Below are 54,819 nucleotides of genomic sequence, written 5' to 3' on the forward strand. Positions count from 1 at the left end.
GGCGGCCCCCGCCCCCCGCCCCGTCCCCCGCATTCCCTCACCCGGTCCCGCTCCCCGGGGTGGGCCTCGCGGGGCGGGGCCCGGCTCCGCCACTCACGTGGGGGGGTCAGACGGTGGCGCGTTCCTTCGCGGTCCACGGCACCTTGTCGCCGAGCAGCCCGTCGACACCGAACCGGCCCGATCCGACGACGGCGAGCAGCAGCGAGCCGACGCCCAGCGCCAGCACCAGCTCGTAGCCGCCCTCGCTGGCGAAGATTCCCTTGTCGACGTGCACCAGGAAGAAGGCGCCGACCATGTCGAGGAAGAGCAGGATGCCGAAGATCGGGACGGCCGCCCCGATGATGAGTCCGATTCCGCCGATCAGCTCGATCCACGTCGCGAGGAACGCCGAGATGCCGGGAAGCGGAACTCCCATGGCCTCGAAGCCGGCGGTCGTGGCGTCGAGTCCGTTGGTGAAGGCCTTCTGCCAGCCGTGGGCGAGGAAGATGACGCCGATGCCCACGCGGGCGACGAGGATTCCCAGGCTTCGAACTGCGGGGTTGTTCATGGATGTGCCTTTCATCGAGGTGTCCCCGCGCGACCGGGACGACCGTTAGTTGAACAAGCAACGATCCTAAGTCCTCTAACTTGAAACTTCAACATAGGGCCGGAGGCCGTACACGCGCTCGGCTGTCGCGGTGGACGCCTTCGCCAGGTCGTCCGGATCCTCGCCACGGATCTCGGCGAGCGCCCGGACCGTGTACGGGAGGCAGTACGGCTCGTTCGGAGCGCCCCGGAACGGGTGCGGAGTGAGGAACGGCGCATCCGTCTCGACGATCAGCTGATCCGACGGCACCAATGGGGCAGCCTCCCGCAAGGCCTTCGCGTTCTTGAAGCTGACGGTGCCGGAGAAGCTGAGGACGTAGCCGGCGCCGATGCACTCGCGCGCCATCTCGGCGTCCGAGGAGAAGCAGTGGAAGATCACCGTCTCCGGCGCACCTTCCTCGCGCAGCACCTGCAGCAGCGCCTGGTCGGCCTCCCGGTTGTGGATCATCAGCGTCTTGCCGAGCCGCTTCGCGAGGTCGATGTGCCAGCGGAAGCCCTCGGTCTGCTCGGGGACCGTGGCGCAGCCGTCGAGTTTCCCGGGCCAGTAGAAATCGAGTCCCGTCTCCCCCACCGCGACCACCCGGGGATCGCCGGCGAGCCGCTCGATCTCCGCTCTGGTCGCGTCGTCGAGCACGTTCGCCCGGGTCGGGTGGATGGCCACGGCCGCGTAGACGCGGGGATCCCAGTGGGCCGCGTCGACGGCGAACTGCGCGGCCGCCAGGTCGTCGGCCACCGTGACCACCCGCTCCACCCCGACCGCGGCGGCCCGGTCGACGATCGCCGTGACGCTCGCGGCGTCGGAGGCACCACACGCGTCGAGGTGGGTGTGCGAGTCGACGAGCGGGAACAGCGGCGCAGGGGCTTCCGGGGCGGGACGGTCTTTGCTCATGCGGACATTGTCGACGCCGCCGCCGCACGTGTCACATGCGGTACTTTCTCCCGGACGGGGAGGGAGCCGTGTCCATGACTTCGAGCTCGATGAACGGCCGCGTGATCGCAGTGACCGGTGGCGCGAGGGGAATCGGGAGGGAGATCGCCCGACAGCTGGCACTGGCCGGCGCACGGGTCGCGATCGGCGACGTCGACGGCGCCGCGGCCCGCCGCACCGCGGACGAACTCGGCCGGGCGGGCGGGACGGTGGAGGGCCTCGAACTGGACGTCACCGACACCGCGTCGTTCGCGGCATTCCTCACGGCCGTCGAGGATCACTGGGGCCCGATCGACGTGCTCATCAACAACGCAGGCGTCATGTGGGTCGGGAGGTTCGACGAGGAACCCGAATCCGCGACGGATCGGCAGCTCGCCGTGAACCTGCACGGGGTCATCCGCGGGGTGAGACTCGCGGCGCCGGCGATGCGTGAGCGCGGCCACGGTCAGATCGTCACCGTGGCGTCGGCAGCGTCGAAGGTCGCACCACCCGGTGAGTCGACGTATGCCGCGACGAAACACGGCGTGCTCGGCTACCTGACCGGCGTCCGTGAGGAGCTCCGCGGGTCGGGTGTGCAGATCTCGGTGATCATGCCGGGTGTCGTCGACACCGCACTCGCGGCCGGGACGGCGACCGGCGCGGCGAAACTGCTGACCCCGGCCGATGTCGCGAAGACCGTCGTCGCGGTGATCCACCGGCCCCGGTTCGAGGTCACCATCCCCCGGTACGTCGGTCCGCTGGCGCGCCTGGTCACCGTCTTTCCGCAGTTCGCCCGCGACTTCGCGATCCGCCGGATGGTCCCCGACCAGGTCAGGTCCACGAACAAGTCGGCCCGCGCGGCGTACGAGTCACGCATCGTTACCGACGAAGACGGCACCGGACCGGCCTAGAACTCGAATCTGCGCGTCACGAAACGGCGGCGCGCAGATAGAGTGGTCGCACCATGAATGCTGCTGATTCCACCGCCTCGCGGCCACCTTTCTATCTGACGACGGCGATCGCGTACCCGAACGGCGTCCCGCACATCGGCCACGCCTACGAGTACATCTCCTCCGACGCCCTCGCACGCTTCAAGCGTCTGGACGGGTTCGACGTCCACTTCTTGACGGGAACCGACGAGCACGGCCTGAAGATGCAGCAGACGGCGGCCAAAGAAGGCATCGACGTCCGCGAGCTCGCCGCGCGCAACTCGGACGTGTTCGAGGCCATGGACAAGACGCTGAACATCTCCTTCGACCGGTTCATCCGCACCACGGACGCCGATCACGAAGAAGCCAGCAAGGCGATCTGGCAGAAGATGCTCGACAACGGCGACATCTACCTCGACACGTACTCGGGCTGGTACTCGGTCCGCGACGAGGCGTTCTACACCGAGGCCGAGACCACGCTGCAGGACGACGGTTCACGCCTGTCCACCGAGACGGGCACCCCGGTCGAGTGGACCGAGGAGTCCACGTACTTCTTCAAGCTGTCCGAGTACCAGGACAAGCTGCTCCGGCTGTACGAGGAGAACCCCGACTTCATCGCACCCGCGACGCGGCGCAACGAGATCGTCAGCTTCGTCAAGGGCGGACTGAAGGACCTGTCGATCTCCCGCACGACGTTCGACTGGGGCGTTCCGGTCCCCGATCATCCCGAGCACGTCATGTACGTGTGGGTGGACGCGCTCACCAACTACCTGACGGGCGCCGGATACCCGGACACCGACTCCGAGCAGTTCGGCAAGTTCTGGCCGGCGAACCTGCACATCATCGGCAAGGACATCACCCGGTTCCACACCGTGTACTGGCCGGCGTTTCTGATGTCGGCCGGAATCGAACTGCCGAAGCGCGTCTTCGTGCACGGATTCCTCTACAACAAGGGCGAGAAGATGTCGAAGTCGGTCGGCAACGTCGTCGACCCCGTCTCCATGGTGGAGCAGTACGGCCTCGACGCCGTGCGCTTCTTCCTGCTCCGCGAGATCTCCTACGGTCAGGACGGCAGCTACAGCCACGAGGCCATCGTCACCCGGATCAACGCCGACCTGGCGAACGAGCTCGGCAACCTCGCGCAGCGGTCGCTGTCGATGGTCGCGAAGAACTGCGGCGCCCAGGTCCCGACCCCCGGCGAGCTGACCGAGGACGACACGGCGATGCTCGCGCAGGCGGACGCGCTGCTCGAGCGGGTTCGCGCCGAATACGACGTCCAGGCACTGCATCTCGCGCTGGAGGCCATCTGGTCGGTCCTCGGCGAGACCAACCGGTACTTCTCCAAGCAGGAGCCCTGGGTTCTGCGGAAGACGGATCCGGAGCGGATGGCGACGGTGCTGTACGTGACGCTCGAGGTGGTGCGGATCGTCGGCATCCTCGTGCAGCCGGTGATGCCGGGCGCCGCGGAGAAGATCCTCGACCTGCTGGGCCAGAAGGCCGATGCACGGCAGTTCAGCGACCTTCCCACGCGCATCGTGGCGGGCACCCCGTTGCCCGCGCCGTCTGGCGTATTTCCGCGTTACGTGGAGGACTGATCCATGCGGGGTCCGTTCTTGTCGGACCCCGCATGCACACTCTCCCCCATGACGCCGAATAGAACATACATTCGATCTCATCACGGTGGATTCGGAAACGGAGCGCACGTGTTCGACGACGAAGTGAGCCCCCAGGCCGCCACGGCAGTCCACACCCTGATGGGTGAGTTGTCGGCCGCGTACGAGCGTGGGTGGCAGCCTGCCGACGTCGTGCATCTGGCGCGGAGATCGAAGGAGCCATCCGACGCGGCACTCGCGGCGGCCCTGGTGCTGCACGAGTCGGAGCGCACGCGCGCCGCACACCGGGCGCCGCGGGATTGGGTGGAGCAACTTCGCACCATCGGCGAGCAGTACCCGGGCGCGTCGCACCTGGCGGGGCGGGTTCCGGTCGATGGTCCCGACGTTCGGGCGCTGGCCGCCGGGTTGTTGTTCGAAGACCCGTATCACTCCGTCTACCAGCTCACCGATCTGTCGCTGACGTGGACGAATCTGCCCGGCTGGACGGTGCTCACTCCCCCGCCGTCGACGTGGCCCGTCGTGAGGGTGGCAGACCCGGCCGCGGCGATGTCGGGTGAGACCGAGGCCGACGCAAAGGTGCTCAACAGGATCCGCGGGCTGCTCGCGAAGGCCGAGGCCACCGATTTCGCGGAGGAGGCGGAGATCTTCACGGCGAAGGCGCAGGAGTTGATGACGCGCTACGCGATCAACGCCGCTCTCCTTCACACCCAGAACGGGGTGGGCAACACTGCGGTGCACAGTCGCCGCATCCACCTGGAGAATCCGTACGTCAAGGAGAAGGTGCACCTTCTCACCGAGATCGGCGACTCCAACCGGGTGCGCACCGTGTGGTTCAGCTCCCTCGCCATCGCGACCGTGGTCGGAACGCCTCTCGACCTCCAGCAGGTCGACATGCTGTTCACCTCACTGCTCGTGCAGGCGACGCGCACAATGCAATTCGCGGACGCCGACAGTCGCAGTGGTTCACGCACCACGTCGTTCCGGAAGGGCTTCCTCGCGGGCTTCGCGAGCCGCATCGGGCAGCGGTTGCGCGACGCCGACAGCCGGGCCACGACCGAGGCCGCCGATGAGGCGTCGATTCCCGTCGCCGATCTGCTGCCGATTCTGGCCACCAAGTCCGAGGCCGTCGACGCCGAGTTCGATCGCCTGTTTCCGCGTACCAAGAAGGCTCGCGGCAGGGCCGTCGACGCCAACGGCTGGTACGCCGGGCAGGCGGCCGCGGACGACGCCTCGCTGGCTCCCGGGGAGCGTGCCCTCCGGCGGTAGCCGTCGCCGTCCACCTAGTCCTTCCGGGATGCCAGCACCGTTTCGTAGAGTTCCCGCTTCGACACACCGGTGGTGGCGACGAGCGCGCACGCGTCCTTGAGCCGGGTGCCGTCGGCGACGAGTCGCTCCACCTCGTCGACGAGGTCGGCGGGGTCGGCCGCGACGAGGGTGGCGCCCTCCACCACCACTGTGATCTCGCCGCGGACACCTTCGGCGGCCCACTCGGCGAGTTCGGCGAGGGTGCCGCGGCGGACCTCCTCGTACGTCTTGGTCAGTTCCCGGCAGACGGCGGCGCGTCGGGTTCCGCCGAGCACCTCGACCGCGTCGGCCAGGCAGTCGGCGAGCCGGTGCGGCGCCTCGAAGAACACGCAGGCGCGTTGCTCGGTGACCAGTGCCTGCAACCACGTCTTTCGCTGGCCCTGCTTCCGGGGCGGGAAGCCGTCGAAGCAGAACCGTTCGACGGGTAGCCCGGACAGCGCGAGCGCCGTCGTCACCGCCGACGGTCCGGGCAGGCACGTCACCGCCAGATCTTCGGCCACGCATGCCGACACCAGCCGGTACCCGGGGTCGCTGACGGAGGGCATGCCGGCGTCGGTGACGAGGAGAACGGTCTTGCCGGACGCGACGTCGGCAACGAGGGCGGGCAGCCGGGCCGTCTCGACCTGGTCGTAGAAGCTGACGACCTTGCCGGTGATGGTCACGTCGAGAGCGGAGGCGAGAGCTTTGGTGCGGCGGGTGTCCTCGGCGGCGACGACGTCGGCCGTCTCGAGCGCCGTACGCAGCCTCGGCGACGCGTCACCCACGTCCCCCATCGGTGTTGCGGCGAGCACTAGGCGACCAGTCATGACCCACAGCCTACGATTGCGGCGTGACGATGCTGACGGACGAGCGACCGACGCCCTCCGCACGACAGCCGTCCATGGTCGGACCGGCGCCGCTCGTGCCGCCCCCCGACTTCGGTCCCGTCGACCGCGCCCGCGGCTGGGTGGTCACCCTGTTCGTCACGGCGATCGCGGCGATCACCCGGTTCACGATGCTCGGCTACCCGACGGACGCGGGCACTCCCGTGTTCGACGAGAAGCACTACGCGCCGCAGGGCTGGCAGGTGCTCACCGGCGGCTGGCTCGAGGACAACCCCGGCTACGGGCTGGTGGTGCATCCGCCGATCGGCAAACAACTGATCGCGATGGGCGAGGCGATCTTCGGCTACAACGGGTGGGGCTGGCGTTTCGCCTCCGCCGTGGCAGGCACGATCATGGTCCTGCTGGTGATCCGCATCGTCCGCCGGCTCACCCGATCCACTCTCATCGGCGGCCTCGCCGGGGTCCTGCTGGTCGCGGACGGCGTCACGTTCGTGTCCTCCCGGCTCGGCATGCTCGACATCTTCCTGGCACTGTTCGCCGTCGCCGCTCTCGGCTGCCTGATCGTGGACCGCGACCAGGTCCGCGAGCGCATGGCCCGCGTCTACGACGAGGGCCGGATCGGCGACAGCGACTGGGGTCCGCGACTCGGTGTGCGCTGGTGGCGGTTCGGTGCCGGGATCATGCTGGGTCTGGCGTGCGGCACCAAATGGTCGGGCGTCTACTTCATCGTGTTCTTCGGGCTGCTCAGCGTCGCATTCGATGTGTCGGCCCGACGCGCCTACGGGGTGCGGCGCCCGTGGTTCGGTGCCGGCATCCGAGACGTGGGCCCGGCGCTGTACGCGCTCGTCGTGGTGCCACTCTTCGTGTATCTCGCCAGCTACTGGGCGTGGTTCGCGAGCGAGACCGGCGTGGACCGACATGCCGTGGGCAATGAGATCGGAACGGGTGGCCCCTGGTCGTTCGTGCCGGGCGCGCTCCGCTCGCTGTGGTACTACAGCGGCAACGTCCTCGAGTTCCACGAAGGCCTCACCAATTCGGCGGGCAATCATCACCCGTGGGAGTCGAAGCCGTGGACGTGGCCGATGGGTCTGCGCCCGATGCTGTACTACTTCGCCGAAGGTGATCACGTCACCGGCTGCGGGGCGTCGAGTTGTGTCAAGGCCGTCATGCTCATCGGGACGCCCGCCATGTGGTGGCTGGCACTGCCGATGCTCGCGTGGGCCCTGTGGCAGACGGTGGTGCGGAAGGACTGGCGTTACGCCACCGTCCTCACCGCCTACGGCGCTGCGTTCCTGCCGTGGCTGACCACCCTGGACCGCCAGATGTACTACTTCTACGCGGTGGCGCTGGCGCCGTTCATGGTGATGGGTCTCGCGCTGGTTCTGGGCGACATCCTGGGAAGCGCGAAGGCGTCGTTCGAGCGGCGCACCACCGGCCTGCTCGCCGTCTGCCTCTATGTGGGTCTCGTGGTGGCCAACTTCATCTGGTTGTGGCCGATCCTCACGGCCGTCCCGATCACCCCGGACATGTGGCAGCACCAACTGTGGCTCCCCAGTTGGCGCTGACACCGGCATGAGTCGAGCCGCCCGGGTCCCGTGGGACACCGAGCGGCTCGCAGACTGTTTCTCTAGCGGGACGAGATCCGGTCGCGGCGGCGTTTCGCCGCCACTCTCCGCATCTCTCTCCGCATTTCCCGGCCGTCGACGATCATCTGGTCGCGGGACAGATCCTTGTAGAGCGAGAAGCACAACCCGATCATCACGATGACGAACGGCGCCGCAGCGATGATCGTCATCGTCTGCAGTCCGTCGAGCGCGGTGTCGCCGCCGGTCCACAGGATGAGCGCGGCCACGCCACCGGTGAGCACACCCCAGAACACGACCACCCAGCGCTGCGGTTCCAGCGAACCGCGCTGCGACAGGGTGCCCATCACCATCGACGCGGCGTCGGCGCCGGAGACGAAGAAGATCGCCACGAGGATCATCACCAGGACGGTGGTGATGCCGGTGAGCGGCAGGTGGTTGAGCATGCCGAACAGCTGCCCCTCCTGGGTGTCCTGTCCGACGAGGTCGATTCCGTCACGCTGCTCGCTGATTCCGGCACCACCGAAGATCGCGAACCACACGAGGCTCACGGCGCTCGGCACCACGATCACGCCGACCACGAACTGGCGGATGGTCCGGCCGCGGCTGATGCGTGCCAGGAACATGCCGACGAAGGGGGTCCAGGAGATCCACCACGCCCAGTAGAAGATGGTCCACGAGGACAACCATTCGCCGGTCGCCGGATCGGACGACGCGCCGGTGCGGGCCGACATCTGCGCGAGTTGCGCGGCGTAGGCGCCGATCGTCGTGGGCAGCAGGTTGAGGATCAGGACCGTCGGTCCCACGACGAACACGAACAGGGCCAGGATGATAGCGAGCACCATGTTGGTGTTGGAGAGCCACTGGATTCCCTTGGCGACACCCGATACGGCGGACGCCACGAACGCGAGGGTCAGCAGGGCGACGATGGCGACCAGCAGGAACGTGCTGACCTGCGACATCCACCCGACGACCTGGAAGCCGGAACCGATCTGCAGTGCGCCGAGGCCCAGCGAAGCGGCGGTACCGAACAGCGTCGCAAAGATCGCGAGGACGTCGATGAACTTGCCGATCGGCCCCTCGGCGCGGCGGCCGAGCAGCGGGATGAATGCGGAGCTGAACAGCTGCTTGCGACCCTTGCGGTACGAGCCGTACGCGATCGACAGTCCGACAACCGCGTACATCGCCCAGGGGTGCAGGCTCCAGTGGAACATGGTGGTGGCCATCGCAGTTCCGATGCCACCGTTAGAACCCGGAGGGGGTGTCACGTAGTGCGCGAGCGGTTCGGCGACCCCGAAGAACATCAGTCCGATGCCCATGCCGGCGCTGAACATCATCGCGATCCAGCTGACGGTCCGGAACTCGGGCTTCTCGCCGTCCTTGCCGAGCGGAATGTGACCGAACTTGCTGAACGCGAGCCACAGTGAGAAGAGGACGAACCCGGACGCCGACAGGACGAACAACCAGCCCATGTCGGTGACGAGCCAGTCGAGTGCCTTACCGGTCGTGGAGTCGAGATTGTCGGGGGCCACGAGCCCCCAGACGACGATTGCCGAGACCGCGGCGGCAGCGGCGGAGAACACGACGTGATCGGTGCGAACACCGACCCGTTTGAGCCCTCCGCCGACGCTCGCGTCAGCGGTCTCGGAACCTTGATCAGGCAGATCAGTATTCATTGCCATGAACAACTACGTTGGTCATTTTCGATGGTAAAAGCAAGCTAGCCCACCGCGTCACACCGAATCGAGACCCAGCCCACGGTATCGTTATGCTGCGGTTTTTCCCCATCCCGAGCCTCTTCCGAGAAGCCCGTCGATGCTGAGGCGTCCGGCACCGATCACAGCCAGAAGTAGCGACCCGACGCCGAGTGCGACGACGAGTTCGTACCCGCCGTTCGCGACGAAGACGCCCTTGTCCGCGTGCACCAGAATCAACGCTCCGAGCATGTTCAGAAACAGCAGGATTCCGGCGATCGGTGTGGCCACACCCACGATGAGAGCAAATCCACCCGCGAGTTCGATAGTGGCGGCCGCAACAGCCGAAATGTCGGGAAGCGGGATGCCCATGTCGACGAACGACGCCTGTGTGGCCTTCACTCCGTAGTCGAAGAACTTCTGCCAGCCGTGCGCGACGAAGACGACGCCGAGTCCGATCCGGGCGATCAGTAGTGCGAGGTCACGGAAGAGTGCGGAAGCCATACCGAGCGTCTACCTTTCTGGGGTCACACCTTCTGGATACGGCGCCGTCCTCATTCGGCGCCGCGGAGAGCGGACTGCACGAAGCCGAGGATCTCCTCGTCGGACACCCCCAGCTTCCGCAGTTCCAGCACATACCCTGTTGCGGCCTTCTCGGCGCCGGCGCGGATGGGGTCACCGCCGCTCGCGATGAACGTGCCCTGCTTGCCCCGGGTTTCGATGACGCCCTGCTCGCCGAGTTCCCGGTACGCCTTGGCGACCGTGTTCGGTGCGAGACCCACCTCGACGGCGAGCGCGCGGACCGTGGGGATCTTCGTTCCCGCGATCAGCTGCCCACTGCGCACCTGCTCGATGATCTGCAATCGCAACTGGTCGAACGGGGCGGTCGACGAATCCGGATCGATGTCGATGTCCACGGTCGGCGCCACCTCCGTTGTTCCACGCGTTGTATCAGACCGTAGTTGCGCGGTTGCGGCGCCGCAATGCTTACACCGCGGCGACGGCCTCCTCGATCGACGTGGGGCCGGACGTCAGCATGAGCGTCTTCTTCGCAGTGTCCGGGTGATCCAGGAGCGCCGCGACCACTGCGGCGACGTCGGCGCGCGTGACGGTGCCGCGTTCGAGGGGAGGCGCGGTGAGCGTGACATGACCCGTCGGGTCGTCGTCCAGCAGACCGCCCGGACGGAGAATCGTCCAGTCGAGGTGGGTGCGGGCGCGCAGGTCTTCCTCGGCGGCCGTCTTCGCGACGAGGTAGGCGGCGAACACGTCGTCGGTGCCCTCGGGGATCGGCTCCCCCGCCCCGAACGAACCGACCTGAACGAATCGCCGCGTTCCCGCCTTCTCTGCGGCGTCGGCGAGGAGGACCGCGGCCCCACGGTCGACGGTGTCCTTGCGGGCGATGCCGCTGCCTGGGCCGGCGCCTGCGGCGAACACCGCGGCGTCCGCGCCGACGAGCGTCTTCGCCACGTCGTCCGCGCTCGCCGTCTCCAGATCGATCACCACCGGTTCGGCGCCGAGCGCCGCCACCTCGTGCTCGTGATCGGGGTTGCGGATCAGCGCGACCGCACGGTCACCGCGCGCGGTGAGAATCTTGATGAGGTGACGGGCGATCTTCCCGTGTCCACCCGCGATGACGATGCGCCGCGGAGTCGCGTCCCTGTGCTCGGCCATGATCGATCTCCCTCTTTCGTCGACTATTCACGAGTTGCTGCCCCAGGTTCAGCGCTCCCTGCGGGCGCGTTTGTTCCCCGGTGCAGAATGTCGGGTATGGCGAACACCGCGACCATCTACCACAACCAGCGATGCAACACGTCCCGCACCGTCCTCGGACTGATCCGGGACGCGGGCATCGAGCCGACCGTCGTGAAGTACCTCGAGACCCCGCCCTCACGGGACGGGTTGCGCAAACTTCTCGACGACGCCGGCCTGAAGCCGAGCGAGGCGATCCGTAAGAAGGAGGCCGTCTTCAAGGAACTCGGGCTCGCCGAGGCGTCCGAGGACGAACTGCTGGAAGCGATGGTGGACAACCCCATCCTCATCGAGCGACCGATCGTCATGACGAACAAGGGCACTGTCCTCGCCCGCCCGGCCGAGAAGGTCCGCGAGGTCCTTTAGGCCCTCCGGGCTCGTGCGCCTTTCTGGTTGCTCCGACTACCAGAAAGGCGCACGGGCGGCGGAGCCGCCTACAGCGGGTCGCGGGCCACCGGACAGGACATGCAGCGGGGCCCGCCGCGGCCGGAGCCGAGTTCGGAACCGGCGATCCGCAGTACCTCGATCCCCGACGCCTCGAGCCGGGCGTTGGTCTCGACGTTCCGTTCGTATGCGACGACGACGCCGGGTGCGAGTGCGAGCGTGTTGTTTCCGTCGTCCCACTGCTCGCGTTCGGCAGTGACGTTGTCGAGTCCGGTGTCGATGACGCGCAGCTTGCCGATGCCCATGGCCTCGGCGGCGGCGGTGAGGAACGGATCGGCTCCGCGGATCGACACGCCGTTGTCCTCGCGGTGAATGGTGAACGCCGACAGCGTGTCCTGAATGATCGGGTACATCACGACGGCGTCGTGGTCGACCATCGTGCAGACGGTGTCGAGGTGCATCGACGCCCTGGCCTGCGCGATGGGCACCACCAGCACGGTGTGCGCCAGTTCGTCCTCGAAGACGCTCCGCGCCAACGCCTCGGCGCCTGCCGGTGTGGTGCGTTCCCCCACCCCGACGGCGACGACTCCCGGGGCAAGGAGCAGGACGTCACCGCCTTCGACGGGGGCGGTGTGGGATTCGTAGGCGCGCCGGGCGCCGCGGAAACGCGGGTGGTGGGCGTAGATGATGTCGGTGAGGGATGTTTCGCGGACCCGGGCGGGCAGGGCGAGAGACGTGATTGCGACGCGGGGCCCGATCCAGAACGACGAGTCGCGGGTGAACAGCAGGTTGGGCAGCGGGTCGATGACGAAGTCGCCGCCGTGGTGCATGCGACGGACCAGCGACGCCGTGTTGGCGGCGACGGGGAGTTCGTCGAAGGTCATGCCCGCAGTGAGGATGGTGGAGAGGTCGGGGGCCGGGACACCGCGGAGGTGTGCGGCCAGTTCCTGCGCCAGGGTGTGCCCGAGTTTGCGTGGGTCGACGGCCGCGCCGATGCCCTGTATTCGGGCGGCGCCGCTGGCGCCGAGTGTCTCGGTGAGCAGGTCGGACAGCAGCAGGACCTCGACGCCGCGGCTGCGCAGGAGGTCCGCGAATGCGTCGTGCTCTTCCTGCGCGCGGTCGACCCAGGGCAGTCCGTCGAAGAGCAGTTGGTCGTTGTTGCGGGGCGTGAGCCGCTTCAGTTCGTCCCCGGGCCGGTGCAGGAGGACGGCACGCAGCTGCCCGACTTCGGAGTTGGCCCCCAGCGGTGCAGAACCGGACGCGTTCATGTCTAGACGGTAATGCCGGCGGCCCCGGCAGGCACGCTCAAACACTCCGCCGCCGACCGTGTCCCTCGGCGCCGCAGGCGAGTACCGTGAAACGGCGGAGGTATCTCATGGATGAGAACTCGACTCTCTCGCCGGCGCACTCGGATGCGGCGGCGAGTTCGTCTGCGAACCCGCCGCCACTTCCGTCCGTTCCCTCCGCCCTGGCGCCGTTCGCCGGTTTGTGGCGCGGCGAGGGCGAGGGCGCGTACCCGACGATCGACGACTTCGCGTACACCGAGGAGATCGAATTCGCCCCCACCGGTAAACCGTTCCTGGCGTACCGGTCTCGGACGCGGGAGGCGGGCAGCGGGCGGCCGTTGCACTCGGAGTCCGGGTTTCTGCGGCTCGTCGCCGAGGACGAGGCGGAACTGCTCGTGGCCCAGCCGACCGGATACACCGAGATCCACCGTGGTCAGATCCGGGAGGGGACCATCGAGTTGTCGATGGTGGCGCTGTGCGCGTCGCCGGACGCGAAACCGGTGCACAGCATCCGGCGACAGTTGTCGGTGCGCGGCGGCGACCTGACGTACGACCTGTGGATGGCGCACGACCTGACTCCGCTCACGCACCACCTGCACGGACATCTCCGCCGCGAGTGACCTCGAGTATTGTTCAGGTAGCCGCGTGAAAGGTTGCCTGTCGTGGAGATGCCCGAGTGGAGAGCCAAGGAACTGACGCCGGGGCAGCTGTCGGAGCGCAGTGGCGTGGCGGTGTCGGCGTTGCACTTCTACGAGCGCGAGGGACTGATCACCAGCAGGCGGACGTCCGGCAATCAGCGTCGCTATCGCAGGGACACGCTGCGCCGGGTCGCGTTCATCCGCATCGCCCAGCGGGTCGGGATTCCGCTGGCCGAGATCCGGGACGCCCTCGCGACCCTTCCCGAGGGCCGCACGCCGAACCGGAAGGACTGGGAGAAGCTCTCGACGCGGTGGCATGCGGATCTGGATCAGCGGATCGAGCAGCTGATCCGGCTCCGCGACAACCTGACCGGCTGCATCGGCTGCGGGTGCCTGTCGCTCGGGAGTTGCGCGATCGTCAACACCCACGACCGGCTGGGAACGGCGGGGCCGGGTGCCCGCACGCTGGACGTCGAACTCGACGGTCCGGCGTCCGGGGCGTGAGCGTCAGCTGTCGCCGAGCCACTTCTCGATCGCATCGCGGTCCTGCCCGACCATGTCGCCGACCAGCTTCCTGACGAGGGACTCGATCTGTCCGCCGACGAGCGGAATCTTGACCTGCACCGATCCGGCGACGTCCAGGACGGTGACGTCGCCCGACGCGCGGAGCACCGACGTGCACTCGATCTTCACCGGGATCCCGGTGGAGCTGCCACTGATCCGGCCGTCGGCGCGGTCGCCGTCGAGGGCGCCCCATTCGTCGGCACGCTCGACCTTCAGTTCACCCGAGACGACCTTACGGACCAGCCCGGGGAGGGAGGACGCGCCGATGGTGTCGCGCATCGTCGCCGTCAGGGTACCGGGGCCGCGACTGTCGTCGAGGGTGAGTTTCTCCGGCGCCTCTTCGAACCGGTGCTGCCAGAACGCCCGATCCGTCACCGTCGCGTGCACCCGGTCGATCGGGTACGCGATCTGTTCGGAGTATTCGAAGCTTTTCGCCATGACGGCAGCCTACGACAACTCCGTGGGCGGTGAAGGAGTCCGGAGACTCGTCAGCCACGCACGGGCGCGGAGCGCCTCATCGGCAGGTGGTCGATGCCGGCTTCGAGGTAGTTCTCGCCGGTTCTGCGAAAACCGTAACGGCCGTACCAGTTTTCGAGGTAGGCCTGGGCGGAGATCTCGATGGGTCCCGGGAACGCCTCGAACACGGCTTCGAGCAGCCGGCCCGCGAGTCCCCGTCCGCGGGCGTGGGCGGCGGTGGCGACGCGTCCGAGATGCAGTGTCGGTTCGTCGGCCAGCACACGCAGTGTCGCGAGAACCTCGCCGTCCTCCTCCGCCCAGAACTGGGTGGTGGTCGGTTCGAGGTCGCGCCCGTCGAGTTCGGGTTCCGACACGATGCCCTGCTCGAAGACGAACACGTCGGTCCGCAGGACCATGATCCGGTAGAGCGTGGCCGGGTCGATCCTGTCGAGCGTCGCGTGGTGGAGAGTCGGCACGTCCTCACCTTAGACAGAAAGTCCGGTGCGTAATCCGACGGAACCAGGGACGCGATCTGCGGGGCGGGTCCACACTGGAAAAGCAGCAGCTGAGGGCAACTCGAGCAACCGAATGAGGGTGGGCATGGCCGACGGCGAACCTCTGATACCGCCGAGTGCCGTCGACGTGGATTTCTCCGACGTCGCCTGGGGAGCGGACCGCACGATGTCCGACTTCGAGACCGGGATGTGGCGGATGGAGGAGGTGCAGCCGAAGCTGCGCTCACCGATCGTCGCGGTCGACGTGCTCGACAAACCGCCGGACTGGGACCGGCTGGTGCGCGCCCACGAATGGGCGTCGCACATGGTGCCGCGTATCCGGATGCGGGTGGTGGAGCCGACGTTGCGGCTGGGCAACCCGATGTGGTCGGTCGACCCCGAGTTCGATCTCGACTATCACCTGTCGCGGGTGCGACTGCCGGAGCCGGCGACGTTCGACCACGCGCTCCGGATGTGCAGGCATATGGCGACCGAGCCGTTCGACCGCGCCCGGCCGCCGTGGAGCGCGATGCTCATCGAAGGACTGGACGACGGCCGCGCCGTCTACGTGGTGAAGACGCATCACAGCATCACGGACGGTCTCGGCGGCATCCAGTTGATGACGCTGCTGCACAGCAGGCGCCCCGAACCGTCCCCGGACAAACCGGATCGGCCCGCGCCGTTACCGGAGCAGATGTCGGGCGGCGGCGCACTGTTCGAGCAGGCGCTCGACAACGTGCGCAGCGCCCCCGGCCGTCTCGGCGGCCTGATCCGCGGCGCGGTGCGGACGGCGATGACCGTCGTGGGCGACCCGGTGGGCAGTGTCGCAGAGGTCGCCGGCTACGCGAACTCGATCCGCCGGGTGGTGACCCCTCCCCCGACCACGGGTTCGGACCTGCTGCGCGACCGTGGACTCGGACGCTGGTTCGGGGTGCTCGAGGTAAGTGTCGACGAACTGCGTTCCGCCGCTCACGTCGCCGGCGGGTCGCTGAACGACGCTTACGTGGCGGCCCTCCTGGGCGGCTTCCGCCGCTACCACGAATCGTTCGGCCACGACCTCGAGACGATTCCGGTGGGCATGCCGGTGAGCATGCGTTCGGCGTCGGATCCGACGGGCGGCAACCGGTTCGCCGCGGCCCGATTCGCCGGACCTGTCGGTGAGCGCGACCCTGTCGCGCGGATCAAGAAGGTGCGCGCGATCATCCTGGGGCTGCGCCAGGAACCCGCACTCGGACTGCTGGATTCGGCCGCCCCACTCCTGGTCCGGCTTCCGACGGTGGTGCTGGCGAACTGGTACCTCTCGCAGTCGACGGGTCTCGATCTGCAGGCCAGCAACGTCGCCGGTGTCCCCGTGCCCGTGTACCTGGCTGGTGCCCGGATCGAGCGGATGTTCCCGTTCGGCCCGGCCCCCGGTTGCGCGGTCATGGCCACCCTCGTCTCCCACGTCGGCACGTGTTGCATCGGCGTCAATCTCGACACCGCCGCCGTCACCGAGCCGGCGCGGTTCATGGTGTGCCTGCAGGAGAGTCTCGACGAGATCGTCGAACTGGGCCGCGGGTGAAAGGAAAGGCTGACGCGATGGACGAGCAGACGACACGGCCACGGGTCTATCTCATCGAGACGATGAGCGACATGGAGGACGACGTTCTCCGCACGTGGCTGGAGCGGCAGGCGAACGACTCCGGTCAGCCGCCGCCGACGGTCCGCGTCACCGACCAGGCCCTCGCCGATCTCGTGCGCCGGAAGGATGATCCGCTGCTCACCCCGCTCCGGGTGGTCTGGCTGCCGAAGGAGACCCATCCGGACGGCGCGCAGCGATTCCGGGAGACGCTGTCGCTGCGCGATCCGCTGCACCCCGGCCAGAACATGCAGCGCCGGGTGATGCGCGACGACCCGGCCCGGTGCCAGGTCCTGGAAGGCGATCCGGCCCCGCTCAGCGACCTCGAACGCCGGCTCGCCGAGAACGGCGGCGGGTCGCTTCCGGATTTCATTCGCCGCCAGGCCGCGCTGACCCTCGAGCGGGCCGAGCGGACCCTGCTGGGCACGCAGTACAAGGTGTCGAAGTTCGTCGTCGACGAAATCACCGACGCCAGCCGGTACCACGACGGCACCCGGGAGCTGTCCGCGAAGTTGAACCTCCCCGTCGCCGAGGTGGATCGCCGGGCCCGTGGGGCACTGGACGAGATGGTCGCCGCACAGAGCAGGCGTGCCATCGCGCTGTGGGACCAGTTGGGCCGCTACTTCTCCCGCGCCTACCGCCTCGACGTCGACACCACCCGGCTCGACGACCTGCGGGAGCTGAACAAGGAACATTCCCTGGTGTTCCTGCCCAGCCACCGCTCGTACCTCGACCCGCTGGTACTGCGGCCGGCGCTGCTCGCGAACGATCTTCCGCTCAACCACGTGATGGGCGGTCTGAACATCAACTTCTGGCCCATCGGACCGATCGGCAAGCGCAGCGGCACCGTGTTCATTCGCCGGAAGTTCGACGGCGACGAGATCTACAAGTGGACGCTCCGCGAGTACATGCGCTATCTGCTCACGAAGCGGTTCAACCTCGAGTGGTACATCGAGGGTGGGCGCAGCCGCACCGGGAAGCTGCGGCCGCCGCGGTTCGGTCTGCTCAACTACCTCGCGAAAGCCTTCCGGAGCAGCGGGACGTCCGACGTGTATCTCGTCCCGGTGTCGCTGACCTACGACCAGCTGTACGAGGTCGGGGCGATGGCGGCGGAGGCGCACGGCCAGGCGAAGAGCAAGGAGAGTCTGCGCTGGCTCTTCGGATACGTTCGGGCACAGGGTCAACGGCACGGCGTCGCGCACGTCAACGTGGGCAGGCCGATGTCGCTGGCGGACTACCTCGGCCAGGAGGACGACCTGCGGCTGGCGGTGCAGAAGACGGCATTCGAGGTGTGCCACCGCATCAACGAGGTCACGCCCGTCACGGCGTCGTCGCTCGTCATGCTCGCGTTCCTCGGCATCGAAGACCGGGCGCTCACCGTCGCCGAGGTCGGTGCCATCCTCGGACCACTCGTGGACTACATCACGGCGCGCTCGTTGCCGACCGCGGGCGACGTGGACCTGACCGACCCACAGGTGATCCGCAAGGCCGTGCGCACCCACCTCGATTCCGGTGTCCTGCGGAGTTTCGATCAGGGCAGCGAACGGGTGTTCTACCTCGGCCGGGATCAGCATCTCGTGGCAGCGTTCTACCGCAACAACACGATTCACTTCCTGGTGATGCGGGCGATCGCGGAGATGGTGCTGCGGGCGGCCGTCGATCAGCAGTTCACCGATCCGCTGAACGACGGATGGGATGCGGCGCTGCGAATTCGCGATCTCCTCAAGTTCGAGTTCTTCTTCAGCGAGAAGGACAGCTTCCGGAAGGAACTGCGGGCCGAACTGGATCTGATCGACCCGGCGTGGGAGTCGAATCTGGGTGACCCGCAGCATGCGGCGAACCTGTTGTCCGGGATGCGTATTCATCTGGCGCACCGGGTTCTGCAGCCGTTCCTCGAGGCGTACGCCGTGGTCGCGGGTCAGCTGCTGCGCACTCCCGTCGACCGGAAGTTCGACGAGAAGGCCTTCATGACGTCGTGCCTCGCGCTCGCCGAGCAGCGGCGCCTCCGGCAGCAGATCGGGAGCAGCGAGTCGATTTCGGCCGAACTCTTCACGACCGCGCTCAAGCTGGCACGAAACCGGGGCCTGGTCGAACCGAATGCCGAGAACATGGCGGCCCGGCGGGTCGAGTTCGAGGCCGAACTCCAGGCCCTGATCGATCAGGTGCTGCGCATCCGGGCCATCGCGCACGAAAATCTCGACCAGATGGGTGGTAGGTGAGTAGATGAGCGATCTCCGCAGTCTCCACGACGACATCGCGGCCGCCGTTCCCGGCGCGGGCACCCTCGCCGCGTTCGATCTGGACGGCACCTTGATCAGCGGGTACTCCGCGAGCGTCGTCTACCGGGACCGCCTGCGTCGCTTCGACATCAGCGTGGCCGAGCTTCTGCGCACCACGGGCGCCGCGGTGGAGACCCGCTTCCGGGGTGCCGATGTCGGCAACCTGATGCGCATCGGAGTGCAGAGCCTGGCCGGGCGCATGGAGGACGAGATGCAGGAGTGGGGGCAGCGGCTGTTCCGCCAGGAGATCGCCAGGATGATCTTCTCGGAGGTCCGGGGACTGCTCGCCGCGCACCGGCACGCCGGTCACCGGGTGGTGATGGCCACCTCTGCCACCCCCTATCAGGCACTGTCGGTGGCCGCGGACCTCGACATCGACGCCGAGGACGTGCTGTGCACCCGGCCCGCGGTTCTGGACGGGATGCTCACCGGGAAACTTGAATCGCCGCCGCTGTGGGGTCCGGCCAAGGCCGAGGCACTGCGCGAGTACGCCGACAAGCACGGAGCGGACCTGGGTGACAGCTTCGCGTACTCCAACGGCGCAGAAGATGTTCCGATGCTGAAGTCGGTAGGACATCCCGTGGCACTGAACCCCGACAGCAAGCTCGCGGCGACCGCGCGGCAGAACGGCTGGCCGTCGGTGAATTTGCGACCACCGGAGAGCGGCGCCGACCCGATGTCCATCGCCCGCACCACCACCGCGATCGGCGCGCTGATGGGGGCGGCCGCGTTCGGCGTCTCCGCCGGCCTGCTCACCCAGAACCGGCAGACGGGCGCCAACCTGGTCGGCAGCTTCGGCCCGGATCTCGCGCTCGCGATCTGTGGGATCAACGTGCGCATCAAGGGCAAGGAGAACGCGTGGTCGGCCAGGCCGGCGGTCTTCATGTTCAATCACCAGAGTTCGCTCGACATGCTGGTGATCGGCAGCGTCATCCGTCGCGACGTCACCGGCGTCGCGAAAATGGAGGCTGCGCGCGATCCCCGGTTCATTCCCGTGGGGGCGCTGCTCGACGTCGCGTACATCGACAGGGCGGACAGCACGAAGGCGAGGGCTGCCCTCCGCCCGGCCGTGGACAAATTGCAGTCCGGCATCTCCATCGCGATCGCCCCCGAGGGCACCCGCTCGCCGACTCCGCGCCTCGGCAAGTTCAAGAAGGGCGGATTCCACCTGGCGATGCAGGCGGGAGTGCCGATCGTGCCGATCGTCATCCACAACGCGGGCGAACGGATGTGGCGGAACTCGCTCGTCGCGCACCCCGGCACCGTCGACGTCGACGTCCTCGCACCTGTGCCGACCGACGGCTGGGACCTCGCGGATCTCGACCGGCACGTCGCCGAAGTGCGCACCCTGTTCGAGGACTGTCTGCACGCCGGGCACCGCTGAAACGATTTCCTCGAAGAAAGTTCCCGAAGGATGTCGAGAACCCCGGATGTGCTCCGTCCTGTTCCTGAAAGCGCCAGAATGGGCGCCACACCGGGTGAGGAGACAGAGATGCCGAAGTTCATGTTGCTGCAGCACTACGAGGGCGGCGCGGGGTGCGACGTGCCGATGACCGAGTGGAAGCCGGAGGACGTGCAGGCGCACATCCGGTTCCAGCAGGACCTCAATACGGAACTCGTCGCGAAGGGTGAACTCGTCGACGCTCAGGGGCTCGCCGGACCGGACGTCGCGAAGCGTGTCACCTTCGACGGCAAGGGCGCTCCGGTGGTGACCGACGGACCGTTCCCCGAATCGAAGGAACTGCTCGCCGGATACCGCATGATCGACGTGGAATCCGAGGCACGGGCGCTGGAGATCGCCGCGCAGACGTCAGCGGCACCGGGGCCGGACGGCGCACCGATCCAGCAGCCGATCGAGGTCCGGCAGGTGATGGGCGCGCCCGACACCGATCTGTGAGCACCGACGCCGCAATCGAGGGCCTGCTGCGCGACCTCGCGCCGCAGGTCCTCGGTGTGCTCGTGCGGAGGTCCGGTGATTTCGAGGGGTCCGAGGACGCGGTGCAGGAGGCGCTGCTCGCGGCGGCCCGGCACTGGCCGCGGGAGGGGTTGCCGGACAATCCGCGGGGCTGGCTGATCCAGACCGCCACCCGCAAGATGACCGATCAGATCCGCAGCGAGATCGCCCGCCGCATGCGGGAGGAGGTGGTTGCCCGGCAGGTGCCGCCGTCGACGGACGTGCCGGATCGGGACGACACCCTGCTCCTGCTGTTCCTGTGCTGCCATCCTGCTCTCACCCCGGCCTCGGCCATCGCGTTGACGTTGCGTGCGGTCGGGGGGCTCACCACCGCCGAGATCGCCAACGCGTTCCTGGTTCCGGAAGCGACGATGGCACAACGGATCAGTCGCGGAAAGCAACGCATCACGGCCTCGGGGATACCGTTCCGGCGGCCGACGGGTGACGAGTGGACGGAACGCCTGCGGTCGGTGCTGCACGTGCTCTACCTGATCTTCAACGAGGGATACGCCAGCAGCATCGGCGATCACCTGCACCGCACCGAACTGTCGGCAGAGGCGATCCGGCTCGCGCGGGCGGTGCACGCGATGCTGCCCGACGACGGCGAGGTGGGTGGGCTGCTGGCGTTGATGCTGCTGACCGATGCCCGCCGCCCCGCCCGCACCGGCCCGCACGGCGAGCTGATCCCGCTGGCCGAGCAGGACCGTACGCTGTGGAACCGGGAACTGATCGTCGAGGGTCAGCGGGTGGTGATGGACGCCGTCGCCCACGGTTCGATCGGGGCCTACCAGCTGCAGGCCGGAATCGCGGCGGTGCACGACGACGCGGATCGGGTCGAAGACACCGACTGGGCACAGATCCTCGCGCTGTACGGTCTGCTCGAGCGCATGTCGGACAATCCGATGGTGACGCTGAACCGCGCGGTGGCCGCGGCGATGGTGCACGGACCGGCCGCGGGGCTGACGATGCTCGAACCCCTCGACGAGACCCTGGCCGGGCACTATCGACTCGACGCCGTCCGCGCTCACCTGTTCGACATGGCCGGCGACACCGAATCGGCCCTCACGCATTACCGCTCGGCGGCGAACCGCACCACCAGCGTGCCTGAGCAGCAGTACCTCGCGGCGCAGGTGGCCCGGCTCAGCGCTCCCGGCGGGGTGTCACGACCCGAGTAGTCGACTACGCGCGACGGGGCGCCGGCCAGGCGGGAGAGTCGGTGGAAACCGGTGGTGCGGCGAAGGGAGCAGGACGATGAGCGAGCGTGACGGCGTCAAACCTCACGAGCGAACGGACCTGCGGCGCCACGAATTTCGACTCAGCCTGCTCGTGGCCTCGATGGCCGTCGTCGGCACGCTGATCGGCTCGGTGTGCGGAGGGGTGTTCACCTTGCTGAACACGTCGAATCAGGTGGAGGCGACGGTGAATCAATCCTCGAACGAGTTCCTGCGAACGCAGCGGCAGCAGATCTACTCGGAACTCCTCACCGCGGCCAACGAGGTGCGCATCACGTCGGGTTCCGTCTCGGTGGCATTCGACCGCTTCGACGGACCCGACCTCCTGACCATGATCGCCGATGTCCTCCGCCCGCTACCTCAACAGAACATCGTCCTCGGCTCGAAGTTCACGGCGGTGGAGTTGATCGGATCCGAACCGGTCGTGGAATCGGCACGGCGAATGGTGGTCGAATATATGGCCGGATCCGAGACGATAGGCTGGCTGAGCACCGACTTCGCGACGGATGACGTCGTGTCGGCGGACGCCCTGTCCACCCGCCAGCAGCAGTTCGCCGACCACTTCCACGCCGGGATGAGCGCCCAGGAAGACTTCCTCTCGGCGGTGCGAGACGAACTCGGCATCCCCGAGCACGGGGACCTACCGTAAGAGCAACGGGACGGGGCCACGTCGAATCGGCTCGCCAGGACCGCGGCGGATGGGCACGATGGGGAGATGCCCGCGACCGGTCCCACCTCCACACAGCAGGCCTCGGAAGCACCCGCCGAGCCTTCGCTGCTCCCCCGCATCTGGGCGCTCCTGCGTCCCTACCGCGGGTGGCTTGCGCTCGTCGCGGCCGCCATCGTCGTGTCCTCACTGCTCGGCATCGTGAATCCGTTCCTCACGAAGGCGGTGTTCGACCGCGCACTGTTTCCCACCGACGGCAGTGGTGTCCATCTGACACTGCTGCTGTGGCTCGTCGTGGCCATGATCGTGGTGACGCTGGCGGGTTCGTTGATCGGCGTCGGCCAGAGCTACCTCACCACCAAGGTCGGCAACCTGTCGATGGCGGATCTCCGGGAGCGTCTGTTCGCTCACCTCGAGAAGATGGAACTGGCGTTCTTCACGTCCACCAAGACCGGCTCGATCCAATCGCGTCTCGCCAACGACGTCGGTGGGGTGCGGTCGGTCCTCACGTCCACGGCGTCGAGCATCCTGTCGAACGTCGTCACCGTCACGGCGTCCCTCATCGCGATGCTGCTGCTGTCGTGGCAGCTGACGCTTCTCGCGGTTGCGCTGCTCCCCGGCTTCGTCTACCTGCAGCGGCGGGTCGGCGCCCGGCGACGGGTTCTGGCGCGCAAGACGCAGGAGTCGTTGTCGGACATGACCGCAATCACCGAAGAAGCGCTGAGCGTCTCGGGTGTGCTGCTGACGAAGGTGTTCAACCAGGCCGACACCGAACTCGACCGGTATCGAACCGAGAACGCCCGGCAGACCGAACTCCAGGTGCGGCAGGCCATGACGGGGCAGGGCTTCTTCGCCGTCGTCAGCTCGTTCATGGCGATCACTCCCGCTCTCGTCTACCTGCTGGCGGGGTATCTCGTCAGCGGCGGTTCCGCGGCGCTGTCGGCGGGCACACTCGTCGCGTTCTCGACCCTGCAGGCCAGGTTGCTGCAACCGTTGGTCTCGCTGATGCGGGTCACCCTCGACGTCCAGACGTCGATGGCGTTGTTCCGCCGCATCTTCGAGTACCTCGACCTGCAACCCGCGATCGTGAACCGCCCGGACGCCGTCGAGTTGCCCGCGGACTCCCCCGGGCGGGTGGAGCTGGACGACGTGTACTTCGCGTATCCCGCGCCCGTCCGGCTGGCCACCGCCGATCCCGACCCGGTGGCACTGCGCAGCCTGGGTCGCGGCGGCGGGGGCGGCGGCATGCGCGGCGTCGCGACCGTCGCGCCTCGGCTCCCGGCCGCGGCGACGCCCGAAACCGAACCGGCGGAACGTCGCAGCCGGCGCTGGGCGGTCGCGGGCACGTCGCTGGGGATCGAGCCGGGTCAGCTCGCCGCCTTCGTCGGACCGTCCGGCGCAGGCAAGACCACGCTCTGTTATCTCGTGCCGCGCCTGTACGAGGTTGACAGTGGCGCCGTCCGGGTCGACGGCCACGATGTGCGCGACCTGACCATGAGCTCGCTCGCCGAGGCGGTCGGAATGGTCACCCAGGACCCGTATCTGTTCCACGCCTCGATCGCCGACAACCTTCGATATGCCAAACCGGACGCGACCGACCCCGAACTGCAGGCCGCCGCGGCGGCCGCCAACATTCACGACCGCATCCTCGGATTCGACGACGGATACGACACCCTCGTGGGCGAACGAGGATTCCGCCTGTCCGGTGGCGAGAAGCAGCGATTGGCGATCGCACGGGTGCTGCTGAAGAACCCTCGCGTACTGATCCTCGACGAGGCGACGTCCGCACTCGACACGGTCTCCGAGCGACTCGTCCAGCGAGCTCTCGGTGAGGTGATGCGCGGACGCACCACCCTCGCGATCGCCCACCGGCTGTCCACCATCCAGCACGCCGACGTGATCTTCGTGATCGACGAGGGAGCGCTGATCGAACGCGGCACGCACACCGAACTCCTTGCGCGACAAGGGCTGTACGCGCGACTTCACGCCGAGCAGTTCGGCGGCGGGCAGGTGGAGTGCCGGTGCACCGACGGCGTCCGATTCACCGATGGGACGGTGCTGGCCCCGAGCGCCCCCGCCCGGGGCGGAGACTTCTAGTGCCTACAGGAACTTGCTGAACTGGTCGTTGGCCCTCTGCATCACGAAGTCGTACGGCGGCGAGAACTTGCGCGCCCACCAGTAGCCGAACCGGATATCCGGCGACGTGTACACCAGGTACCGGTCCTTCTTGATACCGGCGATGATGCAGGACGCGACCTTCTCGGGCGTGACGGCCCGCTTCTCGAAGCGGTGGATGGCCTTCTGGATGCGCGGGTCCTCGCGATCGACCCCAGCGATCTCGACCGTCCCCACCAGCGGCGTCTTGACCGCACCCGGAACCACGAGGCTCACGCCGATGCCGTGCCGTTTGAGATCGAACCGCAAAACCTCGGACACTCCGCGGAGCCCGAATTTGCTTGCGCTGTAGGCTGCATGCCACGGGAGGGCCAGCAGTCCGGCAGCGGAAGAGACGTTGACCAGGTGACCGCCGCGCCCCGCCCGCACCATCGAGGGCAGGAAACTCTCGATGATGTGGATCGGACCCATCAGATTGACGTCCACCATGGACTTCCAGTGGCGGTGTTCGAGATTCTCGACAGTCCCCCACGCGGAGATACCGGCGACGTTCATGACGACGTCGAGGCTGCCGAACTGATCGTGGACATCGGCGGCGAAGGCGGCGACGGTGTCGTAGTCGGACACGTCGAGCGCGCGCGAGAAACTGACGGTGCCCCCGCGGCTGCCGACTTGTTCGACCGTCTGCGCCAGGCCGACCTCGTTGATGTCGGTGAGAAAGAGTTCGGCGCCCTCCGCCGCGGCCGCCAGGGCGGTCGCCTGCCCGATCCCGCTACCTGCACCCGTGATCAGGCATTTCTTGCCGTCCAGCGTCTTGATCGCCATAGCCGTGCGAGCCCCCGTCGTCACCGATCCGTGTCGGCTGGAAGTCTACGCACGCAATCTGATTGCGCGCACGCAACTGCAGCGGTGCCCCTTCCCGAGAAGAAACGCGAACCGGCCCTCACCTGGCCGGTTCGTAACAGTTCACAACCGCTGTGTCATTTCTTCCTGATAGGTACGAATCGTCCTCTCGATTCCGTTGGCGTCGTCGTCGTTTCCTCGATGCCGGGCGTCGTCGGCGCGCTCGCGCAGAACTCGAATCGCCTTCCGAAGCTCGGCGTCACTCATTCTGTGTTCCATATCACAATCATCCCCGACGGCTTCAGATTTGACCAGACTCGGGGGTGCGCCGGAGCGGCGGAACCCCGCCTGAGCTGGACAATCGTCCAACCGAACGGGGAGACCCGCAAAGATCGCATGTCGGCCGAGGGGCGGATCGGCGACCGGCGGCCCGGAGCCCGTGCGGATGCCACTGCTTCACAGTAGTGTTCACAAAGCCCCGCAGGCCGCGAGCGACCTCTCGACGTTGCGATGCGCAACGCAACACAATTGCCCTGAACTGGGGATATAGGCACCGCAGCCTCACGGCACACAGCCCTGCAACGTTGCCAGCTAACTCCCAGTGATTGAAAGGGCAACCACGCAGTCGCGGCGGCGGCCGCGACCGACGGGACGACCACGGCTCACCTCGCACCGGCACCTCTCTTGAACTTTCAACGGTAGAACGCGCGTGACGAGCACAGAGGGCATCCGAAATGTCTGCGATCAACGAGCGGAGAGCAGTCGATCGTTGAAACATATATGAGATAAGTCCGGCGCCGGCCGACGACGTTTTGCCCCTATGTCCGTGAGTTATCAATCGGTTATCATCGTGGTACGGTGTCGTTCACACGACTGACGCCCGCACGAGAGAGGACCCGGCGGCTCACAATGGCAGATTTTGCTGCGCGGTTGAACAAGCTCTTCGACACGGTCCACCCTCCGGGACGCAAACCGCATACCAACGCTGAGGTCGCGGCGGCACTCATCGCAGACGGACATCAGATCTCGAAGCCCTACATCTCCCAGCTCCGATCGGGACAACGCACCAACCCCTCCGACGAGACGGTCGCGGCATTCGCTCGCTTCTTCAAGGTGAAGCCCGACTACTTCTTCAACGACATCTACGCCGCAAAGATCGACCACGATCTCGAGCTTCTCTCTCAACTCCAGGGATACGGACTTCGCAAGCTCTCCAGCCGCGCGTTCGACCTATCCGAAGAGTCGCAGAACCTGCTCACCACGATGGCCGAGAAACTTCGCGCCAGCGAGGGGTTGCCGGAGGTCCCACCGGACGCGTCCCGCTGATCACCGGAGCCGTTGGGCGGCAACGAGTTTGCCGCGGGCCGCACCCGACGCCCGGGTAGGACTCACCGAGCGCACCCGACGACACCGCCGGAATGCCCTGCCCGGCGTGCTCACGTGGCGCATGATGGAGCAATGGTTGACAGACCGCAGCTCGGTCCCACGATCTTCGTCCTCTTCGGTGCCACCGGGGACCTGTCCAAACGTATGGTCCTCCCCGCGTTCTTCCAGCTCGCCCGGTCGGGGCTCCTGAACTCCGAGTGGATGCTGATCGGCACCGGTCGGGGCAACGTCTCCGACGATCAGTTCCGCGACCACGTGCGCGACGTCGTCAACCAGTTCGGAGTGGCGCACGACGACACCGACTGGGAGGCGTTCGCCCGGCGGCTGAGATTCGCCGGCGGCGGCTTCACCCCGGACAACCCGGGAACGCTCCCCGCGGCCGTGCGGCAGGCGCGGGAAGACCTCGGCGCGGCGGACGCGCAGTTGGTGCACTACCTGGCCCTGCCACCCAGCACGTTCGCCGAGACCACCCGCGCGCTCGGCGCTCACGACCTGGCCCGTGGCGCACGCGTCGTGTACGAGAAGCCGTTCGGGACGTCCCAGGAGGCGTTCACCGAACTCGACGAAGCCGTGCACCACGTCCTCGACGAGAAGCAGATTTACCGGATCGATCATTTCCTCGGCAAGGAGAGCACCCAGAATCTGCACATCCTGCGCTTCGCCAACGGGCTGATCGAGGGCGTCTGGAACCGGGAACACGTCGAGCAGGTACAGATCGACGTGCCCGAGACACTCGACATCGACGACCGCGCCCGGTTCTACGACGCCACCGGTGCCGTCCTGGACATGCTGGTGACCCACCTGTTCCAGGTCGCCGCCGAGATCGCGATGGAGCCGCCGGAGACGTTGGGTGCCGACGACCTCCAATCTGCCCGTGAATCCGTGATCGGGACGTTCCGTCCCCTCGACACCGCCGACGTGGTGCTCGGCCAGTACGAGGGATATCGCGACGTCGACGGTGTCGCGGACGATTCGACGACGGAGACATTCGTCGCCGCGCGGCTGTGGGTCGACACGGACCGCTGGCGTGGGGTGCCGTTCCTCCTCCGGACCGGAAAGATGCTGGGCGTCAGCCGGCAACGGGTCAGCCTGGTCTTCCGAAGTCCGCGCGGCCCGCTCACGGACATTCCGCCGGACGGCGCCGTCCTTACGTTCGATCTGTCCGGGGACGGCGAGATCGACATCTCCATGGTCGTCAAGGAACCCGGACCCGACGACAGCTTGTCGGTGGGGCACCTGGGCCTGCCCCTCGACACAGTGCCGCTCGCCCACGCCCTCGCACCGTATTCGCGTCTCATCCTCGACGTCCTGCACGGCGACCGGTCTCTGTTCACGCGCCCCGACGGCTTGGCGCACGTCTGGACCGTCGCCGACGCGCTGCTGCGTGACCCTCCCCCGGCCAAGCCGTACCCCGCAGGATCCATGGGACCGCCGGAGGCAGAAGACCTCGCCTCCCCCTGTGGGTGGCTGGTCACCGACTCTCCGAAATGATCACTGTCACGAGCTGAGGAACAGGCATGGACGACCACGAGATCGCCGATCGAATTCAAGCCCTCGTCGAGCAGGAGCACGAACTGCGGACACAGTTGCAGGAGGAGGGCCTGGCACCGCAGGAAGAACAGGCCCGGCTGCGGGCGCTGGAAACCTCGCTCGATCAGTGTTGGGACCTCCTGCGGCGCAGACGCGCCCGCCTCCACGCCGGCGAGGATCCCGACGACGCCACGGTGCGCCCCGAAGCCGAGGTCGAGGGGTACCTGCAGTAGTACCCGGCTACTCCGTCGCCGATTCGAGGGTGTCCGCCCTCGCCGGGGCGGGACTGGTCTTGCGGAAGTCCTCGTACGCGTCGGCGAGATCCAGCACCCATCGGCGCGGCGACATGCCCTGGGGCGGCGCGATCCACTCGGTGTCGAGGACGTCCGAGGCGACCGGGTCGTCGATCCAGCGGGCGAGAATCCCCGCGCGTTCGGCGGTCGATTCCGGAAGATCCTGTTCGTCCGTGTCGAGCATGCCCGCGCCCGCCTGCAGGTACAGCGCATCCATGATGTGCGCAACCGCGTCGGAGGCGCGGAGAACGGTTGTGCTCCCCTTGCCGTCGCCCTCGACCACCTCGGGGAACCGTGCTACGAGCACCGAATGCACAGTGTTCATGCGGCGCAGGTCCTGCCGTGCGCGCAGCCACGTCTCGACGAGCACCCAGACGGTGCCGACCGACACGACCACGGCCGCGACGGTGTATGCCGACGAGGAGCCGACGGCCCATGTCTCCCCCGGCACCTCACGCACCAGTCCTACGACAGCCGCCGCCAGGACGATCGCCGATCCGACGACGATCAGTGAGATTCCGCGGCCGAGCGGTGTCCACGCGACGTGCCGGACCCCGGTCACGACCACCGCGGCCAGCGCGATCACGATGAACACCAGCGCCGGAACGGGATACCCACCGGCAAGCCCGATTCCGAGCACGACGGCCACGGTGTAGACGACCACGGCGACAGCGCGCAGCGCAGGACGCGGGAGTATCGGCCACACGGAGATCGCGCCGACCGCGCTCGCGGCGGCGAACAGCGTCCACGCCAGTTCGAGGACGATCTCCGACAGCCCGACAGCCGGGGCCACCGTGTCGAGACGCCCGGCGACGTCCGGAACGGCCAACGTGGAGGCGAGGGCCGCGCTGGACACCGCCACCACCATCGCCACGCGCAGCGGCGTCGGCTGACGCGCGGCGACCCGGCCGATCCGGGCACCCGCGGCAGTCCAGACGACGAGAGAAACCAGCCAGCCCATCAGCCGATCGCCTCGTCGTAGCGGAGCACGGACACGGGAGTCCCGCGCCCTCGCATCGTGTTCAACCGGATGAGCAGCATCGACGCGAACGTCTCGGCCTCCCACTCGGCCACCTCGTCGGACGGCTGCTCGTCTTCCCGCCGTCGCGACCGCTGACTGAGCATGTAGGCGATCAGATCGTCGCCGGCTTCGAGCGTCGCGGCGACGATCTCGGCTCCTTCGTGCCGAAACACGATGTGACCCAGCTCATGCGCAAGCGTGCGGTCGAGGTCCGGCAGGCCCGGGGCCAGCACGATCACGTCCCGGTCCGGGTACGCGCGTCTCTGGCCGCACACACCGGGCGCCATCGATGTCGTGAAATCGAGTTCGATGGGACGCTGCCGTTCGCGGGCCACCGCGTCCACCACGTGCCGGAGTGACACTACTTCGGCACGGGCCGCCGCGTCACACACCGCGTCCACGGCTGCCGCGACCCGGCGATGAGATCTGTTCGCCCCCACGACTACATCCCTCCACTCGAAGCGGACGGGAAGAATTCCGCCCGCGCGGCCGCGATGCGCGCCTGTTGTGCGCGAGCACCCTTGAAGGTCAGCGCACCCACCCCGCCGGCGCAGCACAGCAGCACGCCGACGCCACCGAGAACGGTGATCGCAGGCAACGGCTCGCTGTGGACCACGGGAACCATTCCCGGCGGCGCAGCGGCCGGATCGCCCTGGGCCGGTGCCTCCGCGGCGGACGACGGTCCGTCGCTGCTCGGTGTCTCCCCGGCAGGCCGATCCTCGGGTGCGGAACCCGCCGGACCGCTGACCCCCGGAGCTGCCGCGGCGGCGCCGGAACCGGAACCTCCGGCCGCCGCTCCCCCGGACGCCGGGGGTGCGGCAGGGCCCTCGGAGCCCGGGGCGGCAACAGCGTCGGAACCCGAGTCGTCTCCGGAACCGTCGTCGCCGGGGAAGTCGGGGCGCACGACCTTCGGTTCCCCCGCCGGCGGCAGCTGGATCGGGGGCGGAGGCGCAACCACGACACGTGATGTCGAAGGAGTCGACGTCTTCGTGGGTTCGGCAGTCCCGGACGGTTCGGTGGTCCCGGACGGTTCGGTGGTCTCGGACGGTTCGGTGGTCTCGGACGGTTCGGTGGTCTCGGACGGTTCGGTGGTCTCGCTGGGTTCCCGTGTCTCGCTGGGTTCTCCGCCACCGCAGCCGCGGCGACTCTCGCACGGCGGATGAGGATCCTGTGGCTTGCCGCCGCCGGCAGACTCCGAGGAAGCGTCGTCGCATCGACTGCTGGCGCAGTCGTGATACTGGGGATCGGCGGAGGCGTCGGACGGGAACACCGAGACGGTGACCCAGCCGAGTCCGGACAAGAAGGCCAGCGCCAGTCCGACCATGGTCAGCCTTCGAACAACACGACGCGCGCTCACTGTGCACCCCCCTCGTATTCACGACACGACACCACGTCTACGGCGACGTCGCCGCTGTCATGGTATCGAGCGAACCGAGCGGAGGTGCTGGTGGTGCCGGTGTCGGGGAACCGGCACCACCAGCGGTGCCCGAGCCAGGTGGGACTCGAGCAGTTCTGAGAACCCCTGCGGGTTCGGTGTTGTCGCGTGGAGGTGCTGATCGGTCAGCGGAAGGCTGGGTTCTCCGACGCGACCCTCGCGACTTCGGTTGGTCGGCCGGAGTTCACAGGACGTTCACCAGCAACATCGTCGCGGTGATGGTCGCGACCACCGTTGCCGGCTCCAAGAACTTCGAGATCTTGTCCATTGCCTGCATGTATTTCCACCCCGTGCGATCGACCCCTTGATGACCTACGGACAGTACACAGCATTCAGTTACCTTTTGGCAAATCCAAGAGCCGAGCATTCGCGCGGTGCCACGTTCTCGCTCCCCCGACGACGGCGCTCACCTGGTCCGGAATGCAGAAAAGGCACTCTCTCCGAATGGAGTGAGTGCCTCTTCTGTGGTGGAGCTGAGGGGAATCGAACCCCTGACCTCTTCGATGCGAACGAAGCGCGCTACCAACTGCGCCACAGCCCCGTGCGGATCCTGCGATCCGCTCGGCAAACTCTAGCAGGCCACCCGCGGCGGGAGCGAATCGCCTACACCGACGTAGCTTTCGGCCCGATTCGCCCGGCTACTCACCGGCAGCTCGGCGCATCGTGGCCTGCTGCATCTGCGCGTCGTCGAAGTGTTCGAGATGGTCGAATTCGGGGTCCTCGTCGTCCACTTCGAGGACGACGGCACCCGGACGCCGCAACCGGGCCGGGATGAGGCGGAGTTCCTCGTCGCTGCGGGACTCGACACCCAACTGCGAACGGTTGAGACGCGCGGTCCGTCGACGGCGGATCTCCTGCTCGATCTGGACCTGCCGGCGCAGATACGCCAAGTAGCCGACCAGGCCGACCACACCGGCTGCGAACGCCCACCACATCAGCGGGGAGATGATCAGCCCGAGCGCCGCCGACATGATCGTCGCGAACACGAGCCCGAGAACTGACCGCTGGCGAAACCCGTACCGTGCCTCGCGCGCGATCGCGTCGGCCTCGGGATCGAAGCCGCCACGCCCTCGGCGCGCCGGTACGTACTCACCGACCGGTGCCCGCTCACCGTCGAATTCGTCTTCCTCTGCGTGAGTGTCCACAAGGTCCTCCGCGTCGTAGCCGTAGTGGTCCGGTACCGGTTGCCAGTACGGGTCGCTGCGGTGTCCAGCCGCGGGTCCACGCTGCACGGGACGTTCGTCACCGCGGTGCAGCACACGCGTCGCGAGTGCTGCGTCACTGGTTTGCCGAATCCGGGGGCGGTTGTTCACCAGCATCGGAACCAGGACGAAGAGCCACACGACGACGAGCCCGATCCAGAGAAACGAGTTCGGCATATTGCGACCTCCTCCCAATCGTCTACCAGCATGGATACCGCTGTTGACCCACCCAGGCTAACCGCATGAACACGCACATCTTGGCAGACGCGCCGATCTCACCATACTCAGGTGTCACATGCGTAACGCGAAAATGTGGTGCTCGACATGCCTCGCGAAGGCATAGGGAACGATCCGGCAAAGACTCGCCGAAAGCGGAGCCCCGGTCAGGAAGCTTTGATACCGTCAGATAACTGCCGCGTAGCTGGACGTTTGTCCATATCCACCACGGCGGTCACGCCCAGGTGGCTTTGCCACTCCGCACGAGCGAATCCGCCACCGTGCCGGGCACGTCCTCGACGGTCATGCCGACCAGAATGTGGTCGCGCCACTGCCCGTCGACGTCCAGGTAGCGCTTGAGGAGACCTTCCTCGCGGAAGCCGACGTTGCGGAGCACCGCCTGGCTCGCCAGGTTCTCCGGACGCACGGTTGCCTCCACGCGGTGCAACCCCACGGGTCCGAAGGCGTGATCGAGCCCCAGCGCGAGTGCGCCCGTGGCCACCCCGAGCCCGTTGACGTCGCTGGCCACCCAGTAACCGATCCAGGCGGAGCGCAGTGCACCCCGCACCACGTTGCCGATCGTGATCTGGCCGCAGAAATTGCCGTCGAGTTCGATGGCCATCGGCAGCATGCGACCCTTCCGGGCCTCCGACCGCAGACTGCTGCACAGTCCGGGCCATCCTGAAATATGGTGGCGCGCTTCCCAGGGCGCCTCCCCCGTCGGCTCCCACGGTTCGAGGTGCGCACGGTCGCGGATGCGCAGACGGCTCCACGCGGCCGCGTCACGCAACCTGATGGCGCGCACGGTGACGACGCCACCCTTTACCCGCAGGGGCCCGAGATGCGGCGGCCAACCCGGATGCTGTGTCATCCCGTCTCACACTGTCGCGGTGTCATCAGCCCCGCTGCGCCAGAAAGGCCACGTCCACCTGGTCACCGGTCCGGACCTCGGTGATCTCGGGGTCGATGAGGACCAGGCAGTTGGCCTCGGCCAACGTGGCGAGCAGGTGCGAGGACGCGCCCGGCGCCCCGCCGAGAGCTTGGACGAGGTACTCCCCCGTGGCCTCGTCGCGCATGAGCTGACCGCGGAGAAAACCCTTGCGGTGCTCGATGGACGTGATCGGTGCGACGGTGCGGGCGGTGACGACGCGTCGCATCGGCTGCCTGCGCCCCAGCGCGATGCGGATCAGCGGGCGCACCATCACCTCGAAGACCACCAGGGCGCTCACCGGATTGGACGGGAGCAGGAACGTCGGGACCTCGTCCCGGCCCAGCTGACCGAAACCCTGGACCGATCCCGGATGCATCGCGACCCGGTCGACCTCGAGGTTTCCGAGATCGGCGAGTGCGTCCCGCACATCCTCGGAGGCGCCGCCGCCGACTGCACCCGCGATGACGACGATCTCGGAACGGATCAGCTGACCTTCCACCACCTCGCGCAGGCGACGGGCGTCGGCGTTCGCGATACCGACCCGGTTGACGTCGGCGCCGGCGTCGCGGGCGGCGGCGGCCAGCGCGTACGAGTTGACGTCGTAGACCTGACCGGGACCGGGGGTCCGGTCGACGTCGACGAGTTCGCCACCGACCGAGATGACGGACAGCCGGGGCCGGGGATGCACGAGCACCTTGTCTCGGCCCACCGCCGCCAGCAACCCCACCTGCGCGGCTCCGATGATGGTGCCTGCCCGGACTGCGACGTCTCCGGGCTGTACGTCGTCGCCGGCCCGGCGCACGTAGTCGCCGGAGCGGACCGGCTTGTAGATCTTGACGCGGGCCCGGCCGCCGTCCGTGCGGTCGAGTGGAAGGACGGCGTCGGCGAGCGTCGGGAGCGGTGCACCCGTGTCGACCTTGACGGCCTGACGCGGCTGCAGCCGGATCGGCTGCCGCGAACCGGCCGTGACCTCACCGACCACGGGAAGCGACAGTTCGACGGGAGCACCGTCGTCGTCGCGGATGTCGGTTCCGGCGGCCTGGACGTCGACGCTACGGACGGCATAGCCGTCGATCGCGGCCTGGTCGAAACCGGGAAGCGGACGCTCGGTGACCACCTCTTCGGCACACAGCAGCCCTTGGGCTTCGGAGATCGCCACACGGACCGGCCGCGGTGCCACCGCGGCCGCGGTCACGATCGTCTGTTGCTCCTCGACCGACCGCAAGTTCTTGCCTCCCGAGCTTCTAGGAATCCGTCCGCTTCAATCGGTCGATCAGCCATTCGCGCAACGATGGGCCGTACTCGTCCATGTCCAACGCAAAGTCAACCGCAGCACGGAGGTAGCCGCCGGGATTTCCGAGATCGTGTCTCGTGCCTCGGTGCACGACGACGTGAACGGGATGGCCTTCCTTGATGAGAAGGGCAATGGCGTCGGTGAGCTGGAGCTCGCCACCGGCGCCGGGTTCGATCCGCCGCAGCGCATCGAAGATCGCGCGGTCGAGGAGGTAGCGACCTGCGGCGGCAAACGTGGACGGCGCATCCTCGATGGCCGGCTTCTCGACCATGCCGACGACCTTGAGGACGTCCGGGTTGGTGGCGTCGGGAACCGTCTCGACCTCGAAGACGCCGTAAGCGCTCACCTGATCCTTGGGGACGTCGATGGCGCACAGGACGGTGCCGCCACGCTTGCGGCGGACCCGCGACATCGTCTCGAGCACTCCGCGCGGCATCACCAGGTCGTCCGGAAGGAGCACGGCGATCGCGTCCTCGTCGTCGTCGAGGACCGACTCCGCGCAGCCGACCGCATGGCCCAGTCCGAGAGGCTCGTCCTGGACGACGGATTCCACCTCGAGCAGGCCGGGAGCCTTGCGCACCTTCTCGAGCAGGTGATACTTGCCGCTGGCCTCGAGCTTGCTCTCGAGAACGAGATCCTCGACGAAGTGGGCGACTACTCCGTCCTTACCCGGCGAGGTCACGATCACGAGCCGGCCGGCACCCGAATCCGCGGCCTCTCCGGCCACGAGTTCGATACCCGGGGTATCCACGACCGGGAGCAGCTCTTTCGGCACGGTCTTGGTCGCGGGGAGGAATCGCGTACCCATTCCCGCTGCGGGCACGACAGCCGTGCGAAAGGCGCTGGCGGTGTGCGGTGCGGCGTCTGTCATGCCCACACCTTAACCGTGCGGACCTACTCGATAGTCACCAAGATCCTGTCGGTTACCTCCCGCAACCCGTCGGGACGCTCGCCGGTCGGCTCTAAGGTTGGGGCATGCACGCACGAACGAAGGACGAGTGGCGGCAACTGGTGCTCTCCGGGCGGCGCGCGCTGACCCCCGAACGCCGCACCGCCGAGGACCGGGCGCTTGTCGCGCTCGTCACACAGGGAATCTCCTGCGGATCGACCGTCTGCGCCTACGTTCCCACCGCGCTCGAGCCGGGATCGCTGGACTTTCTCGACGCCCTCCGACAGGTCGCCGGACGCGTCCTCGTGCCCGTCACGCGCGAACCGGGTCCGCTCCACTGGTCCGAGTTCACGGGCGCGGACGGTCTCGCCGACGCGAGTTACGGCCTGCGCGAGCCGACCGGACCGGTGTGGGAACCCGACGAGATCCGTTCGGCCGGGACCATTTTCGTTCCCGCCCTGGCCGTCGACAGGAGGGGCGTGCGCCTCGGCCGCGGCGCCGGCTTCTACGACCGGACTCTCGGCCTCGCCGCCCCCTACACACGGCTGATCACGGTGGTCCGCGACGAGGAACTGGTATCCGAGCTGCCCGAGGACCCCCATGACGTACGTATGGGATGGGCACTCACCCCCGGAAAGGGCCTCGTCGCGCTCGGCGAACACTGAGGACGCTTCCGGCCCCGGAATAGTTCTCTGATTAGCCTTGTTGGCACTGTCGACTGTAGAGTGCTAAAAACCTGCGGTTTGACTACACAGTGCGGAGGAACCCCGGTGCCCACTTACTCATATGCGTGCACGGCATGCGACAACCGTTTCGACATCGTCCAGTCGTTCAGTGATGACTCCCTGACCGTCTGCCCCGCATGCTCGGGCAAGCTTCGCAAACTGTTCAACTCCGTCGGCATCGTCTTCAAGGGCAGCGGTTTCTACCGCACCGACAGCCGCGGCACGTCCGGCGCAGCAAGCGAGCCGGCCAAGACCGACTCCGCTCCCGCCGCGAAGTCGGAAAGTTCGTCGACGGCCTCGTCCAGCTCTTCGAGCACCGCAACCGCCGCACCGGCCAAGGCTGCTGCCAGCTAGTTCTCGCACCTCCGCGAGTTATCCACAACTTCTCGCCCATCCACAGGCGGGCCCATTCGGTGCACCCACGGGCCCGCCGGTCTCCTAGCGTCGAACCATGTCGTTCGACCCTGTCCAGACCGGTCGCCGCCGGTCGAACCGAGCACACCGCAGCCTGAGCCCGTCGTGGGCCGACCGGCTGTCGGACCTCGCCCATCCCGGTTGGGCCCGCACCCTCGTCGCCCGACGCGTCCTGGCCGCCGCGCTGGTCTGCCTCGCACTGGCCCTCCTCGCCCGTGGAGACCCCGACTCCGCCCGCTCCGCAGTCGTGGTGGCCGCCCGGGACCTCCAACCAGGCGTCGTTCTCACGGACGCCGACGTGGAAGTGGTGGAACTCGAAGCGGGAACCCTGCCCCACGGGGCCGTCACCGCAGTGGCGGACGTCGACGGGCGCACCCTCGCCGGACCGACCCGCGCCGGTGAAGCCCTCACCGACGTCCGGGTACTGGGCCCCCGCCTGGCCGCCGCCGCAGCCGGCATTGACGACGCCCGGATCGTCCCAGTCCGACTCGCCGACCCCGCTGTCACGGAACTTCTGCGTGAGGGCGATCGCGTCGACGTGCTCACGGTCGATCCCGCCACACCAGCGAATCCGGACCGGCGGTCCGGCGCCACCGTGCTGGCGTCCCGCGCCGTCGTGGTGTTGGTGACACCGTCCGAGAACGGGCGTGACCAGCGAGAACGCGTGGTGATGCTGGCCCTTCCGGCGTCCGAGGCCACGACGGTGGCCGCGGCATCCCTCACGAGCGCGATCACCGTGACCTTTCAGTGATCCGTCACGCGGAGCCGTACTGATCTAGTCTTTTTTGCCAGACAGTGCTGGATGACTTGCCACCCACTCGAGGAGACGTCGACATGTTCAAGGGATTCAAGGACTTCCTGCTCCGGGGGAACGTCCTCGACCTCGCCGTCGCGGTCGTAGTCGGAGCCGCGTTCACCGCCATCGTCACAGCGTTCACCAACAACGTCATCAATCCGCTGATCGCCGTTGCGGGCGGCGCCAACGATCTGGGCTGGGGTTACCAGATTATCGCCGACAACCCGGCCACCTTCATCAACATCGGCGCCGTCATCACGGCTGTGATCAACTTCGTGATCGTCGCAGCGGTCGTGTACTTCATTCTCATCGTCCCGGCCAACGCCGCGAAGAAGCGGTTCATCACCGAGCCGGCCGACAAGAAGGCCAGTGAGGCGGACCTGCTGATCCAGATCCGCGACATCCTCGAGGCCAGCCTCCAAACCGGCGGGGCGGCAGCCAGTTCCGACGGTGCGCACGCCATGCCCGCCGAGAAGGCGGCGAACCTCGACAAGACGCGCGAATAGCGTTCAGACAACTCCGGGCCCGTGCAGCAGCTGCGTGCACGGGCCCGGACTCTTTGGTGGAACGAATATCAGCCGATGCTGAAGGGCTGTCCCCACAGGGTGACGGTGCTGCTCACGTTGTCCGTCTCGACGGACACGTTCACGTACGACCGTGCCTGCGCGTAACCGGCGCAGCCGTTCACGCCGAGGGTCGAGTCGGCCCAGGTGACCGAACCGTCGGTACCCTCGAAGCTGTTGTATGCCGAGTGCGACTCTCCGCCGTAGGCGTCGGCCGACTCGAGGTCGAGGATGTCGACGCTGACGGCCTCACCGGGGCCGAGGGTGATACCCGCGCTCGTGCCGCCGTCGACAGGAACCGAAACGGTACCGTCAGCATTCACCACCGGAGTCGAGCCGGCTTCACCGCCTGCCTCCGCACCGAAGTCGACCTGGCAGGCCAGGACGTAACCCGGCTGGATGTCGGCACCGGTCGCTCCGGCGCCGTCCAGGTGGACGGAGGCCTTGCCGTTGACCCAGACGTTACGGTGCAACGGAGTCGAACCCATCGACGGCGAAACGTTCGCGCTCTCATCGGTCAGGTTCACCGTCACCACGGTGCCGTCAGCCAACGTCTGCGTGATCGAACCACCAGGCAGCGGAATGAACGTGTCGGCGCTCGCCGCACCGACGGAAAAGAAGCCCATGGTCGCGGCAGCAGCGGCACCGACCGCGGCCAGACGCACACCGTTCTTACGGTTGATGATCATTGTTCCCCTCTCAGGGATAGAAACCTCGCGCACGCGAGAAAGTGGGTGGGAAGAACTGCGAAAGAGACCGAAATCAGCCGATGCTGAACGGCGCACCGTACAGAACGGTCTTCGAGTAGTCGTTGCCCACGATCTCCACGACCGAGTACGAACGAGCCTGCGCGAATCCACCGCACTTCTGCACCTGCAGCTCCGCATCCTGGTACTGCAGCGCGTACACGCCGTCCTTCTTGATGTCCTTGCCACCCAACGGCACGTACTTGATCTCACCCGAAGCCAACGGAACCGTCAGACCCGCACTCGCCGACAACGAATCGAGACCCAGACTGAACGACGGGTTCGCCGACAGACCGGTGATATCCACCTGGCAACCCACGATGTACCCGGTCGACACCCGCGAAACACCATGCGTCGTCGACGCATTCGTACCGTTGTAGGTACCCGCATTGTTCGTCGTCGAGTTCGCGTCCGGAACGTCGGTGACGTCCTTGATGCCCTTGACATCGGCAACGACGGTGCCCGACACCCAGGCCACACGACCGACGCCATTGGCAGCCAGCGACGGCGACGACAGAGCGCTCTCCGCAGTACGCGTCAACGTCACATTCGGACCGGCCTTCGAACCATCAGGCAGCGGGATGAAAGTATCCGCGCTCGCCGCACCAGTGGACATCAAACCGAGTGCAACAGCCGCAGCAGCACCCAGGCCTGCAATACGGGCGCCACGGCGCAGGCCGGACTTGCGGTTCTCGCTCATTCGTTCCCCTCATCAGGCGTGGTTGCTCCGACCTTCGGAGAAGACCTACGACCTAGCGAGGTCCAAAGTTAGAGCATTCGAGTCTGAAACGTAATATCCGGAACGGTGCATTTACGTAAGTGTTACCAGACATAAAGGCGCGTTATTTGCGCGTAATAGCGCATTTTTGACGCGCCAAAAATCGGGGCGCGAGTATTACCGCGCCCCGATTCCGGGTAATTCCTACTTGTTTATGGAGAAAGCAATCAGCCGATGCTGAAGGGCTGTCCCCACAGGGTGACCGTGCTGCTGACGTTGTCGGTGCTGACGGCAACCTTGACGTAGCTGCGCGCCTGGGCGTAGCCGGCGCAACCGCTCACTCCGAGGGTCGAGTCGGCCCAGGTGACCGAACCGGTCTTGCCCGTGAACTTGTTGGCACCGGAGTGCGACTCGGCGCCGTAGGCGTCCTTCTTCTCGAGGTCGAGAATCGTGACGTTCTTCGCCTGGCCGGGGCCGAGGGTGATTCCGGCGCCGGTGGCACCCGTGACCGGAATAGAGACGGTGCCGTCGTCGGCGACGGACGGCGTCGAGCCCGTCTTGCCGTTGGCGCTGGCACCGAAGTCGACCTGGCAGGCCAGGACGTAACCCGGGGTGATCGAGGCTCCCTTGGCTCCGGCGCCGTCCAGCGTGACGGAGGCCTTGCCGTTGACCCAGACGTTACGGTGCAACGGAGTCGAACCCATCGACGGCGAAACGTTCGCGCTCTCATCGGTCAGGTTCACCGTCACCACGGTGCCGTCAGCCAACGTCTGCGTGATCGAACCACCAGGCAGCGGAATGAACGTGTCGGCGCTCGCCGCACCGACGGAAAAGAAGCCCATGGTCGCGGCAGCAGCGGCACCGACCGCGGCCAGACGCACACCGTTCTTACGGTTGATGATCATTGTTCCCCTCTCAGGGATAGAAACCTCGCGCACGCGAGAAAGTGGGTGGGAAGAACTGCGAAAGAGACCGAAATCAGCCGATGCTGAACGGCGCACCGTACAGAACGGTCTTCGAGTAGTCGTTGCCCACGATCTCCACGACCGAGTACGAACGAGCCTGCGCGAATCCACCGCACTTCTGCACCTGCAGCTCCGCATCCTGGTACTGCAGCGCGTACACGCCGTCCTTCTTGATGTCCTTGCCACCCAACGGCACGTACTTGATCTCACCCGAAGCCAACGGAACCGTCAGACCCGCACTCGCCGACAACGAATCGAGACCCAGACTGAACGACGGGTTCGCCGACAGACCGGTGATATCCACCTGGCAACCCACGATGTACCCGGTCGACACCCGCGAAACACCATGCGTCGTCGACGCATTCGTACCGTTGTAGGTACCCGCATTGTTCGTCGTCGAGTTCGCGTCCGGAACGTCGGTGACGTCCTTGATGCCCTTGACATCGGCAACGACGGTGCCCGACACCCAGGCCACACGACCGACGCCATTGGCAGCCAGCGACGGCGACGACAGAGCGCTCTCCGCAGTACGCGTCAACGTCACATTCGGACCGGCCTTCGAACCATCAGGCAGCGGGATGAAAGTATCCGCGCTCGCCGCACCAGTGGACATCAAACCGAGTGCAACAGCCGCAGCAGCACCCAGGCCTGCAATACGGGCGCCACGGCGCAGGCCGGACTTGCGGTTCTCGCTCATTCGTTCCCCTCATCAGGATTCATGCAAGTTCCCAGCCCCGACGATCGAAGCTGAGGAGTGGTCCATTTCGGGCCCAGCGCAGTATTCGCAGCAAAGGTGTCCGCAGAGTTAACTGCGGACGACCAGTTGCCGGAATTTCGACACTAGAGACAAACCTCACAAGGAGGCTCGTCCGGGCAACGACGTGGCACCACGCCCCGCCCTCCATCTTCGTACTGACTCGTCAGGGACATTAACCCGAGCTAAGAACCTGGGCAACGTGATCAGCTCGTGACGCAATTGTGATGTGCCTCACAAAGTTGAAAACGAAACATTACCTACGGGTAGCCCCGCTTTGGATTCTCGTGAACGAAAGCGGCCGTACCAGTAGTTTTCCGAGCGCAATTTTTTCCGTTACTGCCGACAACACTTAGATTCATCCAGATTTCAATCAGGCGTCTACCCGTGATGAGGGGGAACCTGACGCCGAATCCACTCCTCGGACTCATTGCGTTTGTCCACATACTGAGATGCCTCGTCCTGTCCGCGTTCGTCCGCGGTGGTGTCGGGGAAGACGTCCCCGAAGATGCGTTCGAGCCGGGCCCTGTCGATCGGGGCCCGGCTCGGAACTGCCTGCTCGTCGGGCTCGCTGTGCGAGTCCGGCTCGTCGGAACGAGAAATCGTCTCAGCCTTCCAGACCGGACAATTCGGAAATCACGTGCGCCGCGAGCGGCGTCAGGGTGGCCATGCCGTCCCGGACCGCGGCGCGGGAGGAAGCGAGGTTTACCACGAGTGTGCTGCCGGACACTCCGGCGAGCCCGCGGGAGAGGCCCGCGTCGAGCGAACCGGCGGCGAGACCGGAAGACCGGAGGGCCTCCGAGATTCCAGGAATCTCGCGGTCGAGGACCTCGGCGGTGACATCGGGGGCGACGTCACGCGGCGACACGCCGGTACCGCCGACGGAGACGACGAGGTCGACGCCTCCGATGACGGCGGTGTTGAGCGCGTTGCGGATCTCCACCTCGTCGGCCGCCACCGCCACGATGGCGTCGACGATGAAGCCGGCCTCGTTCAGCAGTTCTGTCACCAGGGGCCCGATGGAGTCCTTGCCGTCACCGTGAGCGGTGCGGTCGTCGACGATTACCACCAGCGCGCGGCCGGCCAGCGAGGCTTCGATTTCCATGGTCCCTACCGTAGTGGCCCCGTTCAGAACAGACTCGACCTGCCCGAGAATCCCCGTGTTCATCAGCGGCCACCCTGTTCGGCCGTTCCGAGCGTGACGTCGACGGTCTTGGTATTGGATCCGTTCCCGTCGGTGTAGGTGATCGACACATTGTCTCCCGGTGCGTGTGAACGGATGGCGGCGATGAGCGCGTCGCCACTGGTGATGACGCGGTCGTCGACCTCGGTGATCACCGACCCCTTCGGAATACCCGCCTTCTCCGCCGGGCTGCCCGCCGTGACCTCGACGACGGTTGCACCGTTGGCGGCGTCCTGCGACGGGACCTGGATCCCGATGACGGCCTGGGTGGCCTTGCCTGTCTTGACCAGCTCGTCCGCGATGCGCCGGGCCTGGTCGACCGGGATCGCGAAGCCGAGTCCGATGGAGCCGCTCTGCTCGCCGGCACCGGAACCGCCGATGCTCGCGATGGCGGTGTTGATGCCGATCAGCTGGCCGTCCATGTTGACGAGGGCGCCGCCGGAGTTGCCCGGGTTGATCGCCGCATCGGTCTGGAGGGCGTCGATGACGGTGTTCTGGTTGCCGGACTCGCCGCTGGTGGACACCGGGCGATTGAGCGCCGAGATGATGCCCTCGGTGACGGTCCCGGCCAGGCCGAGGGGCGACCCGATCGCCACGACCTGCTGTCCGACCTGCACGTTGCCGGACGTTCCCAGCTCGATCGGAGTGAGGTCGGTCTTGCCGTCCACCTTGATGACCGCGAGATCGGACACCGGGTCGGCGCCGACCAGCTTGGCGTCCGCCGTGCTGCCGTCCGAGAAGGCGACCGTCAGCTTGCCGCCCTTTGCTGCCGCGCCTGCCACGTGATTGTTGGTGAGGATCATGCCGTCGGACGAGATGACGATGCCGGATCCTTCTCCACCGGAACCGCCTGCCGTCGCCACCTCGATCTGGACGACGCTCGGGACCACCTTGTTCGCGACCGCCTGCACCGAACCTGCCGGTGCATTCGCGGCCGGGGTCGCGGTGTTGTTCTTGGGGGCGTCGAGGGAGTTGGTCACCGCGGCGCCGCTGCCGTTCCGGTCGGTTGCCAGGGAGCCCACGACGCCACCGATGCCACCGCTCACGAGAGCGAGCGCCACAGCGCCCACCACGATGGCGGTTCGGGCGGGACGCTTGGTCGCGGTCGCCGTCGATCCCTCCCCGGCCTGTCCGGGGCCCTGAAGGCCGGGGAACGGGCCCTGAGGCGCCCCGTGCTGCCCGACCCCGTGCTGGGCACCCGGGTGTCCCGGAGCGCCGTGCTGGGCACCCGGGTGTCCCGGAGCGCCGTGCTGGGCACCCGGGTGTCCCGGAGCGCCGTGCTGAGGCTGCCCGAACTGCTGGGCGGGCTGCTGCGGCGCACCGTACGGATTGCCCTGGGGGTACCCGGGCGCGCCGTAGGCCTGCTGACCCATCGGACCGCCCGCGGGGTTCTGCGGAGTGGCCGGAAACTGCTCGGTCGGGTGGTAACCCGGCGTCGACTGCGGGTGGGCAGGCTGTTCGGGCCGCGCGCCCTGGTCGCCACCGGCATTGTCGCGGCTGTTGCCGTCGTGACTGTCTCGATCTTCGGTCATCGCATCACTTCCATCTCCCGCGACCGCCCGCAGGGGGCAGTCGCACCGTCTCTGTGTACGAGAGTGCCCGGTGGGACTGAGAAGGTCCTGAGACCGGCCTTTGAGTTAGCCGAGACCCTGAGACTATTCCGCTTCGGGTTCACCCGGAAGGACGATCCGGATGAGCGCACCGCCCCGTTCGGAGACGTCGACGGCGATCGTGCCGCCGTGCTTGACCACCACCTGCCTGACGATCGCCAGACCCAGCCCGGAGCCGGGCATCGAGCGCGACGCCGTCGACCGGTAGAAGCGGTCGAACACCAGCTCCCGATCCTCCTCCGGAATGCCCGGTCCCGCGTCGTCGACCGTCAGCTCGAGAAGTCCGTCGCCTGCCGGTTGCATCGCGACGCGCACCTGCTCACCGGTGGGACTCCACTTTGCCGCGTTGTCGAGCACGTTGAGCACCGCCCGCGACAATCCCGCGTGGTCGCCGTACACGAACCAGGGAACGGTGACGGCGGTGAAGTCGATCTCGTTGCGCCGGCGGCGCGCCCGCTCGAGGCTCCGTTCCACCACTTCGCTGAGATCGACTCTCTCGAAGATGGTTTCCGGTGCGTCCTCGCGGGCAAGGTCCACGAGATCGCCCACCAGCTGCGAGAGTTCCTCGATCTGCGCCACCACGTCGGTGCGCAGTTCGGCCATGTCCTCGTCCGGAATATGCGGTGCGCCAGGACGACTCGACGCGATCAGCAATTCCATGTTGGTGCGCAACGAGGTGAGCGGCGTCCGCAGTTCGTGTCCCGCGTCGGCGACGAGCCTGCTCTGCCGCTCCCGCGATTCCGCGAGCGCCCTCAGCATCGTGTTGAAACTCTCGGTGAGCCGGGCGAGTTCGTCGTTGCCCGTCACCGGCATGGGCGTCAGGTCGTCCGTCCGTGCCACCCGTTCCGTGGCGGCGGTGAGCCGGGCGATCGGACGCAGACCGGTGCGCCCCACCGTCGTTCCGGCGGCGGCCGCGAGGACCACTCCGCACCCGCCGACGATGAACAGCACCCAGGCCAGGCGGTCCAGCACGGCGCCCGTCGGCGCCAGTCGCTGCGCGATCACCAGTGTGCTGCCGTCCTGGGTGCGCTCGGCCAGCACCCGCTGATTCTCCGCCGTCCGCAACGACGTGTCGCGCTCGCCGCGGGCCACGGACAGTTCGGGTTCACCGATGGGGACACTCGACCCCGGCGGTGTGTACGTGTCGAGGTCCGGGAAGATCAGCGCCACACTGATGTCCGTCGTGTACAGGGTCGCGCCCGCGATGTAGCGCGGATCGAACGTCACGAGATTGCTGTCGATGAGCGCCGACGCGCGGGTGCGCAGCTGGTTGTCCACATCCGCGTACAGAGCCCGCGACACCACGGCGTACGCCGCGATCGCCATGACGGCCACCGCGATGGCCACCACGGACGCAGCGAGCAGCGTCACCCGCCACCGCAACGACACCGACCGCGTCAACGGCATCGGAGGTCGCATCTCGGGCGGTAACGGAATCGGGCCTGTGGGGTACCGGGAAATGTGGTGCGAGTCGTGCTTCGCCGACCCCGACCTGTCGGCGGTCTTGTGGAACGGAACAGCCATCACGGAGGAGTCTCCCGCAGCACGTAGCCGACTCCGCGGACGGTGTGCAACAGGCGGATCTCACCGTCCGCCTCCGTCTTGCGACGCAAATACCCGATGTAGACCTCCAGCGCGTTGCCGGACGTCGGGAAGTCGTAACCCCACACCTCCTCGAGGATGCGTCCGCGGGTCAGCACCCGGCGCGGGTTGGCCATCAGCATCTCGAGGAGCGAGAACTCGGTGCGCGTCAGGCTGATGGACCGCTCGCCACGCGTCACCTCGCGAGTGACCGGGTCGAGCGTGAGGTCCTCGAACGTCATCTTCTCCGAGTCGATGCCCGGCTCCGGCGCGGCGCGGCGCAGCAGTGCACGCAGCCGGGCCAGCAACTCCTCCAGGGCGAAGGGTTTGGGCAGGTAGTCATCGGCTCCGGCGTCCAGACCCGACACCCGCTCCGACACGGAGTCGCGCGCCGTGAGGACGAGAATCGGCAGGTCGTCGCCGGTACTCCGCAGCCGTCGGCACACCTCGAGACCGTCCAGGCGCGGCATCATCACGTCGAGCACGAGCGCGTCGGGACGTGCGTTCGCCACCTTCTCGAGTGCATCGATACCGTCGACGGCCAGTTCCACCGAGTACCCGTTGAAGCTGAGAGAACGCCGCAAGGACTCCCTCACGGCGCGATCGTCGTCGACCACCAAAATGCGCATACCCGACAGTTTGGCCCGATCAACTGAGATATGTCTGAGAAGGGACCATCGAAGTGCCCTGTTGGCCAGTCACTCGAGGACGCGTGGACCCGGCAGACCCCAGTTCCGCCACAGCGCCAGCACCCGCAGCGCCGACGCGAACACCGTGCCCACCACCAGCGCCACATCGGTGCCCGAACCCCACTCGCTCACCGCGACCACCAGCGCCGAACCGAGCAGCGCCGGCACCGCGTAGAAGTCCCGCTGCAGCAGCAACGGGACCTCGTTCACCAGCACGTCGCGCAAGATCCCGCCGCCGATCGCCGCCGTCCCACCGATGAGGCACGACGCGAGCGGACTCGCCCCGTGGTCGAGCGCGATCACCGCGCCCGTGCTCGCGAACAGGCCCATGCCCAGAGCGTCGAGCACCAGGATCTCCCGGCGGAGTCGCCCGACAGTCGAATGCAGGAAGAACACCAGCAACGACATGCCGAACGACGTGCCGAGGTTCGGCCAGCTACCCAGCGACGTCGGCGGATGGATGCCCAGCAGGACGTCGCGGACGATGCCGCCACCGAGAGCGGTGAACACACCGACCACGCACACACCGAAGATGTCGAGTCGCTTCGTCACCCCAACCAGGGCGCCCGAGGCCGCGAACACCGCGATGCCCACCAGTTCCAGGATGTACAGCAGCACCCGCCAAGGTTCGCACGATCACCGTCACTTCCCGGCCGGGTCCCCCAATCCCAGCTTCACGGCCTTCGACCCGTGAGTACTTGTTAACCGCCCGCGGTTAACAAGTACTCACGGGCGCGTGCGCACTCCATAGCGGCGTTCGAACTTCTCGACGCGGCCCGCGGTGTCCATCACGCGCTGCGCGCCGGTCCAGAACGGGTGCGACTCGCTGGTCACGTCCACGACCACCAGCGGATAGGTGTTGCCGTCCGCCCATTCGACGGTGCGGTCGCTGGTTACCGTGGACCGCGTGAGAAACGTGGTTCCGGTGCTCGCGTCCTGGAACACCACGGGGTGGTAGTCGGGGTGGATGTCGGACTTCATTCGTGTCCCTCTCTCGATTCGGGTTCTGCGTAGGGTGATTCGCTGCTCTCGCAGGGATCTTCGTGGAACTGCCCGAACGGGTCGGGCCACGACCGCCATCCCGCTTCGTCCGCGAGTTCGTCGTCGGTGACGAGCGCCCACTGCAACGTGCGGTCGATCTCGGTGGGGTCGGCCGCGTGCACCAGCACCACCATCGACGTGTGCCGGTCACCGAAGCGCTCGTTCCAGCACAGCGCGGCCATCGCGCGGCGCGCAGTCGGGACCTGTTCCTGTTCCTCCGGGGTCATCGCGGCCAGCCAGCGGTCGGCACTGGCCACCCGCAGTCCCCCACCGGCCGACTCGAGCCACAGTGCCTCGTCCGGCTGCGTCGCGACCCACACGCGTCCGCGCGACGTGACGACACCGTCGAGGAGCACGTCCACGGCCTCGTGCAGCCGTTCCGGATGGAACGGCCGGGTGGCGGTGAACTCGACGAGCACGACGCCGCAGTCGTGGGACAGCGGCGGCTGCCCGCGCAGCAGCGGTGAGTGCGCGTGGGACGGCTCACCGCGCCGCGCGCCGGCCGGGATGTCGAGGATCAGGCGCTCGACGTCGAGCGCGTTCCCGCCCCAGACGATCGGCGCTCGAGGTGCCAGCCGGGCCAGGACGGCGTGGAGCCGGGCCTGCTGCCAGCCGTCGCCGGCACTGCCCGACACCACCAGGGCGTCGGCGAAGTCCACCTGCCCGACCGCGACCTGCGCGACGGTGCGGTCGTCGTCCAGTGCGTCGTCGCCGGTGGCGTCGGCCAGCCACGATGCCGCGTCGAGGCAGGTGACGACGCCGTCGACGCGAACGTCCCTCGATGCCGGACCGTCGATCTGCCCCACCACACCGGACACCGCCACGTGCTCGACCGCCCAGCACACCGCCTCGGGCTCGAGCCGGCGGTCGAGGTGCAGCACGATGCGCTGCACCGAACTGCGGGTGTGCAGGCGGCGGAGCAGCGGGAGAAGGTCGACGCGCAGCGTGCAGGAGATGCAGCCGTGCGCCAGTTCGAGGATGCCGCGGCGCTCGCGCGGCGCCCCCGACTCCAGCGTGGTGACGGTGCGGCGCACGACGCCTTCGTGCACGAGGTCGAGATCGTGATGCACGACGACGGTGCCTTCCCGGAGCAGCGACCGCGCCGTGTCCTCGGTGGGGCGGTTCCACCCGGACACCAGGATCAGCGGAGTCCGGCCGTCGAGTATCTCACTCACGAGCACCCTTTCGATAACGATTGTCATTACGTGGACAGAACGCTACATTGGAATCACGTCGTTGTCGAAAATGATTGTCATAACCTCTTGGGGCGCCCCCGCGAGAGGACAGAGAGGAACGCCCATGTCGGCGCACTGCCAGGTGACCGGACGCCAGCCAGGATTCGGCAAGTCCGTGTCGCACTCCCACCAGCGCACCAACCGGCGCTGGGATCCGAACATCCAGAAGAAGACCTACCTCCTGCCCAGCGAGGGCCGTCGGGTCACCCTCACGCTCTCCGCAAAGGGCATCAAGACCATCGACCGGGACGGCATCGAGGCCGTCGTCGCCCGAATCCGCGCCCGCGGGGAGAGGATCTGATGGCCGCCCGCAACGAGATCCGCCCGATCGTGAAGCTGAAGTCGACCGCAGGCACGGGATACACGTACGTGACCCGCAAGAATCGCCGCAACGACCCGGACCGCCTCGTGATGAAGAAGTACGACCCGCTCGTGCGGAAGCACGTCGATTTCCGAGAAGAGAAGTAGAAGACACCGCGCATGGCAAAGAAGTCGAAGATCGCGAAGAACGAGCAACGCAAGATCGTCGTGGCGCGCTGGGCCGAGCGCCGCGCAGAGCTGAAGGAGACCATCCGCCGTCCGTCGAGCAGCGAAGACGAGCGCGCCGAGGCCCGCGCGGCACTGCAGCGTCTGCCCCGCGACGCGAGTCCGGTACGATTGCGCAATCGAGACGCTGCGGATGGACGTCCGCGCGGCCACCTGAGGAAGTTCGGGCTCTCTCGCGTGCGTGTTCGCGAGATGGCGCACCGCGGGGAGCTGCCAGGCGTCCACAAGTCGAGCTGGTAAAGGAAGAAGATGGCAGTCAAGAGAGCACCGTCGAAGAAGCCGCGTCCCGTCGAGGGCCGCAAGCCCAAGAAGAACCCGTTGTTCGCGGCCAAGATCGAGCACGTCGATTACAAGGACATCAACCTCCTCCGCACGTTCATCTCGGACCGCGGCAAGATCCGTAGCCGCCGCGTCACGGGCCTAACCCCGCAGCAGCAGCGTCAGGTTGCCGTCGCCGTCAAGAACGCTCGCGAGATGGCTCTGCTGCCCTTCACGAGCCGGTAACTCACGTAGGCACCGAAAAGGCCGCGTAATCCTCGGATTACGCGGCCTTTCGTCATTCCGGTCAGCCGAGCGCGGCCTGCATGTCGGCGATCTCCCTCTGCTGGGCGGTCACGATGTCGGTGGCCATCTGCCTGGCCTCCGGGTTCTCACCGTCGGCGAGTTCGGCGTTCGCCATGTCGATCGCGCCCTCGTGGTGCTCGATCATCATGGTCAGCCATTGCCGGTCGAACTGCGTGCCCGACAGTGCCGTCAGTGCGTCCATCTGATCGGCCGGCATCATTCCGTCACCGTGGTTCATGCCGCGCATGCCGGACGTGTCGGACGTGTCGGACGTCGGAGCCGGTTGCCCCCACTGCTGGAGCCAGGTGGTCATCCGGTCCATCTCAGGCTGCTGCGCCGCCTTGATCGCGGCGGCGAAAGCGACCACGTCGGCGTTGTCGGTGTGGCCGGCGACCATGTCGGCCATCTCCACGGCCTGCGCGTGATGCGGGTACATCCCTCCCACGAACGCGACATCGGCGTCGTTGAACTGCGCCCTCGCTTCGACGGCGGACGTCGATGCACCGGACGTCGCCGAGGTGCCTGCCGAGTCGGTGCCGCAGCCGGCCAGGACGAGAGCCGCGCCTGCCGCGGCGGCGATCAGGGCGGTGATGGTGGTAGTACGCATGAGGAACTCCTCGAGATCGATTCGGGAAATGACAGTCGGATCCGCCGGGGCACAATGCCCCGGGCTCCCTGTCACACCCGCAGAATCGAGAGTTCCGCCAAAGAGAACACCGTCCACGGTGGTGGTCCGCGCCCCGACTGCACACGGTCGGCGCTCACCCGCGACCGTCGCGCGGCGGGATCCACGGAATGCCACCACAGCAACATCACCGACGTCAGCGCGGCGATCACCACGATCACGCCGGCACACTGATGTCCGGTGAGATGGGGTTGCTCGCAGCCGTCCCCGCCGCAATCGTGGGGGTCTTCGGCGTGGGACGCGGTGACCGACGGCTGCTCGTGCGCCGCGCCGATCGCGGTCGGCGCGATCAGACTGTGCATGAGGAGCACCCCGGCCGCGACGGCGATCAGCAGCGCGGCACGCGCCCCGACTGTGCGCCTCCGCCCGGCTGCCGTCTCCACACCGCCACTGTAACCGGACATACCCAGCGGGGGTACCCGGACACGTGAGTGACAATGTGTGCCCCGGGACGCGAAAACACTCACATGGGGGTGTGGGCGAGGATCTCCAGACCCTGCTGGTCGAGTCCCCCGATGGTGTCGGTGAGGATGACGAGTCCGCGGTCGTTCTCGCGGTCGAGCACGACGGTGCACTGGAAACCACCGGTCGCGCCGCCGTGCAGTGTGTAGTCGCGACCTTCGAACGGGACGATCGACCACGTCAGCGCCCGGTAGTTGTCGCCGATCCACCGCTGGTCCATGGCCGTGCTCCCGGGGACCGTGCCGTCGATGAGTGCCCGGACGTACGTCGACATGTCGTTCGCCGTGGACCGCAAACCTCCGGCCGGGGCGTACGCGTCCAGCGGCCACGGGTCCTGCGACCTGTGCAGGACGTCGAATCCGCGGGTGACGTTCGCGGGCAGGTCGGCGGTGGTGAGCGGCATCCACGACTGCGACAGTCCGAGGGGAACCAGCATGCGCTCGCGGAGCAGCGACGGGTAGTCGGTGTGCGCGGCCGCGGCCAGCGCCTGGCCGAGCAGCGCGAAGCCGACGGTCGAGTACGAGTACGTGCCGCGGCTCGTGAGCGGCGCCGACTGCAGTTGCTGCAGCAGGGTGTCCCGGTCGTACGTGAACGGGTTGGACGCGACCACCCAGTGCCCGACGGCCACCACGGTGTCGGTGCTCATCGGGAACTGCGCCAGCCCGGACGTGTGCGACGCCAGTTCGAGCAGCGTCACGTCGCCGACCGGTGCGCCCTGCAGCGGCAGCACGTCCCCGACCTTCGTGTCCTCGCGCACCTCACCCCGGGCGACGGCGTCGGCGAACAGTTCCGCGGTGAACGTCTTGGTGACGGAACCGATCTCGAAGTCGGTGTCCTCCGTGGCCCCGAAATTCGCGAACCGGGTGCCGGCCGCGCCGATGTACGCGACGCTCGCGTTCTCGCGATAGCTGCGCCCGAGGACCTGCCCGGCGAGCGCGATCAGTTGCGGATCCCCACTCGACGGCGGGGCCAGCGCCGACGCCACGGGAGCGGCACCCCAGGCGAGGGTCCACGCGCAGAACAGCGCACAGAGGACGGTCGTTCGACGCAGCATTGCGGCTCCTCGAGCGCGACGGAACGCGCGCACAGACGATCTCCCCGACCGGAGGCTATTGTGACCCACCCGAACGCCGAGCACTAGACTTCGGAAGGTTTGCCGACAGGAGGCTGACCTGTCGAGGAGGTGCCCCGCAGCGTGTCGGGAGTGGTTGCGGGATTCACCGTCATATTCGTCATCATCGCCATCGGCTACCTGCTCGGCCGTCGCGGGACGCTGGGCGCGGAGGGCGAATCCGTCCTGGGCAGGCTGGTGTTCTTCGTCGCCACACCGGCGCTGCTGTTCGACTCGCTCGCATCGTCCGACCTCTCCGTCATCTTCTCGCCCACTCTGGCCGTCGCGGCTGCCACTGCATTGACGGTCGGCGCACTGTACATGGTCGTCGCGAGAGTCTGGCTACGCAGGTCCCTTCCGGAACTGACAATCGGCGCACTGTCGGCGTCGTACGTGAACTCCGCGAATCTCGGCATCCCCATCGCAGTGTTCGTGCTGGGCGACGCGTCGTTCGTGGCGCCGCTGCTGCTGTTCCAGATCATCGCGTACTCCCCCATCGCCCTCACCATCCTCGACGTCACCACGCTCCGGCGCGGCGCATCGCGACTCGACACGATCACCGCGCCGTTCAAGAACCCGATCGTCGTGGCGGGCGCCGCGGGACTGCTGATCGCACTCCTCGGCTGGGCACCCCCGGAAGCCCTGATGCAGCCGTTCCGGCTCATAGGTGGCGCGTCGGTGCCGGGTGCGTTGCTCGCATTCGGCATCTCGCTGTACGGGGTGCGGGTGCTGGAGAAGGGGACCAGCCCGCGACGCGACGTCGCGCTGGCGTCGGTGCTCAAGATAATCGTGCAACCGGTGCTGGCCTACCTGATGGCGCGCTATCTGCTCGGGCTCGACGGCCACGAACTGTTCGCCATCGTGGTGGTAGCGACGCTGCCGACGGCACAGAACGTCTTCGTCTACGCCAGCCGGTACGGGGTGGGAACGGTCATGGCGCGAGACACGGCCTTCGTCACCACTTTGGCTGCGATTCCGGGGATTGCGCTGGTCTCCGGCCTGCTCGCGGGATGAGGTTACCGTGGCATATGCGCGTAATCGCCCTCGCAGTGCTGGCCTGCCTCGCCCTCGCCGGATGCGGGTCCGGTTCGAGCACCGACGAACCGACGATTCCCCCGGAGATCGCGTCCGCAGTGGATCCCAGCCCGACCAATCCGTCGTCGGGGATGCCCATTCCCTCCGAAGTGCCCGGCGACGAGTTCGGCACCGTCTTCGAGTCGCGCCCCGACATCGTCCGGGCGAATCCGACCCCGTTCGAGTCGTGGTCCCGCGCGGACGGCAACAAGGTGGCGATCCACTTCGTCACCGGAACCCCGGAGTGTTACGGCGCCGACGCGACGGTCACCGAGAGCGACACCACCGTCACGATCTCGCTGCGCACCGGCACCCTCCCGGAGGCCGCCGACAAGATGTGCATTCTCGTCGCTGTGTTCGGCACCCTCGAAGTCCAGTTGCAAGGGCCGCTCGGCAATCGCCAGGTGATCAACGGATAACCCGGTGAAGCACTGGTTCCTCAATGTCTGCATCGCCACTGCTCTCCTCCAGGCCGTCTATCACGCTGTCCGCGTCCTCGTCTCCTACCGCGTCCTCGGGCTCGGCGGCGACGCCGTCACGATCGGCATCGTCACAGCCCTGTTCTCACTGGCACCGCTGCTCGTCGCGGTCCGGATCGGACGCGCCGTGGACCGGCGGCACGCCGCCGCGGTCCTACGGGCCGGTGTGCTGCTGACCGCACTGGGTGTCCTGGTGATCGCGGCGAGCGGCGACCTGATCGTCCTCGCGCTCGGCAATGTCGTCCTCGGGTTCGGCCAGATCCTCGTGACCGTCGCCGGGCAGGGGTTCATCACGCTCCTCTCCCCGCCCGGTGAGCTGGACCGGGGTTTCGCCGGATTGACACTCGGCGTCTCGATCGGGCAGGCCGTCGGTGTTCCGCTGGTCGGAGTGATCGCGGCGGCGGGAAGCGCGGACGGCGGCGTCGTCGAAACCACTCTGGCGTTGACGGTGATGGGTGTGGTGTCGCTGGCCGCGATCCCGTTCGCCTGGCCGATACGCGAACGCCCTCAGTCGGCGGAGTCGGCGCCTGAGGGCTCGCGACAGTCCGTGTTCAGCATGATCTCGACGACGGGGATGCGGCCGGCCGTGTTCAGCAGTCTGATCGTGCTGGCGTCGGTCGACGTCGTCGTCGCGTACCTCCCCGTCCTCGGGCACGAGTTCGGTTTCAGCGTTCTGCTGGTGTCGTTGCTGCTCACCGCGCGGACCGCGGCGTCGATCGTGTCGCGCGCGTTCCTGCCGTGGCTGCTCACCCGCGTGCCGCGGCAGAAACTGCTGATCTCCGCCACGCTGTGCTCGGCGCTGCCCACCGCCTTGCTGCCGTTCGTGCCCGACCCGGTCGGGATGGCGCTGCTCCTCGTCGTGGCCGGATTCTTCTGGGGCATCGGTCAACCACTGACGATGACGTGGGTGGCCGGGCTCGTCACCGCCGCCAACCGGGCCGCCGCGTTGTCGCTGCGGCTGA

The 54,819-nt window shown here is 67.3% G+C and carries 61 protein-coding genes and 1 tRNA gene (1 of these 62 only partly in view); 28 read left to right on the plus strand and 34 right to left on the minus strand.

Annotated elements, in window-relative coordinates; translation table 11 throughout:
* Positions 1-106: 106 nt before the first annotated feature.
* Entirely contained in the window at positions 107-547 is a 441-nt protein-coding gene (locus ACFVJ3_RS06815; RefSeq protein WP_378451525.1) for a DoxX family protein, read from the minus strand.
* Positions 548-622: 75 nt separating this feature from the next.
* Positions 623-1,474, minus strand: a complete 852-nt coding sequence (locus ACFVJ3_RS06820; protein ID WP_378451349.1) for a TatD family hydrolase — start codon at positions 1,472-1,474, stop codon at positions 623-625.
* A gap of 35 nt (positions 1,475-1,509) precedes the next feature.
* On the opposite strand from ACFVJ3_RS06820, the gene ACFVJ3_RS06825 reads away from it, so the two are divergent.
* The 3 genes from ACFVJ3_RS06825 to ACFVJ3_RS06835 all read left to right on the plus strand — a co-directional run bounded on the left by ACFVJ3_RS06825 (position 1,510) and on the right by ACFVJ3_RS06835 (position 5,300).
* Positions 1,510-2,403: an SDR family oxidoreductase gene (locus ACFVJ3_RS06825; RefSeq protein ID WP_378451350.1), complete on the plus strand. Its 894-nt coding sequence runs from the start codon at positions 1,510-1,512 to the stop codon at positions 2,401-2,403.
* A gap of 53 nt (positions 2,404-2,456) precedes the next feature.
* A complete protein-coding gene (metG, locus tag ACFVJ3_RS06830; RefSeq protein ID WP_378451351.1) occupies positions 2,457-4,016 on the plus strand; it encodes a methionine--tRNA ligase in 1,560 nt (519 codons plus the stop codon).
* A 108-nt stretch (positions 4,017-4,124) separates the two neighbouring features.
* A complete protein-coding gene (locus ACFVJ3_RS06835; protein ID WP_378451352.1) occupies positions 4,125-5,300 on the plus strand; it encodes a DUF2786 domain-containing protein in 1,176 nt (391 codons plus the stop codon).
* A gap of 14 nt (positions 5,301-5,314) precedes the next feature.
* Here ACFVJ3_RS06835 and rsmI read toward each other — a convergent pair whose 3' ends face one another.
* Positions 5,315-6,145 (minus strand): 16S rRNA (cytidine(1402)-2'-O)-methyltransferase, encoded by an 831-nt coding sequence (gene rsmI, locus ACFVJ3_RS06840; protein ID WP_378451353.1) that lies wholly within the window; start codon positions 6,143-6,145, stop codon positions 5,315-5,317.
* Positions 6,146-6,219: 74 nt separating this feature from the next.
* Here rsmI and ACFVJ3_RS06845 point away from each other — a divergent pair, with 74 nt between their 5' ends.
* Entirely contained in the window at positions 6,220-7,728 is a 1,509-nt protein-coding gene (locus ACFVJ3_RS06845) for a dolichyl-phosphate-mannose--protein mannosyltransferase (protein ID WP_378451526.1), read from the plus strand.
* A 62-nt stretch (positions 7,729-7,790) separates the two neighbouring features.
* On the opposite strand, the gene ACFVJ3_RS06850 is transcribed toward ACFVJ3_RS06845, so the two are convergent.
* From ACFVJ3_RS06850 to ACFVJ3_RS06865, 4 genes are all read right to left on the minus strand, one after another.
* The gene (locus tag ACFVJ3_RS06850) at positions 7,791-9,422 is read right to left on the minus strand and encodes a BCCT family transporter (protein ID WP_378451527.1); all 1,632 of its coding nucleotides are present in this window, start codon (positions 9,420-9,422) and stop codon (positions 7,791-7,793) included.
* A gap of 90 nt (positions 9,423-9,512) precedes the next feature.
* On the minus strand, positions 9,513-9,944 hold the full coding sequence (locus tag ACFVJ3_RS06855) for a DoxX family protein (protein ID WP_378451354.1): 432 nt from the start codon (positions 9,942-9,944) through the stop codon (positions 9,513-9,515).
* Between the two features lie 50 nt (positions 9,945-9,994).
* Positions 9,995-10,369 (minus strand): GntR family transcriptional regulator, encoded by a 375-nt coding sequence (locus ACFVJ3_RS06860; protein WP_378451355.1) that lies wholly within the window; start codon positions 10,367-10,369, stop codon positions 9,995-9,997.
* Positions 10,370-10,427: 58 nt separating this feature from the next.
* The gene (locus tag ACFVJ3_RS06865; protein WP_378451356.1) at positions 10,428-11,111 is read right to left on the minus strand and encodes an NAD(P)H-binding protein; all 684 of its coding nucleotides are present in this window, start codon (positions 11,109-11,111) and stop codon (positions 10,428-10,430) included.
* A gap of 87 nt (positions 11,112-11,198) precedes the next feature.
* Between ACFVJ3_RS06865 and arsC the strand changes: the two genes are divergently transcribed.
* The gene (arsC, locus tag ACFVJ3_RS06870) at positions 11,199-11,555 is read left to right on the plus strand and encodes an arsenate reductase (glutaredoxin) (protein WP_378451357.1); all 357 of its coding nucleotides are present in this window, start codon (positions 11,199-11,201) and stop codon (positions 11,553-11,555) included.
* A gap of 68 nt (positions 11,556-11,623) precedes the next feature.
* Here arsC and arcA read toward each other — a convergent pair whose 3' ends face one another.
* Entirely contained in the window at positions 11,624-12,841 is a 1,218-nt protein-coding gene (gene arcA / locus ACFVJ3_RS06875; RefSeq protein WP_378451358.1) for an arginine deiminase, read from the minus strand.
* A gap of 107 nt (positions 12,842-12,948) precedes the next feature.
* Here arcA and ACFVJ3_RS06880 point away from each other — a divergent pair, with 107 nt between their 5' ends.
* Entirely contained in the window at positions 12,949-13,479 is a 531-nt protein-coding gene (locus tag ACFVJ3_RS06880; protein ID WP_378451359.1) for an FABP family protein, read from the plus strand.
* A gap of 42 nt (positions 13,480-13,521) precedes the next feature.
* On the plus strand, positions 13,522-14,001 hold the full coding sequence (gene soxR / locus ACFVJ3_RS06885) for a redox-sensitive transcriptional activator SoxR (RefSeq protein WP_378451360.1): 480 nt from the start codon (positions 13,522-13,524) through the stop codon (positions 13,999-14,001).
* Positions 14,002-14,004: 3 nt separating this feature from the next.
* Here the strand turns inward: soxR and ACFVJ3_RS06890 are convergent, their stop codons facing one another.
* Both ACFVJ3_RS06890 and ACFVJ3_RS06895 read right to left on the minus strand, forming a co-directional pair.
* On the minus strand, positions 14,005-14,499 hold the full coding sequence (locus ACFVJ3_RS06890; RefSeq protein WP_378451361.1) for a DUF2505 domain-containing protein: 495 nt from the start codon (positions 14,497-14,499) through the stop codon (positions 14,005-14,007).
* 50 nt (positions 14,500-14,549) lie between these two features.
* Positions 14,550-14,993 (minus strand): GNAT family N-acetyltransferase, encoded by a 444-nt coding sequence (locus tag ACFVJ3_RS06895; protein WP_378451362.1) that lies wholly within the window; start codon positions 14,991-14,993, stop codon positions 14,550-14,552.
* 124 nt (positions 14,994-15,117) lie between these two features.
* Here ACFVJ3_RS06895 and ACFVJ3_RS06900 point away from each other — a divergent pair, with 124 nt between their 5' ends.
* The 7 genes from ACFVJ3_RS06900 (at position 15,118) to ACFVJ3_RS06930 (ending at position 24,858) form a co-directional block, all read left to right on the plus strand.
* Positions 15,118-16,572 carry a wax ester/triacylglycerol synthase domain-containing protein gene (locus tag ACFVJ3_RS06900; protein ID WP_378451363.1) on the plus strand — a complete coding sequence of 485 codons (1,455 nt, stop codon included), beginning with the start codon at positions 15,118-15,120 and terminating at the stop codon, positions 16,570-16,572.
* A gap of 17 nt (positions 16,573-16,589) precedes the next feature.
* On the plus strand, positions 16,590-18,848 hold the full coding sequence (locus ACFVJ3_RS06905; RefSeq protein WP_378451364.1) for a glycerol-3-phosphate 1-O-acyltransferase: 2,259 nt from the start codon (positions 16,590-16,592) through the stop codon (positions 18,846-18,848).
* Between the two features lie 4 nt (positions 18,849-18,852).
* Positions 18,853-20,292, plus strand: a complete 1,440-nt coding sequence (locus ACFVJ3_RS06910) for an HAD-IB family hydrolase (protein WP_378451365.1) — start codon at positions 18,853-18,855, stop codon at positions 20,290-20,292.
* Between the two features lie 108 nt (positions 20,293-20,400).
* Positions 20,401-20,805 carry a YciI family protein gene (locus tag ACFVJ3_RS06915; protein WP_378451366.1) on the plus strand — a complete coding sequence of 135 codons (405 nt, stop codon included), beginning with the start codon at positions 20,401-20,403 and terminating at the stop codon, positions 20,803-20,805.
* The gene (locus ACFVJ3_RS06920; protein WP_378451367.1) at positions 20,802-22,037 is read left to right on the plus strand and encodes an RNA polymerase sigma factor; all 1,236 of its coding nucleotides are present in this window, start codon (positions 20,802-20,804) and stop codon (positions 22,035-22,037) included. The genes ACFVJ3_RS06915 and ACFVJ3_RS06920 overlap by 4 nt, the downstream gene beginning before the upstream one ends.
* A 76-nt stretch (positions 22,038-22,113) precedes the next feature.
* Complete coding sequence (locus ACFVJ3_RS06925; RefSeq protein WP_378451368.1) at positions 22,114-22,743, plus strand: hypothetical protein; 630 nt, start codon at positions 22,114-22,116, stop codon at positions 22,741-22,743.
* Between the two features lie 66 nt (positions 22,744-22,809).
* The gene (locus ACFVJ3_RS06930; RefSeq protein WP_378451369.1) at positions 22,810-24,858 is read left to right on the plus strand and encodes an ABC transporter ATP-binding protein; all 2,049 of its coding nucleotides are present in this window, start codon (positions 22,810-22,812) and stop codon (positions 24,856-24,858) included.
* Positions 24,859-24,861: 3 nt separating this feature from the next.
* Here the strand turns inward: ACFVJ3_RS06930 and ACFVJ3_RS06935 are convergent, their stop codons facing one another.
* A complete protein-coding gene (locus tag ACFVJ3_RS06935; protein WP_378451370.1) occupies positions 24,862-25,701 on the minus strand; it encodes an SDR family oxidoreductase in 840 nt (279 codons plus the stop codon).
* Between the two features lie 141 nt (positions 25,702-25,842).
* Positions 25,843-25,986 carry a hypothetical protein gene (locus ACFVJ3_RS06940; RefSeq protein WP_005561362.1) on the minus strand — a complete coding sequence of 48 codons (144 nt, stop codon included), beginning with the start codon at positions 25,984-25,986 and terminating at the stop codon, positions 25,843-25,845.
* A 642-nt stretch (positions 25,987-26,628) separates the two neighbouring features.
* Between ACFVJ3_RS06940 and ACFVJ3_RS06945 the strand changes: the two genes are divergently transcribed.
* The 3 genes from ACFVJ3_RS06945 to ACFVJ3_RS06955 all read left to right on the plus strand — a co-directional run bounded on the left by ACFVJ3_RS06945 (position 26,629) and on the right by ACFVJ3_RS06955 (position 28,868).
* Entirely contained in the window at positions 26,629-27,045 is a 417-nt protein-coding gene (locus ACFVJ3_RS06945) for a helix-turn-helix domain-containing protein (protein WP_005238699.1), read from the plus strand.
* Between the two features lie 132 nt (positions 27,046-27,177).
* Positions 27,178-28,596, plus strand: coding sequence for a glucose-6-phosphate dehydrogenase (NADP(+)) (locus ACFVJ3_RS06950; RefSeq protein WP_378451371.1), 1,419 nt, complete (start codon positions 27,178-27,180; stop codon positions 28,594-28,596).
* 26 nt (positions 28,597-28,622) lie between these two features.
* On the plus strand, positions 28,623-28,868 hold the full coding sequence (locus tag ACFVJ3_RS06955; RefSeq protein WP_378451372.1) for a DUF2630 family protein: 246 nt from the start codon (positions 28,623-28,625) through the stop codon (positions 28,866-28,868).
* A gap of 7 nt (positions 28,869-28,875) precedes the next feature.
* On the opposite strand, the gene ACFVJ3_RS06960 is transcribed toward ACFVJ3_RS06955, so the two are convergent.
* The 8 genes from ACFVJ3_RS06960 to ACFVJ3_RS06995 all read right to left on the minus strand — a co-directional run bounded on the left by ACFVJ3_RS06960 (position 28,876) and on the right by ACFVJ3_RS06995 (position 35,898).
* Entirely contained in the window at positions 28,876-29,889 is a 1,014-nt protein-coding gene (locus tag ACFVJ3_RS06960) for a hypothetical protein (protein ID WP_378451373.1), read from the minus strand.
* Positions 29,889-30,389 carry an ImmA/IrrE family metallo-endopeptidase gene (locus ACFVJ3_RS06965; RefSeq protein WP_378451374.1) on the minus strand — a complete coding sequence of 167 codons (501 nt, stop codon included), beginning with the start codon at positions 30,387-30,389 and terminating at the stop codon, positions 29,889-29,891. The genes ACFVJ3_RS06960 and ACFVJ3_RS06965 overlap by 1 nt, the downstream gene beginning before the upstream one ends.
* Before the next feature lie 2 nt (positions 30,390-30,391).
* Complete coding sequence (locus ACFVJ3_RS06970; RefSeq protein ID WP_378451375.1) at positions 30,392-31,306, minus strand: cell surface protein; 915 nt, start codon at positions 31,304-31,306, stop codon at positions 30,392-30,394.
* A 543-nt stretch (positions 31,307-31,849) separates the two neighbouring features.
* Positions 31,850-31,925: transfer RNA gene (locus tag ACFVJ3_RS06975), tRNA-Ala, on the minus strand.
* A 97-nt stretch (positions 31,926-32,022) separates the two neighbouring features.
* The gene (glpR, locus tag ACFVJ3_RS06980; protein WP_378451376.1) at positions 32,023-32,763 is read right to left on the minus strand and encodes a gephyrin-like molybdotransferase receptor GlpR; all 741 of its coding nucleotides are present in this window, start codon (positions 32,761-32,763) and stop codon (positions 32,023-32,025) included.
* A 274-nt stretch (positions 32,764-33,037) separates the two neighbouring features.
* Positions 33,038-33,673 (minus strand): GNAT family N-acetyltransferase, encoded by a 636-nt coding sequence (locus tag ACFVJ3_RS06985; RefSeq protein WP_378451377.1) that lies wholly within the window; start codon positions 33,671-33,673, stop codon positions 33,038-33,040.
* Between the two features lie 25 nt (positions 33,674-33,698).
* Entirely contained in the window at positions 33,699-34,958 is a 1,260-nt protein-coding gene (gene glp / locus ACFVJ3_RS06990; protein WP_005238688.1) for a gephyrin-like molybdotransferase Glp, read from the minus strand.
* 19 nt (positions 34,959-34,977) lie between these two features.
* Complete coding sequence (locus ACFVJ3_RS06995; RefSeq protein ID WP_378451378.1) at positions 34,978-35,898, minus strand: UTP--glucose-1-phosphate uridylyltransferase; 921 nt, start codon at positions 35,896-35,898, stop codon at positions 34,978-34,980.
* 104 nt (positions 35,899-36,002) lie between these two features.
* On the opposite strand from ACFVJ3_RS06995, the gene ACFVJ3_RS07000 reads away from it, so the two are divergent.
* From ACFVJ3_RS07000 to mscL, 4 genes are all read left to right on the plus strand, one after another.
* Positions 36,003-36,581, plus strand: a complete 579-nt coding sequence (locus ACFVJ3_RS07000) for a 5-formyltetrahydrofolate cyclo-ligase (RefSeq protein WP_378451379.1) — start codon at positions 36,003-36,005, stop codon at positions 36,579-36,581.
* Positions 36,582-36,686: 105 nt separating this feature from the next.
* On the plus strand, positions 36,687-36,995 hold the full coding sequence (locus ACFVJ3_RS07005; protein ID WP_005238679.1) for an FmdB family zinc ribbon protein: 309 nt from the start codon (positions 36,687-36,689) through the stop codon (positions 36,993-36,995).
* A 97-nt stretch (positions 36,996-37,092) separates the two neighbouring features.
* Complete coding sequence (locus ACFVJ3_RS07010; protein ID WP_378451380.1) at positions 37,093-37,806, plus strand: SAF domain-containing protein; 714 nt, start codon at positions 37,093-37,095, stop codon at positions 37,804-37,806.
* An 83-nt stretch (positions 37,807-37,889) separates the two neighbouring features.
* Positions 37,890-38,357: a large conductance mechanosensitive channel protein MscL gene (gene mscL, locus ACFVJ3_RS07015; protein WP_378451381.1), complete on the plus strand. Its 468-nt coding sequence runs from the start codon at positions 37,890-37,892 to the stop codon at positions 38,355-38,357.
* 68 nt (positions 38,358-38,425) lie between these two features.
* Here mscL and ACFVJ3_RS07020 read toward each other — a convergent pair whose 3' ends face one another.
* From ACFVJ3_RS07020 to mrf, 11 genes are all read right to left on the minus strand, one after another.
* Complete coding sequence (locus ACFVJ3_RS07020) at positions 38,426-39,103, minus strand: MspA family porin (RefSeq protein WP_378451382.1); 678 nt, start codon at positions 39,101-39,103, stop codon at positions 38,426-38,428.
* A gap of 73 nt (positions 39,104-39,176) precedes the next feature.
* Positions 39,177-39,860, minus strand: a complete 684-nt coding sequence (locus ACFVJ3_RS07025) for an MspA family porin (protein ID WP_378451383.1) — start codon at positions 39,858-39,860, stop codon at positions 39,177-39,179.
* Positions 39,861-40,105: 245 nt separating this feature from the next.
* Positions 40,106-40,783: an MspA family porin gene (locus ACFVJ3_RS07030; protein ID WP_378451384.1), complete on the minus strand. Its 678-nt coding sequence runs from the start codon at positions 40,781-40,783 to the stop codon at positions 40,106-40,108.
* A 73-nt stretch (positions 40,784-40,856) separates the two neighbouring features.
* Positions 40,857-41,540, minus strand: coding sequence for an MspA family porin (locus ACFVJ3_RS07035; protein WP_378451383.1), 684 nt, complete (start codon positions 41,538-41,540; stop codon positions 40,857-40,859).
* 664 nt (positions 41,541-42,204) lie between these two features.
* Complete coding sequence (locus tag ACFVJ3_RS07040) at positions 42,205-42,765, minus strand: molybdenum cofactor biosynthesis protein B (protein ID WP_378451385.1); 561 nt, start codon at positions 42,763-42,765, stop codon at positions 42,205-42,207.
* On the minus strand, positions 42,765-44,312 hold the full coding sequence (locus ACFVJ3_RS07045) for a trypsin-like peptidase domain-containing protein (RefSeq protein ID WP_378451386.1): 1,548 nt from the start codon (positions 44,310-44,312) through the stop codon (positions 42,765-42,767). Before ACFVJ3_RS07045 ends, ACFVJ3_RS07040 begins: the two co-directional genes overlap by 1 nt.
* Positions 44,313-44,435: 123 nt before the next feature.
* Positions 44,436-45,914 (minus strand): ATP-binding protein, encoded by a 1,479-nt coding sequence (locus ACFVJ3_RS07050; RefSeq protein ID WP_378451387.1) that lies wholly within the window; start codon positions 45,912-45,914, stop codon positions 44,436-44,438.
* The gene (locus ACFVJ3_RS07055; protein ID WP_378451388.1) at positions 45,914-46,600 is read right to left on the minus strand and encodes a response regulator transcription factor; all 687 of its coding nucleotides are present in this window, start codon (positions 46,598-46,600) and stop codon (positions 45,914-45,916) included. The genes ACFVJ3_RS07050 and ACFVJ3_RS07055 overlap by 1 nt, the downstream gene beginning before the upstream one ends.
* A 69-nt stretch (positions 46,601-46,669) precedes the next feature.
* Positions 46,670-47,278 carry a trimeric intracellular cation channel family protein gene (locus ACFVJ3_RS07060; protein WP_378451389.1) on the minus strand — a complete coding sequence of 203 codons (609 nt, stop codon included), beginning with the start codon at positions 47,276-47,278 and terminating at the stop codon, positions 46,670-46,672.
* A 108-nt stretch (positions 47,279-47,386) separates the two neighbouring features.
* Positions 47,387-47,641: a type B 50S ribosomal protein L31 gene (locus ACFVJ3_RS07065; RefSeq protein WP_378451390.1), complete on the minus strand. Its 255-nt coding sequence runs from the start codon at positions 47,639-47,641 to the stop codon at positions 47,387-47,389.
* Positions 47,638-48,903 (minus strand): ribosome hibernation factor-recruiting GTPase MRF, encoded by a 1,266-nt coding sequence (gene mrf, locus ACFVJ3_RS07070; RefSeq protein ID WP_378451391.1) that lies wholly within the window; start codon positions 48,901-48,903, stop codon positions 47,638-47,640. The genes ACFVJ3_RS07065 and mrf overlap by 4 nt, the downstream gene beginning before the upstream one ends.
* A 97-nt stretch (positions 48,904-49,000) precedes the next feature.
* On the opposite strand from mrf, the gene rpmB reads away from it, so the two are divergent.
* The 4 genes from rpmB to rpsR are packed head-to-tail and all read left to right on the plus strand — an operon-like array spanning position 49,001 to position 49,986.
* Complete coding sequence (gene rpmB / locus ACFVJ3_RS07075) at positions 49,001-49,237, plus strand: 50S ribosomal protein L28 (RefSeq protein ID WP_378451392.1); 237 nt, start codon at positions 49,001-49,003, stop codon at positions 49,235-49,237.
* The gene (gene rpmG, locus ACFVJ3_RS07080) at positions 49,237-49,404 is read left to right on the plus strand and encodes a 50S ribosomal protein L33 (protein ID WP_160094064.1); all 168 of its coding nucleotides are present in this window, start codon (positions 49,237-49,239) and stop codon (positions 49,402-49,404) included. The genes rpmB and rpmG overlap by 1 nt, the downstream gene beginning before the upstream one ends.
* Positions 49,405-49,416: 12 nt before the next feature.
* Positions 49,417-49,722: a 30S ribosomal protein S14 gene (rpsN, locus tag ACFVJ3_RS07085; RefSeq protein ID WP_005259913.1), complete on the plus strand. Its 306-nt coding sequence runs from the start codon at positions 49,417-49,419 to the stop codon at positions 49,720-49,722.
* Positions 49,723-49,731: 9 nt separating this feature from the next.
* Entirely contained in the window at positions 49,732-49,986 is a 255-nt protein-coding gene (gene rpsR, locus ACFVJ3_RS07090) for a 30S ribosomal protein S18 (protein WP_009478875.1), read from the plus strand.
* Positions 49,987-50,047: 61 nt separating this feature from the next.
* Here rpsR and ACFVJ3_RS07095 read toward each other — a convergent pair whose 3' ends face one another.
* From ACFVJ3_RS07095 to ACFVJ3_RS07105, 3 genes are all read right to left on the minus strand, one after another.
* Positions 50,048-50,653 carry a DUF305 domain-containing protein gene (locus ACFVJ3_RS07095; protein ID WP_378451393.1) on the minus strand — a complete coding sequence of 202 codons (606 nt, stop codon included), beginning with the start codon at positions 50,651-50,653 and terminating at the stop codon, positions 50,048-50,050.
* 71 nt (positions 50,654-50,724) lie between these two features.
* Entirely contained in the window at positions 50,725-51,114 is a 390-nt protein-coding gene (locus tag ACFVJ3_RS07100) for a DUF6153 family protein (RefSeq protein ID WP_378451394.1), read from the minus strand.
* 80 nt (positions 51,115-51,194) lie between these two features.
* Positions 51,195-52,247, minus strand: coding sequence for a serine hydrolase domain-containing protein (locus tag ACFVJ3_RS07105; protein ID WP_378451395.1), 1,053 nt, complete (start codon positions 52,245-52,247; stop codon positions 51,195-51,197).
* A gap of 141 nt (positions 52,248-52,388) precedes the next feature.
* On the opposite strand from ACFVJ3_RS07105, the gene ACFVJ3_RS07110 reads away from it, so the two are divergent.
* The 3 genes in view from ACFVJ3_RS07110 to ACFVJ3_RS07120 are tightly spaced (at most 14 nt apart) and all read left to right on the plus strand, a layout consistent with a single transcriptional unit that may run on beyond the window.
* Positions 52,389-53,318, plus strand: a complete 930-nt coding sequence (locus tag ACFVJ3_RS07110; RefSeq protein WP_378451396.1) for an AEC family transporter — start codon at positions 52,389-52,391, stop codon at positions 53,316-53,318.
* Positions 53,319-53,332: 14 nt separating this feature from the next.
* Complete coding sequence (locus tag ACFVJ3_RS07115) at positions 53,333-53,797, plus strand: hypothetical protein (protein ID WP_378451397.1); 465 nt, start codon at positions 53,333-53,335, stop codon at positions 53,795-53,797.
* Positions 53,798-53,801: 4 nt separating this feature from the next.
* A protein-coding gene (locus ACFVJ3_RS07120; protein WP_378451398.1) for an MFS transporter crosses the window boundary here: on the plus strand, positions 53,802-54,819 show its 5' portion. It continues 146 nt past the right edge of the window; 1,018 of the gene's 1,164 nt are visible here — the first part of the coding sequence; its start codon is at positions 53,802-53,804; its stop codon lies beyond the right edge, outside the window.

The organism is Rhodococcus sp. NPDC127593, from assembly GCF_042671975.1.
Lineage (GTDB): Bacteria > Actinomycetota > Actinomycetes > Mycobacteriales > Mycobacteriaceae > Rhodococcus_F.

Excerpts from the sequence above, each read along its gene's own strand:
- ACFVJ3_RS07095 (WP_378451393.1), bottom strand. The coding sequence starts at position 50,653 with ATGCGTACTACCACCATCACCGCCCTGATCGCCGCCGCGGCAGGCGCG.
- ACFVJ3_RS06960 (WP_378451373.1), bottom strand. The coding sequence starts at position 29,889 with ATGGGCTGGCTGGTTTCTCTCGTCGTCTGGACTGCCGCGGGTGCCCGG.
- ACFVJ3_RS07035 (WP_378451383.1), bottom strand. The coding sequence starts at position 41,540 with ATGAGCGAGAACCGCAAGTCCGGCCTGCGCCGTGGCGCCCGTATTGCA.
- arcA (WP_378451358.1), bottom strand. The coding sequence starts at position 12,841 with ATGAACGCGTCCGGTTCTGCACCGCTGGGGGCCAACTCCGAAGTCGGG.
- ACFVJ3_RS06910 (WP_378451365.1), top strand. The coding sequence starts at position 18,853 with ATGAGCGATCTCCGCAGTCTCCACGACGACATCGCGGCCGCCGTTCCC.
- ACFVJ3_RS07105 (WP_378451395.1), bottom strand. The coding sequence starts at position 52,247 with ATGCTGCGTCGAACGACCGTCCTCTGTGCGCTGTTCTGCGCGTGGACC.
- ACFVJ3_RS06900 (WP_378451363.1), top strand. The coding sequence starts at position 15,118 with ATGGCCGACGGCGAACCTCTGATACCGCCGAGTGCCGTCGACGTGGAT.
- ACFVJ3_RS06865 (WP_378451356.1), bottom strand. The coding sequence starts at position 11,111 with ATGGCCGAGCACAGGGACGCGACTCCGCGGCGCATCGTCATCGCGGGT.
- rpsN (WP_005259913.1), top strand. The coding sequence starts at position 49,417 with ATGGCAAAGAAGTCGAAGATCGCGAAGAACGAGCAACGCAAGATCGTC.
- ACFVJ3_RS06950 (WP_378451371.1), top strand. The coding sequence starts at position 27,178 with ATGGTTGACAGACCGCAGCTCGGTCCCACGATCTTCGTCCTCTTCGGT.
- ACFVJ3_RS07055 (WP_378451388.1), bottom strand. The coding sequence starts at position 46,600 with ATGCGCATTTTGGTGGTCGACGACGATCGCGCCGTGAGGGAGTCCTTG.
- ACFVJ3_RS06820 (WP_378451349.1), bottom strand. The coding sequence starts at position 1,474 with ATGAGCAAAGACCGTCCCGCCCCGGAAGCCCCTGCGCCGCTGTTCCCG.
- ACFVJ3_RS07025 (WP_378451383.1), bottom strand. The coding sequence starts at position 39,860 with ATGAGCGAGAACCGCAAGTCCGGCCTGCGCCGTGGCGCCCGTATTGCA.
- ACFVJ3_RS07040 (WP_378451385.1), bottom strand. The coding sequence starts at position 42,765 with ATGAACACGGGGATTCTCGGGCAGGTCGAGTCTGTTCTGAACGGGGCC.
- ACFVJ3_RS06945 (WP_005238699.1), top strand. The coding sequence starts at position 26,629 with ATGGCAGATTTTGCTGCGCGGTTGAACAAGCTCTTCGACACGGTCCAC.
- ACFVJ3_RS06985 (WP_378451377.1), bottom strand. The coding sequence starts at position 33,673 with ATGACACAGCATCCGGGTTGGCCGCCGCATCTCGGGCCCCTGCGGGTA.
- ACFVJ3_RS06925 (WP_378451368.1), top strand. The coding sequence starts at position 22,114 with ATGAGCGAGCGTGACGGCGTCAAACCTCACGAGCGAACGGACCTGCGG.
- ACFVJ3_RS07115 (WP_378451397.1), top strand. The coding sequence starts at position 53,333 with ATGCGCGTAATCGCCCTCGCAGTGCTGGCCTGCCTCGCCCTCGCCGGA.
- ACFVJ3_RS06955 (WP_378451372.1), top strand. The coding sequence starts at position 28,623 with ATGGACGACCACGAGATCGCCGATCGAATTCAAGCCCTCGTCGAGCAG.
- ACFVJ3_RS06815 (WP_378451525.1), bottom strand. The coding sequence starts at position 547 with ATGAACAACCCCGCAGTTCGAAGCCTGGGAATCCTCGTCGCCCGCGTG.
- rpmB (WP_378451392.1), top strand. The coding sequence starts at position 49,001 with ATGTCGGCGCACTGCCAGGTGACCGGACGCCAGCCAGGATTCGGCAAG.
- ACFVJ3_RS06845 (WP_378451526.1), top strand. The coding sequence starts at position 6,220 with ATGGTCGGACCGGCGCCGCTCGTGCCGCCCCCCGACTTCGGTCCCGTC.
- ACFVJ3_RS06930 (WP_378451369.1), top strand. The coding sequence starts at position 22,810 with ATGCCCGCGACCGGTCCCACCTCCACACAGCAGGCCTCGGAAGCACCC.
- ACFVJ3_RS07045 (WP_378451386.1), bottom strand. The coding sequence starts at position 44,312 with ATGACCGAAGATCGAGACAGTCACGACGGCAACAGCCGCGACAATGCC.
- ACFVJ3_RS07030 (WP_378451384.1), bottom strand. The coding sequence starts at position 40,783 with ATGATCATCAACCGTAAGAACGGTGTGCGTCTGGCCGCGGTCGGTGCC.
- ACFVJ3_RS06905 (WP_378451364.1), top strand. The coding sequence starts at position 16,590 with ATGGACGAGCAGACGACACGGCCACGGGTCTATCTCATCGAGACGATG.
- ACFVJ3_RS06825 (WP_378451350.1), top strand. The coding sequence starts at position 1,510 with ATGCGGTACTTTCTCCCGGACGGGGAGGGAGCCGTGTCCATGACTTCG.
- ACFVJ3_RS06880 (WP_378451359.1), top strand. The coding sequence starts at position 12,949 with ATGGATGAGAACTCGACTCTCTCGCCGGCGCACTCGGATGCGGCGGCG.
- arsC (WP_378451357.1), top strand. The coding sequence starts at position 11,199 with ATGTCGGGTATGGCGAACACCGCGACCATCTACCACAACCAGCGATGC.
- ACFVJ3_RS06850 (WP_378451527.1), bottom strand. The coding sequence starts at position 9,422 with ATGAATACTGATCTGCCTGATCAAGGTTCCGAGACCGCTGACGCGAGC.
- ACFVJ3_RS06935 (WP_378451370.1), bottom strand. The coding sequence starts at position 25,701 with ATGGCGATCAAGACGCTGGACGGCAAGAAATGCCTGATCACGGGTGCA.
- ACFVJ3_RS07020 (WP_378451382.1), bottom strand. The coding sequence starts at position 39,103 with ATGATCATCAACCGTAAGAACGGTGTGCGTCTGGCCGCGGTCGGTGCC.
- ACFVJ3_RS06940 (WP_005561362.1), bottom strand. The coding sequence starts at position 25,986 with ATGAGTGACGCCGAGCTTCGGAAGGCGATTCGAGTTCTGCGCGAGCGC.
- ACFVJ3_RS06890 (WP_378451361.1), bottom strand. The coding sequence starts at position 14,499 with ATGGCGAAAAGCTTCGAATACTCCGAACAGATCGCGTACCCGATCGAC.
- mscL (WP_378451381.1), top strand. The coding sequence starts at position 37,890 with ATGTTCAAGGGATTCAAGGACTTCCTGCTCCGGGGGAACGTCCTCGAC.
- glpR (WP_378451376.1), bottom strand. The coding sequence starts at position 32,763 with ATGCCGAACTCGTTTCTCTGGATCGGGCTCGTCGTCGTGTGGCTCTTC.
- ACFVJ3_RS07065 (WP_378451390.1), bottom strand. The coding sequence starts at position 47,641 with ATGAAGTCCGACATCCACCCCGACTACCACCCCGTGGTGTTCCAGGAC.
- rsmI (WP_378451353.1), bottom strand. The coding sequence starts at position 6,145 with ATGACTGGTCGCCTAGTGCTCGCCGCAACACCGATGGGGGACGTGGGT.
- ACFVJ3_RS07000 (WP_378451379.1), top strand. The coding sequence starts at position 36,003 with ATGCACGCACGAACGAAGGACGAGTGGCGGCAACTGGTGCTCTCCGGG.
- ACFVJ3_RS07050 (WP_378451387.1), bottom strand. The coding sequence starts at position 45,914 with ATGGCTGTTCCGTTCCACAAGACCGCCGACAGGTCGGGGTCGGCGAAG.
- rpsR (WP_009478875.1), top strand. The coding sequence starts at position 49,732 with ATGGCAGTCAAGAGAGCACCGTCGAAGAAGCCGCGTCCCGTCGAGGGC.
- ACFVJ3_RS06995 (WP_378451378.1), bottom strand. The coding sequence starts at position 35,898 with ATGACAGACGCCGCACCGCACACCGCCAGCGCCTTTCGCACGGCTGTC.
- ACFVJ3_RS07010 (WP_378451380.1), top strand. The coding sequence starts at position 37,093 with ATGTCGTTCGACCCTGTCCAGACCGGTCGCCGCCGGTCGAACCGAGCA.
- ACFVJ3_RS06855 (WP_378451354.1), bottom strand. The coding sequence starts at position 9,944 with ATGGCTTCCGCACTCTTCCGTGACCTCGCACTACTGATCGCCCGGATC.
- rpmG (WP_160094064.1), top strand. The coding sequence starts at position 49,237 with ATGGCCGCCCGCAACGAGATCCGCCCGATCGTGAAGCTGAAGTCGACC.
- mrf (WP_378451391.1), bottom strand. The coding sequence starts at position 48,903 with ATGACAATCGTTATCGAAAGGGTGCTCGTGAGTGAGATACTCGACGGC.
- ACFVJ3_RS06915 (WP_378451366.1), top strand. The coding sequence starts at position 20,401 with ATGCCGAAGTTCATGTTGCTGCAGCACTACGAGGGCGGCGCGGGGTGC.
- metG (WP_378451351.1), top strand. The coding sequence starts at position 2,457 with ATGAATGCTGCTGATTCCACCGCCTCGCGGCCACCTTTCTATCTGACG.